Raw genomic sequence first — 57671 nt, forward strand, 5'->3', positions numbered from 1 at the left:
TCGTTGATCGCCGCCCTGCGCGGCCAACGGGACATTGCGGCAGGCAACGTCATCGGCAGCAACCTGTTCAACCTGCTCGGGTATTGGGGATAACCGCCCTCGCCGCCCCCACGCCACTGTCGGTCTCGCCGAACGCCCTGGATTTCGACCTGCCGGTGATGCTCGGCGTAGCGGTGCTGTGCCTGCCGGTGTTCTATTCCGGTTATCGCGTCACCCGCGCCGAAGGCCTGCTGTTCCTGGGCCTGTACCTGGCCTACGGGCTGCACGTGGTGTCGTTCACCACCGGCATGCCCCTGGCCGGTCAACTGGAACGGCTGATGCTGTTTTATGTGCTGCCGGCCTTGCTCGCGTTTTTGCTGTTCACCTCCCTGCGCGCCTGGCGCCGCCAACACCACAAGAGGGATTTGCCATGACTGACACTCCAAAGACCGGCCTGGACATGCGTCGCCAGGTCATGGGCGACGCATTCGTCGACCGCGCCCTGGGCAACGCCACCGAGTTCACCCAGCCATTGCAGGACTTCGTCAATGAACATGCCTGGGGCAGCGTCTGGAGCCGCGAAGGCCTGCCGCTCAAGACCCGCAGCCTGATCACCCTGGCCGCCCTCACCGCCCTCAAGTGCCCGCAGGAATTGAAAGGCCACGTACGTGGCGCGCTGAACAATGGCTGCACGGTGGAAGAGATTCGCGAGGCATTGCTGCATTGTGCGGTGTACGCGGGCGTGCCGGCGGCGATCGATGCGTTTCGGGCGGCGCAGGAAGTGATCGATAGCTATCAGACATCTGAGTGACCGTTAGATCGCTATCGCGAGCAAGCTCGCTCCCACAGGGGCTTGTGGGTGTATTCAAGTTTCCCGTACACCCGTGATCACCTGTGGGAGCGAGCTTGCTCGCGATTGGGCCTCAAAAACAGCGCAAGCCCAAGGCTAGATCCACCCACCCCACTGCAACACGAAAATCCCCACATTGGTGGTGATCGCCGCCATCAACGTGGTGATGACGATGATCGCCGCCGCCAGTTCATGGTTACCATCGGCCGCGCGGGCCATGACGTAACTGGCGGCGGCGGTGGGGCTGCCGAAGTACAGGAACAGGATCCCCAGCTCCGCCCCGCGAAAGCCCCAGCACCACGCACCGAGGGTGGTCAGCAGGGGCAGCCCGACCATCTTCACCAGGCTCGAACTCAGGGCCATCTTGCCGCTCTTGCGCAAGGCCGCCAGCGACAGCGTGCCGCCGATGCAGATCAACGCCAGGGGCAAGGTCATTTGCGACAGGTACTTGGCCGAGGTCTCGAACCAGTTCGGCAGGCCGATGTGCCAATAGGCGAACGGCGCGGCGACGATCACGCTGATGATCAGCGGGTTGCTGAACACGCTCTTGCAGATGCTCCACGGGTCCGACTTGATCACCGGGCTGTAGACCGCCAGCACGATGGTCGACAGGGTGTTGTAGAACAAGATCACCAGCGCCGCGAGAATCGCTCCCAGGGAAATCCCGTAGTCGCCATACATGCTTGCCGCCAGCGCCAGGCCGATGACCCCGTTGTTGCCGCGAAACGCGCCCTGGGTGTAGATGCCACGGTCCTGGCGCGGACACCGCCAGATCGCCCAGCCCCAGGCCATGGCGAAACTCACCAGGGTGGCGATGGAAAAGTAGATCAGCAGGTCAGGCTGCAACGCCGCGTGCAGGTCGGCATGGAGGATGCCAAGGAACAACAGCGCCGGCATGGTGACGTTGAACACCAGGGACGATGCGATGTGGATGAAGTTGTCGTTGATCCAGCCAATGCGCTTGAGCAACGTTCCCAGAAACAGCATGGCGAACACCGGCGCGGTGATGTTCAGGGTTTCGAGGAAAATTGCCAGCATGCCGGGGACCTTGAGAGGGATGTCGTTAGGTGGCTAATGATAAGCCACTCACGGCATTGGCGTCTGGTTGTGGGAGCGAGCCTGCTCGCGAGACGGTCATTCAACTGACATCGACGTTGAATGTGCCACCGTCTTCGCGAGCAGGCTCGCTCCCACATTTTGTACCTCACACTACAGGGGACTTTGCCTATCAAAGGCCCTGTGGTCACCCCAGGATCAGGTAATCGGCGCCGGGTTGAACAACGTGATGTCGTTGTACAGCTTGTGCCGCTCGGCCCAGGTCTGTTTCTTGCCGCTGGCCACGTCCAGGTAGTAGTGGAACAGCTCCCAACCCAACTCTTCGATGGTTGCGCGTCCGGTGGCAATCCGGCCGGCGTCGATGTCGATCAGGTCCGGCCAGCGTTGGGCCAGTTCGGTGCGCGTCGAAACCTTCACCACCGGCGCCATCGCCAAGCCATACGGCGTGCCGCGCCCGGTGGTGAAGACGTGCAGGTTCATCCCCGCCGCCAGTTGCAGCGTGCCACAGACGAAATCACTGGCCGGCGTGGCGCAGAAGATCAGACCCTTTTGCTTGAAGCGCTCGCCCGGGCCGAGCACGCCGTTGATCGCACTGCTGCCGGACTTGACGATCGAGCCCAGGGATTTTTCGACGATGTTCGACAGCCCGCCCTTCTTGTTGCCCGGCGTGGTGTTGGCGCTGCGATCGGCCTCGCCCTTGGCCAGGTAACGGTCGTACCAGTCCATCTCGCGCACCAGTTCCTGGGCGACTTCCTGGGTTTGTGCCCGGGAGGTCAGCAGGTAGATCGCATCGCGCACTTCGGTGACTTCGGAGAACATCACCGTCGCCCCGGCCCGCAACAGCAAGTCCGAGGCGTAGCCCAGCGCCGGGTTGGCGGTGATGCCGGAGAACGCATCGCTGCCACCGCATTGCATGCCCAGGATCAGTTCCGAAGCCGGAACCGTTTCGCGGCGGCGCAGGTCGAGTTTCTTCAGGCGGGTCTCGGCCAGCGCCATGATCTGTTCGATCATTTCGGTAAAGCCGTGGCTGGAATCCTGCAAGCGATACAACCATGGCTCGCTGAGGTCCACCGAACTGTCGCCTTCATGCATCACCTGCCCGGCCTGCAATTTCTCGCAGCCCAGGCTGATCACCAACGCTTCGCCGCCCAGGTTGGGGTTGCGCGCCAGGTTGCGCACGGTGCGAATCGGGATGTAGGCGTCGGTGGCAGTGATCGCCACACCGCAGCCGTAGCTGTGGGTCAGCGCCACCACGTCATCGACGTTCGGGTACTTGGGCAGCAGCTCGTCCTTGATGCGCTTGACCGCATGGTCCAGCACACCGGTCACGCACTGCACCGTGGTGGTGATGCCCAGGATGTTGCGCGTGCCGACGGTACCGTCGGCGTTGCGATAACCCTCGAAGGTATAGCCCTCCAGCGGCGCATCGGCCGCTGGTACGTCGGTGGAAAGCGGCAGGCTGTCCAGCGGCGGTGCGGTGGGCATGCGCAGTTGGTCTTCCTTGACCCAACTGCCACGGGGGATCAGTTGCAGCGCGTAGCCAATGACCTGGCCGTAGCGGATCACCTCGCCGCCCTCGGGAATGTCTTCCAAGGTGACTTTATGGCTCTGCGGTACGAAGTCGACGGTGACCAGGCCGTCCGGGAACTCGGTCCCGGCTGGTACGCCTTGGTCATTGACGACGATTACCACGTTGTCCCGCTCGTGCAGGCGGATGTAACGGGGCGAATCGGCATGTTCAATCAGTTGCATTGACGCCGCTCCTTCAAGATTTAGCTTCAGACAGGCTGGAGATGTCGGCATCCTTGGCCGTAGGTTCCTTGAGCACGACACGCTTGATCGGCCCGACGATGACCAGGTAGCTGAACACCGCCAACAGCGCGTTGCAACCGACGAACACCAGTGCCCACTTGAACGAACCGGTGGCGCTGATGATGTAGCCGATGACAATCGGCGTGGTGATCGATGCCAGGTTACCGAAGGTGTTGAACAGGCCACCGCTCAAACCGGCGATCTGTTTTGGCGAGGTGTCGGACACCACGGCCCAGCCCAATGCGCCCACGCCTTTACCGAAGAAGGCCAGGGCCATGAAGCCCACCACCATCCATTCGATGTCCACGTAGTTGCACGCCACGATGCTGCTGGACACCAACAGACCAGCGATGATCGGCGCTTTGCGAGCGAAGGTCAGCGAGTGGCCCTTGCGCAGCAGGTAGTCGGAAATCACTCCGCCCAGCACGCCACCGATGAAACCGCAGATCGCCGGCAAGGACGCAATGAAACCGGCCTTGAGGATGGTCATGCCGCGTTCCTGCACCAGGTACACCGGGAACCAGGTCAGGAAGAAATAGGTGATGCCGTTGATGCAGTACTGGCCCAGATACACGCCGAGCATCATGCGGTTGGTCAGCAGCTGGCGGATGTAATCCCACTTCGGACCGTCGGTTTTCTTGTCCTTGCCCTTGTCCTGGTCCATATCGACCATCGCGCCGTTGGCGGCGATGTGATTGAACTCGGCTTCGTTGATCATCGGGTGCTGGCGCGGGCTGTGGATCACTTTCAACCAGATCAGCGAGAACAGGATGCCGATCACGCCCATCACGATGAACACGTGCTGCCAGCCAAAGCGGTAGACGATCCAGCCCATCAGCGGCGCGAACAGCACCGTGGCGAAGTACTGCGCCGAGTTGAAGATCGCCGAGGCTGTGCCGCGTTCAGCGGTGGGAAACCAGGCGGCGACAATGCGTGCATTGCCCGGGAAGGACGGCGCCTCGGCCAGCCCCACCAGAAAGCGCAGCATGAACAGCGCAACCACGGCCGTGGACATGCCGAACTCACCGACATAGCCTTGCAGCACGGTGAACAGCGACCAGGTGAAAATGCTCAAGGCATAGATTTTTTTCGACCCGAAACGGTCGAGCAGCCAGCCGCCAGGAATCTGCCCGGCCACGTAGGCCCAGCCGAAAGCGGAGAAAATATAACCGAGGGTAACGGCATCGATGCCGAGGTCTTTTTGCAGGCTGGAGCCTGCGATAGCGATGGTGGCGCGGTCGGCATAGTTGATCGTCGTCACCAAAAACAGCATGAGCAGGATCAAATAGCGGACGCGGGTCGGCTTGGTCTCTTGCATGTCATCTACTTCCACTATTTATTTTTATACGGGAAATCAGGTTGTATGCGATCGGCGCCGGATGCCCGGCGCCGATCGGTATTGCGCTTACGATCCGATGTAGGAAGTCTTCACCACGGTGTAGAACTCTTGCGCGTAGCGACCTTGCTCACGCGAACCATAGGACGAACCTTTGCGGCCGCCGAACGGCACGTGGTAATCCACGCCGGCGGTTGGCAGGTTGACCATCACCATGCCCGCCTGGGAATGGCGCTTGAAGTGATTGGCGTACTTCAGCGAGGTGGTGGCGATACCGGCGGACAGACCGAACTCGGTGTCGTTGGCCATCGCCAGCGCGGCCTCATAGTCGGCCACGCGCACAACGTTGGCCACCGGGCCGAAGATCTCTTCGCGGCTGATACGCATCGAGGCTTCGCTGTCGGCGAACAAAGTCGGCGCCAGGAAGTAACCTTCGGTGTCGCACGTCACCAGGCCGCCACCGCTGACCAGCCGTGCACCTTCGCTCTGGCCGATGTCGATGTACTTCAAGTCCTGGCTGAGCTGGGCTTCGGAAACCACCGGGCCGATATCAGTGCCTGCCTTCAACGCATGACCGACCTTGATCGACTGCATGCGCTCGGCCATGGCCTCGACGAACTTGTCGTGGATGCCGGCAGTGACGATCAGGCGGCTCGAAGCCGTGCAACGCTGGCCGGTGGAGTAGAACGCGCTCTGTACCGCCAGTTCGACGGCCTGCTTGAGGTCGGCGTCGTCGAGGATGATCTGCGGGTTCTTGCCGCCCATTTCCAACTGCACCTTGGCCTGGCGCGACACGCAATTGACCGCGATCTGCCGCCCTACGCCCACCGAACCGGTAAAGCTGATGCCGTCGACTTTCGGGCTGTTGACCAGGACTTCGCCGACCACACGGCCGCTGCCCATCACCAGGTTGAACGCACCGGCCGGGAAACCGGCGCGGGAAATGATCTCGGCCAGGGCCCAGGCGCAGCCCGGTACCAGCTCGGCAGGCTTGATCACCACGCAGTTGCCGTAGGCCAGGGCCGGGGCGATTTTCCACGCGGGAATGGCGATCGGGAAGTTCCACGGGGTGATCAGGCCGACCACACCCAGGGCTTCGCGAGTGACTTCGACGTTGACGCCCGGGCGCACCGACGGCAGGTAATCGCCGGACAGGCGCAGGCATTCACCGGCGAAGAACTTGAAAATGTTACCGGCGCGGGTCACTTCGCCGATGGCTTCGGGCAGGGTCTTGCCCTCTTCCCGGGCCAGCAGTTGACCGAGCTCTTCACGGCGAGCGAGGATTTCGCTGCCGACTTTGTCCAGCGCATCATGACGGGCCTGGATGCCCGAGGTCGACCAGGCCGGGAACGCGGCGCGGGCGGCTTCGATGGCGGCATTGACTTGCGCTGCGTCAGCCTTGGCGTATTCACCGATGACATCGGACAAGTCAGACGGGTTGATGTTGGTGCAATAGTCAGCACCGGCCACCCACTGACCGTTGATGTAGTTATCGAAACGCTTTGAATCTGCCACGAATGCTCCTCCTTACATAAAGCCTTACGCAAAAAGCCGCTGATTGCTCAGCGGCCTTACCGGGTCTGTTACTGCTTGCCTTGCTTGTCGATCAGCGCGGCCAGGGCTTCGTATTCTTCTGGCAGCAGATCGGTCAGCGGGGTACGCACAGGACCGGCGTCATAGCCAACGATCTTGGCGCCCGCCTTGACGATGCTCACCGCGTAACCGGCCTTGCGGTTGCGGATGTCCAGGTACGGCAGGAAGAAGTCGTCGATGATCTTGCCAACGGTCTCGTGATCTTCACGGGCAATGGCGTGGTAGAAATCCATCGCGGTTTTCGGGATGAAGTTGAACACCGCCGAGGAGTAGACCGGCACGCCCAGGGCCTTGTAGGCCGCGGCGTAGACTTCAGCGGTCGGCAGGCCGCCCAGGTAGCTGAAACGATCGCCGAGGCGGCGACGGATCGACACCATCAGTTCGATGTCGCCCAGGCCATCCTTATAGCCGATCAGGTTCGGGCAGCGCTCGGCCAGCTGTTCCAGCAAAGTGGCGTTCAGGCGGCAAACGTTGCGGTTGTAGACCACGACGCCGATCTTCACCGATTTGCACACCGCTTCTACGTGGGCGGCAACGCCGTCCTGGCTGGCTTCGGTCAGGTAATGCGGCAGCAGCAACAGGCCCTTGGCGCCCAGTCGCTCGGCTTCTTGAGCGTATTCGATGGCCTGGCGAGTGGCACCGCCAACACCGGCAAGAATTGGCACGCTGGTGGCGCAGGTATCGACAGCGGTCTTGATGACTTGCGAATACTCGCTGGCGGCCAGGGAGAAAAATTCACCGGTGCCGCCAGCTGCGAACAAGGCAGAGGCGCCATACGGGGCCAGCCACTCGAGGCGCTTGATGTAGCTGTCGCGATTGAAATCGCCTTGAGCAGTGAAATCGGTGACCGGGAACGACAGCAGGCCAGACGAGAGGATGGACTTCAGTTCTTGTGGATTCATTATTCGAACACCCTGGGACGCAATTTATGTATGAGAGAGTTAAGCTTCGGCCAGAAGTTGTAGGTCATCGTACAACTTAAAATATGAACGTCAACTGTATTTCGTCTCTTGTTGGGTGCACGGCCTCGGGAATCGATCGCCAAGCTCTGTAGATCAGGGGTTTGGGCTTGATCGCAACACAGATAAAACCTGCTGGGCGGCATCCGCACCGCTCGTCGTCACTGTTAACTCTGTCAGTAGTCGTCATCGTGGCAAGGGGGCATAACCACGAATGGCCGTGCCATACCCGGTCGCAGTGCCTTTCTCAATCTTTCAGGTGAGACGCCCCATACGCGACGCTCAGGGCTGCCTCACAGGGAGTGACATCATGACGACGTATGCGAAGCCCACGCTTAAGGATTTCCCAGCCAATCCAGCCTCCGGGGAGGTCACCATCAGCTTGTCGAAGACAAAGACGTTGACCGTAAAGATTCCGAATGCAGATTTCGAACCCAACTCATCCGCGCAACTGACGCTGGGTATCGGCTCGAATCCCCCTACTCGGGTAGGCCCTTTCGCCCCCCTGACCGAGTTCGAGGAGGCCACGCCACGCAAGGATGTGACATTGACGGTCACCGGCGCCGACTTGAAAGCGTTCAGCGGTAAAGTGGTTGAGCTTCGTTACGAAGTCAGCTACGAGAGTCGGGACCCCGATAGATCCGAGCCACAAATGTTGCGGATCGTGGCGTAGGACTGGGCGCCCGCTGTCAGGCAGGCCCCGGATACCAAGCCAGGCACCTTTTATTGTGGCAAGGGGATTTAGCCCTGGGCTTGTGCCTCTTCATGGGCCTGGCGCAGCCTTTCACGGCTGTTGGTCAGGTGCAAACGCATGGCCGCACGGGCGGCGTCGGAGTCCTGGCGGGCGATCGCGTCGTAGATCTCCTCGTGCTCACGGCTCAGGCGATTCATGTAGCGCTGCTGGTCATCATGGGCCAGGCGCGCCGAGTTCACCCGGGTACGCGGAATGATGCTGGTACCCAGGTGGGTCATGATGTCGGTGAAGTAGCGGTTGCCGGTGGACAGGGCGATTTCCAGGTGGAAGGCGAAGTCCGAGGCCACCGCATCGCTGGCGTGGGCAGCGCTTTCGTTCAAGGCGTCGAGGGCGGCGCGCATGGCGCCCAGTTGCTCGTCGCTGCGGCGCTGCGCCGCCAGCCCGGCGGATTCCACTTCCAGGCTGATGCGCAATTCCAGGATCGCCAGCACGTCACGCAAGGTGACCACGGTGGCCGGGTCGATGCGAAAACCGCTCGGGCTCGGCGTGTCCAGCACGAAAGTGCCGATGCCATGGCGCGTTTCCACCTGGCCGGCCGCCTGCAAGCGGGAAATCGCCTCGCGCACCACGGTACGACTGACGCCATGGGCTTCCATGATCGCCGACTCGGTGGGCAATTTATCGCCACGCTTGAGCAGGCCGTCGCGAATCTGCTCGGTCAACACCGTCACCAGCTCCTGCGCCAGGCTGCGGCGCTTGCGGGGAAAGCGTGGTACTTCGATCGGGTTTTCCATGGGGCTGTGTCTCGGTAAACGGCTGAATGGCAACATCATAGCGCAACGTGGTTGTATGATCACTGTGGGTGCGGAAACCGAGCCAACTTCATCGCGAGCAGGCTCGCACATTGGATCGGCTGCGTACACGAGTACCCGACTCACCACAAACCCTTGTGGGAGCGAGCCTGCTCGCGATGGCGGTGGGTCAGCCACATCAATATCAATGACCTACCGCTATCGCGAGCAAGCTCGCTCCCACAGGTTTTGTGGTGGTCAGGCGGCTACTGTACGTTCCACCAGCTGGCCATTTTCGATACGCACATGTCGCGGATGGAAACGTTTCAAACTGCTCCGATGGCCGACGCTGACGATGCTCAGGCCCGGCAACTGATCGATCAGTGCCTGGTACAGCGTTGCTTCGTCTTCTTCATCCATCGCCGACGTGGCTTCGTCCATGTACAACCATTGCGGTGCATAAAGCAATGCGCGGGCAAAGGCCAGGCGTTGTTGCTCGCCGGGCGAGAGCATGCGCTGCCAATGGTTGCTTTCATCCAGCCGCGCAATCAGGTGCGGCAGGCGGCAGGTTTCCAGCACCTGGGCATAACGTTCGTTGGGATAGATATCGCCAGCCTGTGGATAACTCAATACCTCACGCAGGCTGCCAATCGGCAGATAAGGCTTCTGCGGCAGGAACAGATAACGCGCGGCGGGAAGCCGGATCGTCCCGTGCCCCGCCGGCCACAAATGCCCCATCGCCCGCAGCAGGGTCGATTTGCCACTGCCCGAACGGCCACTGAGCATCACCCGTTCGCCCGGTTCCACGGTCATGTCGGCGTTATCGAGCAGATGGCGACCGTCGGCCAGGTCCAGCCCCAAGTGATGCACCTTCAATTCATCGCCCTGGTTCTGCACGTCGATGGCCGGCACGCGGTCTTCATTGTCGCTCATGGCCTGGCGGAAACTCAGCAGACGGTCGCAGGTGGCGCGCCACGCGGCGAGGTCGGCATAAGCGCTGATGAACCAGCTGAAGTTCTCCTGCACGTTGCCGAACGCCGAGTTGATCTGCATGAGCTCGCCCAGTTGGATCTTGCCGGCGAAGTAGCGCGGCGCGGCGACGATGAACGGGAAGATGATCGCGATCTGGCCATAGCCGGAGGTGAAGAACGTCAGGCGCTTGGACACTCGCATGATGTCCCAGAAGTTATGCCAGACCAGGCCGAAACGCCCGCTCAGGCGACGGTTCTCGTTCGGTTCGCCGTTGTACAGCGCAATGCTCTCGGCGTTTTCACGCACCCGTACCATGGAGAAACGCAGGTCGGCTTCGAAGCGTTGCTGGTTGTTGTTCAGACCGATCAGGCGTCGGCCGATCAGGTGCGTCAGCCAACTGCCCACCGCCGCATACACCAGCGCGCACCAGAACATGTAGCCGGGGATGGTGTAGCCGAACACTTCGATGCTGCCCGACACGCCCCACAAAATAATCGAGAACGACACCAGGCTGACCACGGTGCGCAGCAATCCCAAGCCCAGGCTCAGGGTGTTGGTGGTGAAACTGTTGAGGTCTTCGGAAATCCGCTGGTCCGGGTTATCGGTATAACCACCCTGCTCCAGCCGGTAGTAATTCTTGTCGTTGAGCCAACGGGCAAAGTGTTGCTCGGTGAGCCAGGCCCGCCAGCGAATGGTGAGCATCTGCGTGAGGTACAAGCGGTAGACCGCGCCGAGGATCGCCACCGCCGCGATGCCGCAAAAATACAGGATCAACTGCCAGAACGCCGCGCTGTCCTTCTCTTGCAGGGCGTTGTAGAAATCCTTGTACCAACTGTTGATCCACACCGAGATCGCCACGCTGAACAGCGAGAGTGCGATGACGGCAATCAACAGCGTCCAGGCCTTGCCCTTCTCCTCACTGCGCCAGTACGGCGTGGTCATTTGCCAGACACGGCGGAAAAACTGTCCGCGCACCGTGTCATTGACCGCGGAATATTCAGCGTTCTGATTCATGGTTAAGGCTCTATAAAGAAAAGAACAGACTCGGGCCGATCATAGAGCAACGGCCCGATGTGTCGCGAGGGTGGACAACACCTGTTCAGCGCAGGTTCAGCGACGCACGGGACGCTTTTGCAATTTGCGCTGCAAAGTCCGCCGGTGCATGCCCAAGGCGCGGGCCGTGGCGGAGATATTGCCTTCGTGCTCGGTCAGCACCCGCTGGATGTGCTCCCATTGCAGGCGATCCACCGACATGGGGTTTTCCGGCACCAGGGTGTCGAGGTCAGCGTGCTCGGACAACAGCGCCGCCAGCACGTCATCGGCATCCGCCGGTTTGCACAGGTAATTGCAGGCTCCGCGCTTGATGGCCTCGACCGCGGTGGCGATGCTCGAATAGCCGGTGAGGATCACCACGCGCATCTCCGGGTCCAGCTCCAGCAACTTGGGCAGCAGCACCAGGCCCGAATCGCCGTCCATCTTCAGATCCAGGGCGGCGTAGTCCGGCAGGTCGGCCTGGGCGATGGTCAAGCCTTCTTCGGCGGAACCTGCGGTGCTCACGCGAAAGCCACGACGGGACATTGCCCGGGCCATCACGCGGGTGAACGTGGCGTCGTCATCCACCAGCAACAGGTGCGGCAGTTCTTCGCCGTCGACTTGGATCTCGTCACTCATGTTTCGTCTCCTCGGTCGGCATGGGGCAGGCGCAGCTCGGTGAGCGTGCCGCCTTCCTCATGGGGGTAGAGTTTCACCGAGCCGCCGGCGCGTGTCACGCTGGCTTTGCTCAAAAACAGGCCCAGGCCGAAACCTTTGCCCTTGGTGGTGTAAAACGGTTTGCCGATCTGCTCGGCAATCGCCAGCGGCACACCGGCGCCGTGGTCGCGAATGCTGATGGTCAGCTCATAGGCGTTCCAGTCCAGCGCCACTTCCAGCCCTTCGGGGCAGGCATCGGCGGCGTTGTTCAGCAGGTTCAGCAACGCCTGGGTCAAGTCCGGCGGCGGCGCCATGCGCGGCACCGGGCCTTGCCCCAGGCGCTGGAAGCGATAACTGGCTTCCGGACGCATCAGGTGCCAGCGGTTCAGGGCCTCGTCGAGCCAGTCGGTGACGTCCTGCATGTCGATGGCCAACCGGCGATTGGCCTCGGCGGCGCGCACCAGGTATTGCAGGGTTTCCTTGCACAGCTTGACCTGATCCTGCAACACGCTGAGGTCCTCTTGCAGTGCCGGGTCGTGGTGATCCTGGCGCATCTCCTTGAGCAGCACGCTCATGGTCGCCAGTGGCGTACCCAACTCGTGGGCAGCACCGGCGGCCTGGGTCGCCACGGCCAGCAATTGCTCGTCGCGCAGCCCCTCCTCACGGCGGATGGCCCGCAGTTCTTCCTGGCGGCGCAACTCCTCGGCCATGCGCGCGGCAAAAAACGTGATGACCGCCGCAGCCAGGGCGAAGCTCAGCCACATGCCGTAGATCTGCAGGTTTTCCCGGGCGATGGGGAAGGTTTCCAGCGGGTAGAACCGCGCCAGCAGCAAGGTGTACAGCGCCAGGGCAATGCCGGAAAGAATCAGCGAAAAACGCCACGGCAACGTCACGGCGGCGATGGTCAGCGGCACCAGGTAATAGGAGACGAAGGGGTTGGTGGAGCCGCCGGAGAAATACAGCAATGCGCTGTGGATAAACAGGTCGCAGGCCAGCTGTACCGCATATTCGAGCTCGGTCACCGGCCACGAGGTGCGCAGGCGAATCGCCGTCAGCGCGCACAGCACGCTGGAACAGGCCAAGGTGATCGCAAGTTGCAGCCAGGGCAGCGGCAGCAGATCGAACCAATAGGCGAGCCCCACCGAGCCGGCCTGGGCAGCCAGGACCAGGATGCGGATGAATGTCAGGCGCCAGAGGTTCTGGCGAGAGGCGGAAGTCAATTGCAAAGGGGCGAGCATGAGCTCTCCTGATGAGCGCTCCAGGCGAATCGCACGGAGTATAACCAAGGCGCGGGTTGCACAGGCAGATATGCGGCAAAGCGCCACAGCCTTGGAGGCTGCCTATCCCCTTGCTCCCGCTGGACGGCGCGTAGGAGCTGCCGAAGGCTGCGATCTTTTGATCTTTCGCTCACGACTCAAGTAGCCGGAACAAGATCGCAGCCTCGTTGCACTCGACAGCTCCTACGACGCAGTCCAGCGCAAGCAAGCTCCCTCGCCACAGAAAACCCATCTCCGGGCAATCTGTATAGAAGTTGTAACTGTGCGAACCCGCCCATAAAAGCTAGAGTCTTATCGTTCACGCAGGCCCGGACCTTATCCCTGCGCCTCATCCCAAGGAGCTTTCATGCACACGTTCAGTCGCCCCGCTGCCCTACTCGCCCTCAGCCTCGGCACCGTCGCCAGCCTGCCGGCCCTGGCCGCCGATGAGCTGCACTACAACCAGATCTCCCTGCGCGCCGAAGCCAGCCAGGAAGTCGCCCGCGACCTGATGATCGTCACCCTCTACACCGAGGAACAGAACACCGACCCGGCCAAACTCGCCGCAGCCGTCAGCACCACGCTGAACAAAGCCATCGGCCAGGCCAAAGAGGTCAAGGACATCAGCCTGCGCCAGGGCAGCCGCAACAGCTACCCGGTCTACGACAATAAAGGCGGGAAAATCACCGGCTGGCGCGAACGCGCCGAACTGCGCCTGGAAAGCGCCGACTTCGCCGCCCTGTCCAAACTCACCGGCGAACTGTTGGGTGACATGAAAATGGGCGGCATGGACTTCGCCATCGCCACTGCCACCCGCCAAAGCAGCGAAGACGCCCTGCTCAAGGACGCCGTCAACGCCTTCAAGGCCCGCGCCCAACTGGCCACCGACGCCCTGGGCGGCAAGGGTTACAAGATCGTCAACCTGAACTTCAACACCAACGGTTATCCACAACCCTACATGCGCGCACCGATGATGATGAAAGGCGCGTCCATGGATGCCGAGTCGGTGACGCCGGAAGTCGAAGCGGGCACCAGCAAGGTGACCATGACGGCGGATGGGGCGATTGAGGTGTTGATGCAGTAACCCGCCTGATCATTCCCACGCGAAGCGCGGGAATGATCAAACTGCCTGCTTCGTTTTTACTTCAGCAAAGGCATCGCCGCCTGCGCGAGTTTGGTGAGCAACTCAATATCACGCCCATCGCGTGCGCCATCCTCGTTTAAATCAGTTTTTATACCCACCTTGTCGTAGCGCCCGTCCTTCAAAGAGGAAGATACAAACGTATCGAGGTAACACTGCTCGTCCCGAAAAAATTTGAGCCGAACCTCAGGGCTTTCATCACGATCAAGATCTTTAAGTGATATGCGGATTTCGTTGGCGGCCATCATCGAACCTCATCCGTTAAGTCAGATTGGTACGGCATCGCTGCTTTGAATAAAGCACGTCCGTATCCAGCATCCTAACCACGCTTGCCAGACCGTCTACTGTCAGGGTTGACAGGTGGATGCCCATACAGACCGAACCTCTCAAACCTGCGAGGAGAAACCCGTGGCGAGGGGATTTAGCGAAACGTCGTGCCCCCGCTGGGCTGCACAGCAGATCCAAACCTGACTCTTTGCGCTGCTTATGGGGCTGCTGCGCGGCCCAACGGGAGCTTCTTCGCGTCCCAACGAAAGCCTCTTCAGAACGAACTCTAAAAATAATATTTGACAGTATAAAAAACAGCGCGCAAAACTTGTCCACGCTTTATGGAATGTGGACAGAAAGAGATTTTGCCTTAGTGAAAAGTCAAGATATTTTACTCATGTACAAAATGGCCAGCCTTCACGCGCAGGAAGAGTTGTCTCCGACAGGCAGCCAGACCGTGGCCTGGGGCGGCTTATCCCAGATTGACTTGCTCCCGGACGACTACAGTCCCGAACCAAAATTGATCACTTCCCCTGCGCCTGACAAATCCTGGGACAACTTGGAGGTCGCCATAAAACGCATCATCGACGCAGACTCGTTCCTGTGGGAGGGCTGGGACACTGACGATGATCCCCCCACAAAAAGACCGCAGCCAAGTGGGAGGACCGCTACACCCTCAGAGCCCTGGCGGAGTCATTGGGCTTGAGCAAAAGCGAGATATCGAACTCGATCACCCGGTGCCGAGAGGCTGGACTGATAACAAACGACTATGAAACCTCCCTGCCCAAAGTGAATCGCCTGGCGCTTTTAAAGATCACCGAGCACGCGCTGAAGTACTTTTTCCCCGTCAAGCCGGGTGCCCTGGCACGAGGGATTCCCACAGGCTTCGCATCACCGGTGCTATCCAAACACCTTAGAAGCGCCGGGGGAAATATCCACGTTTGGCCCGATCCACAAGGCACGGAGCGTGGCCAGACCATCGAACCCATTTACAAGACAGTCCCCGAGGCCGTGAAGAACGATCGAACCCTTTATCACTACTTAGCCTTGGTTGACTCGATACGGCTGGGCGGACCTCGCGAGACCAGCGTCGCCATTCAGCTTCTTAAAAAAGGCATGGGCCTTTGAGTGTTGCCGCCGATCACAATTACGAGATGTTGAATGCCGTCGCGCAGGGATTGGGCGACGAGCTTTTAAAGGAAGTCGCTTTCGTTGGCGGCTCTACCACCTGGCTTCTGTGCACTGACGACATTGTGCTGGATGATATCCGCAGCACTGACGACGTTGACCTGGTCATTGAGCTAGGTGGCATTGCTGACTGGCAAAGACTGACAGAACGCTTGGCCGACAAGGGCTTCAAGATTACCGCCGAGTACAGCGATGTAACGTGCCGGTTCAAGTTCAACGATGTGATTGTCGACGTGATGCCCTCCGTGAAGGAGGTACTCGGCTATGAAAACCGCTGGTTTGTGGATGGCCTGGCGAACGCAGACACCTTCACACTGCCCAGCGGGATTGTGATCAAAATTTTCAAACCCGCCTACTTCGTCGCGACAAAACTCGAAGCGTTCAAAGGCCGTGGTAACGGCGATGCCTACCATAAAGATGTCGAGGATATCGTTCTCGCTGTAGACGGCCGGGAGAGCTTGCGAGAGGAGGTTAGCCAGGCAGATCAGGCGTTGCGAACGTATATTGCGGCCGGCATCACCGGGCTGCTGGCACTCGATTCCCTGGACTATGTAATACAAAGCTTCCATTCCGTCAGTGCGAACCCGGGCCGAGACAAACTGATTTATCAGCGCCTGAAACAACTGGGCAACATCAAATGATTTACTCAGCCAGGTCTGTCAAAGGGCGGGCAAGCGATGAAAACCGAGACGGTGTAGGAGCAAGGTTCGACGGAGCACGAGGACTATTTGTCATCGTAGACGGCACCTCAAGACCAGGCAGTGGCCCGCTCGCACAGGCGCTGGTCGACCAAATACTCACACTATATTGCGAGAAAGTCGTGCTGGGCTGTTCGGATAATAGCCATGAAAAAGCGGCGGCGTTACTCAAGGAGGTATTGAATGATGCACACGACCGGCTCTTTTCGACAGCCTTCACAGGGTCGGCGAGCTACCTGGTCGGTGTAGCCGCTACTGGACTTCTCACAATCGCTTACGAGGGCGACTGTTGCGCTGGCGTGGCTTTTTCAAACAGCACGATCACCTGGCTCACAACACCTCACTGCCTTGCCAACTGGAAACGCGATCGTGACCACCGACAACTGGCAGCAGATCCAGGTCGGCATCGGATAAGCCGGTGTTTCAATGCACGGAATAAACCAGATCCCGAAATAGTCACAAAAACGATCATTAATGGTGAAAAACTGGTTTTTGCGACCGATGGCTTTTGGGCTGACTTAAATCATGTAACACAGGCCCAGTTGCTGGAAGTCGAGACGCTTGACCTTATCCTTGCCGATGATGACGTTTCCTGGATAGTCGTGCAGATCCCGGCCTAGCAGTCATCTCTTTAGGCTCGCTTCCACAATTGGATCAGGGTACGACCGGGAGAACCAGGCCGGCTGTCAGGCCGCCTCGCGAGCAAGCTTTGCTCCCACAGATCTGATGGGTGTAAGACCGGGAGAGCCAGGTCGGCTATCAGGCCGCCTCGCGAGCAAGCTTTGCTCCCACAGATCTGATGGGTGTACGACCGGGAGAGCCAGGTCGGCTGTCAGGCCGCCTCGCGAGCAAGCTTTGCTCCCACAGATCTGATGGGTGTACGACCGGGAGAACCAGGTCGGCTATCAGGCCGCCTCGCGAGCAAGCTTTGCTCCCACAGATCTGATGGGTGTACGACCGGGAGAGCCAGGTCGGCTATCAGGCCGCCTCGCGGTGGACGTTGATCTCGGGCGCCCCGTTAACCACGCTGGCCGAACGCAGGCATTGTGGAGTGGGCATCCCGGCATGGATGCCGGGATAGCCGCGCTGGGCCATGGATGGCCCTTCGCGGCGGGCCCACGGAGCAATGCCTTCGTTCGGGCACACCGAGCCTAGGCGAGGTGCCGAGTGGTGGGGCAAAAGCGCTTTGGTTACTTTCGCGCTTTTCGAAAGTGACCCGCCGTCAGGGCGGAACCCTAAGTGGCCGTTACCGCAGCAATGGATATGTACCCGGTCAACAAAAACCCTGGCCGGATGTAAGGCCGCCTCGCGAGCAAGCTTTGCTCCCACAGACCTGACAGATGTACGGCAGGGAGAGACAGGCCGACTATAAGGCCGCCTCGTCCAAAGAGGTATACCCAAACCCGACAGTCCTCCTCACTTTTCGATATTTCCAACACCCCCACCCACAACGCTACTCTCCTGAAAAACCGTCACCACCCCCAAGGGATTTCATGGACAGAACCACCTTCAAACCTCTGCTACTCACCCTCGCCCTGATCAGCAGCGCACCAATGGCTCAGGCCGCCACCACCCTGGTCTACTGCTCCGAAGCCAGCCCCGCCGGGTTCGACCCCAGCCAATACACCAGCGGCACCGACTTCGACGCCTCGGCCGAAACCGTCTTCAACCGCCTCACCCAATTCAAGCGCGGCGGCACCGAAGTCGAGCCGGGGCTGGCGACGAGCTGGGATGTGTCCACCGACGGCCTGGCCTACACCTTTCACCTGCGCGACGGCGTGAAATTCCACACCACCGACTATTTCACCCCCACCCGCGAGTTCAACGCCGACGACGTACTGTTCACCTTCCAACGCCTGCTCGACCCGCAACACCCGTTCCGCCAGGCCTACCCCACCGAGTCGCCCTACTTCACCGACATGGGCCTGAACACCACGATCAAAAACGTCGAGAAAGTCGACGAACACACCGTGCGCTTCAACCTGAACAACGTCGACGCGGCTTTCGTGCAGAACCTGGCGATGAGCTTTGCCTCCGTACAGTCCGCCGAATACGCGGCGCAGTTGCTCAAGGAAGGCAAGGCCGGCGACCTCAACCAGAAACCCGTCGGCACCGGGCCGTTCGTGTTCAAGCGCTACCAGAAGGACTCGCAGATCCGCTACGCCGCCAACACCGCGTACTGGAAACCCGAGGACGTGAAGCTCGATAACCTGATCTTCTCGATCACCCCGGACGCCGCCGTGCGCCTGCAAAAGCTCAAGCGTGGCGAATGCCAGGTCAGTGGCTACCCACGCCCGGCCGACATCGAGGTGATCGAGCAAGACCCCAACCTGCAAGTGCTCAAGCAGCCCGGTTTCAACCTGGGCTTCTTGGCCTACAACGTCACGCACCCGCCCTTGGATCAGCTCAAGGTCCGCCAGGCGCTGGACATGGCCATCGACAAGCCTGCGATCATCAAGGCCGTGTACCAGAGCGCCGGACAACTGGCACAGAACGCCTTGCCGCCGGCCCAGTGGTCGTTCGACCCGACCATCCAGGACGCGCCCCACGACGTGACCAAAGCCAAGGCGCTACTGAAGGAGGCCGGAGTTGCGCCCGGTACAACCATCAATTTATGGGCGATGACAGTGCAGCGCGCCTCCAACCCCAATGCGCGAATGTCTGCACAGATGATCCAGCAGGATTGGGCCAAGATCGGGATCAAGGCCAACATCGTCAGCTATGAATGGGGCGAGTACATCAAGCGTGCAAAAAATGGCGAACATGATGCAATGATTTACGGCTGGACCGGCGACAACGGCGACCCCGACAACTGGCTGGGTGTGCTGTACAGCTGCGCGGCGGTCAAGGGCAGCAACTACGCCAAGTGGTGCGACCCGGCGTATGACCGCTTGATTCAGCAGGCCAAAGTCTCGACAGACCGCCAGAAACGGATCGATTTGTACCAACAAGCGCAGAAAATCCTCAAGCAACAAGTGCCGATCACGCCGATCGCCAACTCCACGGTATTCCAGCCGATAAACAAGCAAGTGGTGGACTTCAAACTCAGCCCATTCGGCCTCACACCCTTCTACGGCGTGGGTTTGAAGAAGTAGCACCCGCCCATTTCCGGTGCATTGCGGTCGCGCAGCGCACCGGGAAAGGGCGCTATTTGCCCCGAAAAAACACGCGCAAACGATCAAATGCGCCAGAAGTTACACAGATGCGACATTAAGGTACGTTCGTGCCACTGTTTCGGACTTGTGACCGCTCTGGATCTTGCATTGGGTATGGGGCCTGCATAAGTATCCGCAGGACGACTCACGAGGTCGCCCTCAAATCCAAAAATGACAACAAATCATGAGGCCAACATGCTTAAACAAGCGGTCATTCCGTTTTTAGTCGGCGCAAGCTTATTAGCCAGCGCACCTTTCGCCCAAGCCGCGACTAACCTGGTGTTCTGCTCCGAAGGGAGCCCGGCCGGTTTTGACCCTGGTCAGTACACCACCGGAACCGACTTCGACGCCTCTGCAGAGACCATGTTCAACCGCCTGACCCAGTTCGAACGTGGCGGCACCGCCGTGATTCCTGGCCTGGCGACCAAGTGGGATATTTCCGAAGACGGCCTGACCTACACCTTCCATCTGCGTGAAGGCGTCAAGTTCCATACCACCCCGTACTTCAAGCCGACCCGCGAATTCAACGCCGACGACGTGCTGTTCACCTTCAACCGGATGATCAACAAGGACGACCCGTTCCGTAAGGCCTACCCGACCGAATTCCCGTACTTCACCGACATGGGGATGGACACCAACATCACCAAGATCGATAAAGTCGACGACCACACCGTCAAGTTCACCCTCAAGGACGTCGACGCCGCGTTCATCCAGAACATGGCCATGAGCTTCGCCTCGATCCAGTCCGCCGAATACGCCGCCCAGTTGCTCAAGGAAGGCAAGGCCCCCGACATCAACCAGAAGCCAGTCGGCACCGGCCCGTTCGTGTTCAAGAGCTACCAGAAAGACTCCAACATCCGCTACACCGGCAACAAGGACTACTGGAAGCCTGACGACGTGAAGATCGACAACCTGATCTTCGCCATCACCACCGACCCGTCGGTGCGCATGCAGAAACTCAAGAAAAACGAATGCCAGATCACCCTCTTCCCACGCCCGGCCGACCTCAAGGCCCTGAAGGAAGACAAAGCGCTGAAGATGCCTGACCAGGCGGGTTTCAACCTGGGCTACATCGCCTACAACGTGATGGACAAGATCAAGGGCAGCAACGAGCCTAACGTGCTGGCCAACCTGAAAGTCCGCCAGGCGCTGGACATGGCGGTCAACAAGCCGCAGATCATCGATTCGGTCTACCAGGGCGCCGGCCAGCTGGCCGTCAACGCCATGCCGCCGACCCAGTGGTCCTACGACACCACCATCAAGGACGCCAAGTACGATCCTGAGAAAGCCAAGGAGCTGCTCAAGGAAGCCGGCGTCAAGGAAGGCACCAACATCACCCTGTGGGCGATGCCGGTCCAGCGTCCGTACAACCCGAACGCCAAGCTGATGGCCGAGATGCTGCAGTCCGACTGGAAGAAGATCGGCCTGAACGTCAACATCGTCAGCTACGAATGGGGCGAGTACATCAAGCGTTCCAAAGGCGGCGAGAACCAGGCGATGATCATCGGCTGGAGCGGTGACAACGGTGACCCGGACAACTGGCTCAACGTGCTGTTCGGCTGCGACTCGCTGGCCGGCAACAACTTCTCCAAATGGTGCGACAAGAAGTTCGACGGCCTGGTCAAGGAAGCCAAGCGCACCACCGACCAGTCCAAGCGCACCGAACTGTACAAACAGGCACAACACGTCCTCAAGGATGCCGTGCCAATGACACCTATCGCTCACTCGACGGTGTATCAACCCATGCGCGCCAACGTGCAGGATTTCAAGATCAGCCCCTTTGGCTTGAACTCCTTCTACGGCGTCAGCGTCAGCAAATAAAGATAGGCAACGGCGGCGTGTTCAACGTCGCCGTTGCTGTATCTGCCGAGACCAAGACTCAGGAAATCGCCTACCTCCAAAAACACTGCGTACCACAGCAGTTGGTTTAGGACGTATCGCCTTTTCCCACAAGTCTTTCAGGCATTACGCATTTACCGCCTGGTCCACGACTCATACCGTCGGGCCTGGACGGCTTGCCAGCCCTGCGGCATCGCTACGCAATGGAATGAGCTCAGTGCTCCGGACCTGTCCACGGGAGGACACCGGTTCACTGTTAAAACACCCCGAACGAGAGAGGGAGCGTCATGCGCCATACCTTGGTTTTTTCCGCATTGCTGGGCACCGGCCTGTTGGCCGCGACGTCTGTGGCCGAGGCCGCCGCCGGCAGCCTGGTATTTTGTTCCGAAGGCAGCCCTGCCGGTTTCGACACCGCGCAATACACCACGGCCACCGACAACGATGCCGCCGAGCCGCTGTACAACCGCCTGGCCGAGTTTGAAAAAGGCGCGACCAATGTCGTCCCAGGCCTGGCGACCCGTTGGGACATTTCCGAAGACGGCCTGAAGTACACGTTTCACCTGCGCGAAGGCGTGAAGTTTCATACCACCGACTACTTCACACCGACCCGGGATTTCAACGCCGACGACGTGCTGTTCACCTTCAACCGCATGCTCGATCCGCAGCACCCGTTCCGCAAGGCCTACCCTACCGAGTTCCCGTACTTCAACGGCATGAGCCTGAACAAGAACATCGCCAAGGTGGAAGCGACCGGGCCGTTGACCGTGGTCATGACCCTCAACAGCGTGGACGCCGCGTTCATCCAGAACATCGCCATGAGTTTCGCCGCCATCCTGTCGGCCGAATACGCCGACCAGCTGCTCAAGAGCGGCAAGCCGAGCGACATCAACCAGAAGCCGATCGGCACCGGGCCGTTCGAGTTCAAGAGCTACCAGAAAGACTCCAACATCCGCTACGTCGCCAATAAGCAGTACTGGGCGCCGGAGCGGGTCAAGCTGGATAACCTGATTTTCTCCATCAACACCGATGCGTCGGTGCGGGTGCAGAAGCTCAAGGCCAACGAATGCCAGGTCACCCTGCATCCGCGTCCGGCGGACGTACCGGCCTTGAAGAACGACCCCAAGCTGCAGTTGATCGAGAAGCCCGGTTTCAATCTGGGCTACATCGCCTATAACACCCGCCACAAGCCATTCGACCAGGTCGAAGTGCGCCAGGCGCTGGACATGGCGGTGAACAAGCAAAGCATCCTCAATGCCGTGTACCAGGGCGCGGGACAACTGGCGGTCAACGCCATGCCGCCGACCCAGTGGTCCTATGACGACACGATCAAGGACACCGCCTACAACCCGGAAAAGGCCAAAGAGCTGCTCAAGGCCGCCGGGGTCAAGGAAGGCACCGAAATCACCCTCTGGGCCATGCCCGTACAGCGTCCGTACAACCCCAACGCCAAGCTGATGGCCGAGATGCTCCAGGCCGACTGGGCGAAGATCGGCCTGAAGGTGAAGATCGTCAGCTACGAATGGGGCGAGTACATCAAGCGCACCAAGAACGGCGAGCACGACATCAGCCTGATCGGCTGGACCGGCGACAACGGCGACCCGGACAACTGGCTGGGCACGCTGTACAGCTGCGACGCCATTGGCGGCAACAACTACTCCATGTGGTGTGACCAGGATTACGACAAGCTGATCAAGCAGGCCAAGGTCGTCACCGACCGCGACCAGCGCACCGTGCTCTACAAACAGGCCCAGCAGTTGCTCAAGCAGCAAGTGCCGATCACCCCTGTTGCCCACTCGACGGTCAACCAGCCGCTGAGTGCCAAAGTCGAAGGGTTCAAGGTCAGCCCCTTCGGTCGTAACGTGTTCTCGGGCGTCAGCCTGAACCCATAACCGTATAGCCACGCAGCGAGGGTTTCCTTTGGAAGCCCTCACGCAGACGTCTTGCCTGAATTCGCCGATCAGGTGCCATGCAAACGTTTGCGATCTGTAAATGAGTTGTAAAACCCGATAGCCGTATCACCAAAAAAGACCGGCATTAAAAAAGCAAAGGAGCGTTACCGATGAAACTGAGCAGCACCGCGATACTGGCCCTGGCCATCAGCAGCATCACCGCGACGGCGTATGCTGAATCTGTCAGTCAGGAATTCGTCCCTACCGCGCTGGCCGACAGCAGCGCCCAGAGCGAAGCAAAAGGTTTCATCGATGGGCAAAGCCTGGGGGGCACGACTCGTAACTGGTACGCCAACGAGTTGAAACGTCGTGATGACCGATTCAGCTACAAACCAAACAGTGTAAAAAATGACCCGTCCGTACCGGCTACTCCCATTGCTCGTCGCATCAACTGGGTTCAGGGCACTATCGTCAACTACACGTCCGGCTTTACCCAAGGCACCATCGGCGTCAGCACTGAAGTAGCCGCCTACAACGCTGTCGTTCTGGACCAGGATCGCAAGCACATCGCCGGTGGTTCCAACCGCACCCTGGCGGACAACAACGGTGATGCCGTGGACCAGTGGAGCAAGCTGGGCCTGGCCAACGTCAAGTTCCGTGCATCGAACACGACGCTGACCGCAGGTCGCCAGAACTTCAGTACGCCAATCGTTGATGTCATCGGTAACCGTGCACTGCCTTCTAGCTTTGAAGGTATCAGCCTGCACAGTGAAGAATTCAACAACCTGTCGTTCGACCTGGCCGGTTTCGATCGCGTTTCGCCACGGACCGAGCAGAGCCTGTCGAAATTCCGCAGTGAATATTCCGCTACCGGCGTGGAAACCGACAAGGTCTACACCGCCGGCCTGAACTACCAACCGTTCAAAAGCCTGAAAACCAGCCTGTATGGCGCCAAAGTCGAAGACTTCTGGAACCAATACTACTTCGGTGCTACCCACGAGCTCGGGGACAGTCAGGTGCTGAGCCTGACCACCGGCCTGAACTATTACAAAACCGTCGATGAAGGCAAAAAGCTGATGGGGAATATCGACAACGATACCTACTCCCTGTCCCTCGGCCTTGCTCACCAGGCTCACAGCCTGACCTTCTCCTACCAGGAAGTGAACGGCGACGAGTACTTCGACTACCTGCATGAAACCAACGGCATCTACCTGGCCAACTCCCTGCTGTCGGACTTCAACAGCCCGAACGAGAAATCCTTTCAGATTGCCTACGGCCTCAACATGGCCGAATACGGCGTGCCTGGCCTTAAGTTCAACATCTATCAAGCGCGCGGTTGGGGCATTGACGGTACTCACTACCGCGGTACGGCTTACACCGATCCAGGTGCCAAGCGTGGCGACTTGAGCCTGATGGACGGTGAAAGCCACTACGAATATGGCATCGGTGCCTCTTACGCAGTGCAAAGCGGCCCGCTAAAGGCCACCGCCATTCGTGCGACCTACACCACTCACCGCGCCAGCGAACACCAGGCGGATGGCAACATCAACGAGTTCCGCCTGGTCACCACCATCCCGTTCAACATTCTCTAAACTGCCACCGGGCGGTCGACTCACAAGGTCGCCCGCCCGGTCTTTTGCCATTGACCCGATTGCAGAGGATTGACGATGAACATGATTCCCCTACGCGCCGCCATCGCCGCCGCGTTGCTGAGTGTCGCCGTTGGCGCCACGGCCAAGCCCCTGGTGGTTTGCACGGAAGCCAGCCCGGAAGGCTTCGACATGGTCCAGTACACGACTGCAGTCACCGCCGACGCCGTGGCGGAAACCATTTTCAATCGCCTGGCCGATTTCAAGCCCGGCACCACCGAAGTGATTCCGGCCCTGGCCGAATCCTGGGACATCAGTGAGGATGGCCTGACGTACACCTTCCACCTGCGCAAGGGCGTCAAGTTCCACACCACCGAATACTTCAAGCCGACCCGCGACATGAACGCCGACGACGTGGTCTGGAGCTTCCAGCGCCAGCTGGACCCGAACCACCCGTGGCACAAGCTGTCGAGCGTGGGCTTCCCCTACTTTGAAAGCATGGGCTTCAAGGAACTGCTCAAAAGCGTCGAGAAAGTCGACGAGCACACGGTCAAGTTCAGCCTGACCCGCCGCGAAGCGCCGTTCCTGGCCGACATCGCCATGGCCTTCTCCTCGATCTACCCGGCCGAATACGCCGACCAATTGCTCAAGGCAGGCAAGGCCGGCGACCTCAACAGCAAACCGGTCGGCACCGGGCCGTTCGTCTTCCAGCGCTACAACAAGGACGCCCAGGTGCGCTTCAAGGCCAACCCGGACTACTTCCGTGGCAAGCCGCCAGCCGATGCGCTGGTATTGGCCATCGCCACCGACAACAACGTGCGCATGCAGAAGCTCAAGACCAATGAGTGCCAGATCGCGCTGTACCCCAAACCCGATGACATCCCCAGCATCAAGAAAGACCCGAACCTGAAGGTCGCCGAGCTGGACGCGATGACTGTCTCCTACACCGCCCTGAACACCAGCCACAAATACATGAGCGACGTGCGGGTGCGCAAAGCCATCGACCTGGCCTTCGACAAGGCAGCCTACGTCAACGCGCTGTTCGGCAAGGGCAACGCCACCGTGGCGGTCAACCCCTACCCACCGACACTGCTGGGCTTCAACCACGACCTGAAGAACCCGCCTCATGACTTGGACAAGGCCCGTCAGTTGCTCAAGGAAGCCGGCGTTCCGGAAGGCACCGTGTTCACCCTGTTCACCCGCAACGGCGGCGGCCCGACCAACCCCAACCCGATGCTCGGCGCGCAGATGATGCAGGCCGACCTGGCGAAGGTCGGGATCAAGGTCGACATCCGCGTGATGGAATGGGGCGAAATGCTCAAGCGCGCGAAAAACGGCGAGCACGACATGGTCTCCGCCGGATGGGCGGGCGACAACGGCGACCCGGACAACTTCCTGACGCCTATGCTCAGTTGCGAGGCGGCCAAGAACGGCGAAAACTACGCGCGCTGGTGCAACGAGAAATTCCAGGCGCTGATCGACCAGGCTCGCGCCACAGTGAACCCCGAGGAGCGCATCAAGCTCTATGAACAGGCCCAGGTGATTTTCAACCAGGACCAACCGTGGATCAGCATGGCCCACACCCGCATGTTTACTGCAATGCGCAATAACGTAGAGGGTTATGTGATTAGCCCGCTCACCACCAACAACTTCGCCACCACCCAGGTGAAGTAGATAAGAAAACGCCCGGCCGCTCTTGACCCAAGAGTGGCCGGGCACGCCTAACCGGCTGATGAGGTACACCTGAAGATGTTTAGTTTTATTGCCCGCCGACTGGGATTACTGATCCCCACGTTCTTCGGCATCACCTTGCTGACCTTCGCGTTGATTCGCATGATCCCCGGCGACCCCGTGGAAGTGATGATGGGCGAACGTCGGGTCGATCCCGAAATGCATGCACAGGCAATGGAACGCCTTGGCCTCAATAAACCGCTGTATGCCCAGTACCTGGACTACATCGGCAAACTGGCCCACGGCGATCTCGGCGAATCGCTGCGTACCCGTGAAAGCGTATGGACCGAGTTCAGCTCCCTGTTTCCCGCGACCCTGGAACTGTCCATGGCCGCCCTGTTGTTCGCCGGTATCCTGGGTCTTTTGGCCGGGGTGATCGCGGCACTCAAGCGAGGATCCCTGTTCGACCATGGGGTGATGGGCATCTCCCTGGCGGGGTATTCGATGCCGATCTTCTGGTGGGGCCTGATCCTGATCATGTTCTTCTCGGTGTCCCTGGGCTGGACGCCGGTATCGGGACGGATCGACCTGCTCTACGACATCGAGCCGAAAACCGGCTTCATGCTGATCGACACCCTGCTCGCCGATGAGCCGGGCGCATTCCTCGACGCCTTGCACCACCTGATCCTGCCGGCCATCGTGCTGGGCACCATTCCGCTGGCGGTGATCGCCCGCATGACCCGCTCCTCGATGCTCGAAGTGCTGCGCGAGGACTACATCCGCACCGCCAAGGCCAAGGGCCTTTCGCCGTCGCGCGTGGTGTTCGTGCATGGCTTGCGCAACGCACTGATCCCGGTGCTGACCGTGGTCGGCCTGCAGGTCGGCACGCTGCTGGCCGGTGCGGTCCTGACCGAAACGATCTTCTCCTGGCCGGGCATCGGCAAGTGGCTGATCGAAGCCATCGGCGCCCGGGACTATCCCGTGGTGCAGAACGGCATCCTGTTAATCGCCTGCCTGGTGATTCTGGTCAACTTCGTCGTGGACATCCTCTACGGCTTTGCCAACCCACGCATCCGTCACCAGCGCTGAGATCAAAACCATGAGTACTCCAACTACCGCGGTAGCAGTCGATCAAAGCCTGCTGTACCCGTCTCCGTACAAAGAATTCTGGCACGCGTTTTCCCGCAACAAGGGCGCCGTGGCCGGGCTGCTGTTCATGATCCTGGTGGTGTTCTGCGCGCTCTTCGCGCCGTGGGTCGCGCCCCACGACCCGAGCGAACAGTACCGCGACTTCCTGCTGACGCCGCCGGCCTGGCTCGAAGGCGGACAGATCCAGTTCCTGCTGGGCACCGACGAACTGGGCCGCGACCTGCTCTCGCGCCTGATCCAGGGTTCGCGCCTGTCGCTGCTGATCGGCTTGTCGTCGGTGGTGATGTCGCTGATCCCGGGCATCCTGCTGGGCCTGTTCGCCGGGTTCTTCCCGCGCATCCTCGGCCCGACCATCATGCGCCTGATGGACATCATGCTCGCCCTGCCCTCGCTGCTGCTGGCCGTGGCGATCGTTGCCATCCTCGGCCCTGGCCTGATCAACACCGTGATCGCCATCGCCATCGTCTCGTTGCCGTCCTACGTGCGCCTGACCCGCGCCGCCGTGATGGGCGAACTGAACCGCGACTACGTGACCGCCGCCCGCCTGGCCGGCGCCGGCCTGCCACGCCTGATGTTCATCACCGTGCTGCCCAACTGCATGGCGCCGCTGATCGTGCAGGCGACCTTGAGCTTTTCCTCGGCGATCCTCGACGCCGCCGCCCTGGGCTTCCTCGGCCTCGGCGTACAACCGCCAACGCCTGAGTGGGGCACCATGCTGGCCTCGGCCCGCGACTACATCGAACGCGCCTGGTGGGTCGTGAGCCTGCCTGGCTTGACCATTTTGCTCAGCGTGCTGGCAATCAACCTGATGGGCGACGGACTGCGCGATGCGCTGGACCCGAAACTCAAGAATGCCGCCTGAGGAGATTCCCATGTCACTGCTAGAAATCAAGAATCTCAATGTCCGCTTCGGCGACGCCACCGCCGTGCCGGTGGTCGACGGCCTGGACCTGAGCGTGGAAAAAGGCGAAGTCCTGGCCATCGTCGGCGAATCGGGCTCGGGTAAATCCGTGACCATGATGGCGCTGATGGGCCTGATCGAGCACCCTGGCATCGTCACCGCCGACGCGCTGAACTTCGACGGCAAGAACATGCTCAAGCTGAGCAACCGCCAGCGTCGGCAGATCGTCGGCAAAGACCTGGCGATGGTCTTCCAGGACCCGATGACCGCGCTCAACCCCAGCTACACCGTGGGCTTCCAGATCGAAGAAGTACTGCGCCTGCACCTGAAGATGTCCGGCAAGGCGGCCCGCAAGCGCGCCATCGAGCTGCTGGAAAAAGTCGAGATCCCGGGTGCCGCCAGCCGCATGGACGCCTACCCGCATCAACTCTCCGGCGGTATGAGCCAGCGCGTGGCAATCGCCATGGCCATTGCCGGCGAGCCGAAGCTGTTGATCGCCGACGAACCGACCACCGCCCTGGACGTGACCATCCAGGCACAGATCATGGACCTGCTGCTGGCCCTGCAAAAAGAGCAGGACATGGGCCTGGTACTGATCACCCACGACCTCGCCGTGGTCGCCGAGACCGCCCAGCGTGTGTGCGTGATGTACGCCGGCCAGGCCGTGGAAGTAGGCCAGGTGCCGCAGCTGTTCGACATCCCGGCCCACCCCTACAGCGAAGCGCTGCTGGCGGCGATTCCGGAACACAGCATGGGTGCCGAGCGCCTGGCGACCTTGCCCGGCATCGTGCCCGGTCGCTACGACCGCCCGCAGGGCTGCCTGCTGTCGCCGCGCTGCCCGTACGTGCAGGACAACTGCCGTCAGCAACGCCCCGCCCTCGATCCGAAATCCAACAGCCTCGCCCGCTGCTTCTACCCGCTTAACCAGGAGGTGGCATGATGGCCGTCGTACTTACCGCCCGTGACCTGACCCGTCATTACGAAGTGTCCCGTGGCATGTTCAAGGGCCATGCGACCGTGCGTGCCCTCAACGGTGTGTCGTTCGAGCTGGAGGCCGGCAAGACCCTGGCCGTGGTCGGCGAATCCGGTTGCGGCAAATCCACCCTCGCCCGGGCCCTGACGCTGATCGAAGAGCCGTCCTCCGGTTCCCTGAAGATCGCCGGCCAGGAAGTGACCGGCGCCAACAAGGCCGAACGCAAGCAACTGCGCAAAGACGTGCAGATGGTCTTCCAGAGCCCCTATGCATCCCTTAACCCGCGGCAGAAGATCGGCGATCAACTGGCCGAGCCACTGCTGATCAACACCAACCTGTCGGCCACCGAGCGCCGGGAAAAGGTCCAGGCGATGATGAAGCAGGTGGGCCTGCGCCCCGAGCATTACCAGCGCTACCCGCACATGTTCTCCGGCGGCCAGCGCCAGCGCATCGCCCTGGCCCGCGCCATGATGCTGCAACCCAAGGTGCTGGTGGCGGACGAACCGACCTCGGCGCTGGACGTGTCGATCCAGGCCCAGGTGCTGAACCTGTTCATGGACTTGCAGGAGGAATTCAACACCGCCTACGTGTTCATCTCCCACAACCTGGCGGTAGTCCAGCACGTGGCCGATGACGTGATGGTGATGTACCTCGGGCGCCCGGTGGAAATGGGCCCCAACGAAAACATCTACAGCCGCCCGCTGCACCCATACACCCAGGCGCTGCTGTCGGCCACCCCGACCATCCACCCGGACCCGAACAAGCCGAAGATCAAGATCGTCGGCGAACTGCCCAACCCGCTCAATCCGCCGTCCGGCTGCGCTTTCCACAAGCGTTGCCCGTACGCTACCGAGCGTTGCCAGACCGAGGAACCGGCGTTGCGGCCGCTCGATAATCGGCTGGTGGCGTGTCACTACGCCGAGCAGTTCCTCGACGGCGCGGCGTAAGGCTAAAAGGCAGAAAAAAACTTGTGGCGAGGGAGCTTGCTCCCGCTGGGCCGCGCAGCGGATCCTATTTTTTGGACCTGCTGCGCAGTCCAGCGGGAGCAAGCTCCCTCGCCACAGTTTTGCTGGGGGTCAGGACTACGTCTGGCTGTCGCCCTCGTCACCTTCATCGCCTTCGTCACCCTCGTCGGTGTCCGGGTGGTCGATGGTTGAATCGTCATCGTCCTGGTCGCCGGGTTCCTGCTGTTCGGTTGCCGCTAGCGTCATCTCCCCCTGCCCCACCTGGCCACCCCAGGCATGTTGCTCATGCTGGTCGCACTCGGCCCAGGCAAACGTCGAGCCCAGGGACAGCATCACCAGCACCTTCAGCAAAAACAGCATGCGTAGCACTTTGTTCATAGCCTATTCCTTCTCTTGCGGATGAAAGCTTGGGCCTGAAGACTTGGGAAATCCAATACTGAACAGACCGGTTCACCAGATATGATGCCCAAGCGGGGCCATAAATGCCTTGGCGCCACAGACGGGTTTCGAATAAGGCCTATCTCGAACGGTTATGACTGCGCTCTGTTGTGGGAGCGAGCCTGCTCGCGATGGCGGTGGGGCAGCTGCATGGACGCTGATTGAAACTCCGCTTTCGCGAGCAAGCTTTGCTCCCACACGTTAGGGCACATGCCTCCGGCTCCTTTTAACGGCAGGCACCGAACCTACAGACAAATACCCAGTGACATGAACCGCCAGTTCCGGGGCTACATCGCCTTGCACCTTTGCCTACAACTCAGCCAGAATCCGCCGGCTTGTGCGCCTTGGGGCGGGACTTTATGGTTATCTCGTCGCTGAAAATCAGCGGTCGGGTTTAGCGACCCGAACCATAGGCACATAAGCAACCATGCTTCATTGCGGGGTCTTACCGCATTTATGTTATGGCGGCTGTATGTAGGAGACCTTCGGGTCTACCGGGTGCCTATGTCCGGTTCGCTAACCTGCGTGCAGTCGCCACCCTTCTGTTTAGCGACAGATCTTGGCGGCTCCCATTCCCCCATAGGAGCGTCATCATGTTCAAAGCCACACCCAATCCACCGGAATCAGATCCCACCTCGTCCTACTCAAGTCTCGATCCTGAAAAATTCCACGAAGCCACTGAGCGGGCGCTCGATTATTATTTGAAGCCGGAACAGGCCAAAGCCAAGAAAGATCCATCAGCCGGCCAGCTCTTCACCGTCGTGGAGGGAGTCGATAGTGAAAGCCTGCTCGCCAACCTCAGCGAAAACCTCGCCTCGGCCAATGCCATGATCAGCGACCTGGCATTCGATCTGGAAGGCTCTCGTCGGCATGTCGCGATGGGTATCCAGCAAGTGATCGAGCTGAGCGAACTCTTGGCGAATCGGGCGCTGGATATCGCCGACCCACGCTAGCACCTCGCCCACCGCCATCGCGAGCAGGCTCGCTCCCACAAGGGATCTGTGCCGAGCACCCGTTTTCTGCCCACTGAAGATCCAGTGTTGGAGCGAGCCTGCTCGCGAAGAGGCCGGCACATCCAACATCCTGGCAAACTGGCCCACCGCTATCGCGAGCAAGCTCGCTCCCACAGGGGACCTGTGCCAAACACAGGTTTTCTGCCCGCTGAAGATCCAGTGTGGGAGCGAGCCTGCTCGCGAAGAGGCCGGCACATCCAACATTCTGGCAAGCCGACCCACCGCTATCGCGAGCAGGCTCGCTCCCACAAGGGATCTGTGCCGAGCACCCGTTTTCTGCCCGCTGAAGATCCAGTGTGGGAGCGAGCCTGCTCGCGAAGAGGCCGGCACATCCAACATTCTGGCAAGCTGACCCACCGCTATCGCGAGCAAGCTCGCTCCAACAAGGGATCTGTGCCGAGCACCCGTTTTCTGCCCGCTGAAGATCCAGTGTGGGAGCGAGCTTGCTCGCGATGGCGGCGGCACATTCAACATACAGGCAAGCCGACCCACCGCTATCGCGAGCAGGCTCGCTCCCACAGTGAGTTATTTATGCTCAGGATTTGGGCAGGTCACAAAAAACCCCGCGGCTTTCGCAGCGGGGTTTCGGGGGCAGCCCTTAGTGATGCTCGCGCGTCGCGCGGAATTTCACGTCCGGCCAGCGCTCTTCCATCAACGCCAGGTTGACCCGGGTCGGGGCCAGGTAGGTCAGGTGACCGCCGCCGTCCAGCGCGAGGTTTTCCACGGCTTTGTTGGAAAACTCTTCGAGCTTCTTCTTATCGCTGCACTCAATCCAGCGGGCGGAATAAACGGTGATCGGCTCGTAGGAGCACTCGACCTTGTATTCCTCTTTCAAGCGGCTGGCGACCACATCGAACTGCAGCACACCGACGGCGCCAAGAATGATGTCGTTGCTGCGCTCGGGGAAGAACACCTGGGTGGCGCCCTCTTCGGCCAGTTGCTGCAAGCCTTGGCGCAGTTGCTTGGACTTGAGCGGGTCTTTCAGGCGCACGCGGCGGAACAGTTCCGGGGCGAAGTGCGGGATGCCGGTGAAGCCCAGGGTTTCGCCTTCGGTGAAGGTGTCGCCGATCTGGATGGTGCCGTGGTTGTGCAGGCCGATGATGTCGCCGGCGAAGGCCTCTTCCAGTTGCTCGCGTTCCGAGGAGAAGAAGGTCAGGGCGTCGCCGATGCGCACGTCCTTGCCGGTGCGCACGTGGCGCATCTTCATGCCTTTTTCGTATTTGCCGGAGCAGATGCGCATGAAGGCGATGCGGTCGCGGTGCTTGGGGTCCATGTTCGCCTGGATCTTGAACACGAAGCCTGCGAACTTCTCTTCCACCGGTTCCACGGTGCGCTCGTTGGCAACGCGAGCCAGCGGGCGCGGGGCCCAATCGACCACGGCGTCGAGCACATGGTCCACGCCAAAGTTGCCCAGGGCGGTACCGAAGAACACCGGGGTCAGTTGGCCGTCGAGGAATTCCTGTTGGTTGAACTCATGGCAGGCGCCTTGCACCAGTTCCAGTTGCTCAATGAAGCGATCGTACTCGTCGCCCAGGTGTGCGCGGGCTTCGTCGGAGTCGAGCTTCTCGATGATCTTGACTTCGGTGCGCTCATGCCCGTGACCGGCGGTGTAGACGATGATGTAGTCGTCGGCCAGGTGGTACACGCCCTTGAAGTCGCGGTAGCAGCCGATCGGCCAGGTGATCGGCGCCGCCTTGATCTTCAGGACTGCTTCGATCTCGTCGAGCAGTTCGATCGGGTCGCGGATGTCGCGGTCGAGTTTGTTGATGAAGCTGACGATCGGCGTGTCCCGCAGACGGCAGACGTCCATCAGCGCGATGGTCCGTGGCTCGACGCCTTTACCGCCGTCGAGGACCATCAAGGCCGAGTCCACCGCGGTCAGGGTGCGGTAGGTGTCTTCGGAGAAGTCTTCGTGGCCCGGGGTGTCGAGCAGGTTGATCATGTGATCGCGATACGGGAACTGCATGACCGACGTGGTAATGGAGATACCCCGTTGCTTTTCCATTTCCATCCAGTCGGAGGTGGCATGGCGGTCGGATTTGCGAGATTTCACCGTGCCGGCGACCGCAATCGCCTTGCCCATCAGCAAGAGCTTCTCGGTGATGGTGGTCTTACCGGCATCGGGGTGGGAAATAATGGCAAACGTGCGTCTGCTGTTGACTTCATTGACAATTTTACGATCGGACATTGCTTAAAATCTCGATTGTGTACGCAGATAAGTACACAGCTAAAAAGTACCTTTGGCCGATTGCAAAGGCCAACAGAGATAACCGCGCATTGTAACAGGCGGAAGATATATCCGCATGAAAGGCCTTTTCTTACTTGAAGTCCGCGTTCAGGTCGCGAAGGCCCTCCAGCTTCACGGGGGCGCGACCGGGAAGCCGGGCAACCAACTCCAGCGTTCCGCCCATGGCTTCAACGTAGTCGCGTAGCGTAGAGAGCAGCATGTCGGTACGTTTCTCTACCTTGGAGACGTTGCCTTGCTTCATATGGAGAAGGCCGGCCATGGTCTCCTGCGTGAGATTCAGCTCCTTGCGCAACTGCTGCAAGGTCATCTGTTCTGCAATGAGCTGCGCGCCGCGCTGCTCGACCTTTTTTCGACGCGCAGCAGGGAGCGCCTTCATAACCTGATCGAGTGTCTTAGCCATTGTCCTTTCCTTTCTTCGGTAAGCTCAGGTGCCGGTCAAAACGGACGTCCGCACGCTTGATCAACGCCTTATAGAATTTCCTTTCGCTCCCGCCCGACTTGTCACCGCCAACCAGCAAAATAGCCTTCCTTTCAGGATCGAACGCGAAGGCCACGCGCCAGACCCCATCATCAGCCTTGAAGCGCAGCTCTTTCATGTTGGCGTGCTTCGAGTCGTTGAGGGTGCCCACCTGAGGACGCCCCAACTCCGGACCAAAGCGCTCCAGCAGCCTGAGCTGTGCCAGCAACTCATCCTGAACCGCTTCGGCCATGGCCTCGAATTCCTGCTCAAACTCATTACAAAATTCGACAAACCAATTCACGATGAAAAATACCCTTAAGTGAATATTCCGTCAAACACATATTCTCGCTCCCTGCCTGCGGATCGACTCTAGAGTTTTTAAAAGAGGCACTGGGCCGGCACGGGCCTTCAGCCCGGCAGGAACCAAACCGTTAAGCGCATCCAGGGCAGCCGGATATTCTCCGGCATGGGAACCTTTTGCCCCGAGGAGACGTCCACCTCCCTGCAATGGCTTTTCGTCAGGGCCTGAAAAATCAGCAAGTTAGCCTGACGAGGCTGCGCTCATGGCTCGCATGAAATGCCGTTTACCGGCATCGAAAGAGCTGCTTCTCGCGAATGTTTTCCCGGCAACCCGTGATGGTTTGCCGCCCGGGAAAGCGTGCGCCGACTGAAAGACAAAGGAGTCCGCCTGTGGCTATCCGCTATGGCAAAGGGCTTATCGGAGGTGCGATCGTCGTCGCTCTCCTGGCCCTGTTGGTCCACTGGATCGGCATCGATACGATCCAACGCTACCAAGACGATCTGCTGTTTTACCTGCAAGCGCACCTGGTGCTTGTCCTGGCCTCCATGCTGGCGGCCCTGCTCGTGGGCATTCCCGCCGGCATCGCCTTAAGCCGCCCTGGCATGGTCGGGCGCGCCGAACGCTTCATGCAAGTGTTCAACATCGGCAACACCGTGCCGCCCCTGGCCGTGCTGGCCATTGCCCTGGGCATCCTGGGCATCGGCAGCGGTCCTGCCATCTTCGCCCTGTTCCTGGCCTCGCTGTTGCCCATCGTGCGCAACACTTATGAAGGCCTGAAAAACGTCCAGGGTTCGCTCAAGGAAGCCGCCGTCTGCATCGGCATGACCCCGCGCCAAGTGCTGTGGAAAGTCGAGTTGCCCAACGCCGTGCCGATCATCGTCGGCGGCGTGCGCGTGGCCTTGGCGATCAACGTCGGTACCGCCCCGCTGGCATTCCTGATTGGCGCCAACAGCCTCGGCAGCCTGATCTTCCCCGGCATTGCCTTGAACAACCAACCGCAGCTGTTGCTCGGCGCGGCCTGCACCGCCCTGCTGGCGCTGCTGCTCGACGGCCTGGTGACACTGGCCAGCCGCCTCTGGCTGGAACGCGGTCTGCAACCGTCATAAGCCGGTTGGATAAAGGAAATCGTTTATGAAGAAGTTGAGCTTGATACTGGGCTGCGTCCTGCTGTTCGCAGGATTCGCCCAAGCCGCTGAAAAACCGCTGATCCGCCTTGGCGCCCGGGTGTTCACCGAACAAACGCTGCTGGCGGAAATCACCGCGCAATACCTGCGCAGCAAGGGCTACGACGCGCAGATCACCGGCGGCCTGGGCAGCAACCTGGCCCGCAGCGCCCATGAAACCGGGCAACTGGACATGCTCTGGGAGTACACCGGCGTGTCATTGGTGGCCTACAACCACGTCACGGAAAAACTCGACAGCGCCCAGTCCTACGCCCGGGTGAAAGAACTCGACGCGAAAAAAGGCCTAGTCTGGCTGGCCCCGTCGAAATTCAGCAACACCTACGCCCTGGCGCTGCCGGAAAAAATCGCCCGCCAATACCCGCAGATCAACAACATCAGCCAGTTGAACACGGTGCTGCAGGCCGAAGCCGATGACAATCATCTGGTGGCCCTGGACACCGAGTTCGCCAACCGCTCCGACGGCCTGGCGGGCATGGTCGAGCAGTACGGCATGAACCTGACCCGCAAGAACATCCGCCAGATGGATGCCGGCCTGGTCTACACCGCCCTGCGCAACGGCCAGGTGTTCGCCGGGCTGGTGTACACCACCGACGGCCGGTTGAACGCGTTCAAGTTGAAGTTGCTGGAAGACGACAAGCATTACTTCCCCGACTACACCGCCGCACCGGTGGTACGCCAGGCCTTCCTCGATGCGCACCCGCAACTGGCCGAGCAACTCAAGCCCCTGGCCGCGCTGTTCGACGATGAAACCATGCGCCAGCTCAACGCCCGCGTGGACGTCAACCACGAAAGCCCTTCCACCGTTGCCGCCGATTTCCTGCGCCAGCATTCCCTGCTCTCAACCCAATGACCTGGAGGAAAAGCCATGGACTTTCTTGACGCCTTTTCCCATCTGGACTGGCCGCTGGTACTGCACCTGACCTGGCAGCACATTACCCTGGTGGGCATCGCCGTGACCCTGGCAATTGTGGTCGGTGTGCCGCTGGGTATCTTCATGACCCGCTTCCCGACGCTCGCCGGCCCATTGCAGGCCAGCGCCACGGTGCTGCTGACGATTCCGTCGATTGCGCTGTTCGGCCTGTTGCTACCGTTCTATTCCAAGTTCGGCCAGGGCCTGGGGCCAATGCCGGCGATCACCGCCGTATTCCTGTACTCCCTGCTGCCAATCATGCGCAACACCTACCTGGCCCTGACCGGCGTGGAACCGGGTATCCGTGAGGCCGCCCGTGGCATCGGCATGACCTTCGGCCAGCGCCTGCGCATGGTCGAACTGCCCATCGCCGTGCCGGTGATCCTGGCCGGCGTGCGCACTGCCGTGGTCATGAACATCGGCGTCATGACCATCGCCGCCACCATCGGTGCCGGTGGCCTGGGCGTGCTCATCCTCGCTTCCATCAGCCGCAGCGACATGTCGATGCTGATCGTCGGCGCCGTGTTGGTCAGTCTCCTGGCCATCTTCGCCGACCTGCTTCTGCAATGGCTGCAACGCTCGCTGACTCCTAAAGGACTTCTCAAATGATCGAACTTCAAAACCTCAGCAAAACCTTCAAGAGCAACGGCAAGGATGTGAAGGCCGTGGACTCGGTGAACCTGACCGTCAATGAAGGCGAGATCTGCGTGTTCCTCGGCCCGTCGGGTTGCGGCAAGAGCACCACGCTGAAGATGATCAACCGCCTGATCCCGCCCACGTCGGGCAAGGTGCTGATCAACGGCGAAGACACCACCGGCCTCGACGAGGTGACCCTGCGCCGCAACATCGGCTATGTGATCCAGCAGATCGGCCTGTTCCCGAACATGACCATCGAGGAAAACATCACCGTGGTCCCGCGCCTGCTCGGCTGGGACCCGCAGAAATGCCACGACCGCGCCCGCGAGTTGATGAGCATGATCAAGCTCGAACCCAAGCAATACCTGCACCGCTACCCCCGGGAACTGTCGGGCGGCCAGCAGCAGCGGATCGGTGTGATCCGCGCCTTGGCGGCCGATGCGCCGCTGTTGCTGATGGACGAACCTTTCGGCGCGGTGGACCCGATCAACCGCGAGATGATCCAGAACGAGTTTTTCGAGATGCAACGGGCGCTGAACAAAACCGTGATCATGGTCAGCCACGACATCGACGAGGCCATCAAGCTGGGCGACAAGATTGCGATCTTCCGGGCCGGCAAGCTGGTCCAGTGCGATCACCCGGACACATTGCTGGCGCACCCGGCCGATGAGTTCGTCAGCAACTTCGTCGGCCAGGACAGCACGCTCAAGCGCCTGTTGCTGGTCAAGGCCGAAGACGCGGCGGACAACGCTCCGTCGGTCAGCCCGGAAACGTCGGTGAATGAGGCTCTGGAGCTGATGGACGAACATGACCGTCGCTACGTGGTGGTCACCTGTGCCGAGAACAAGGCCCTGGGGTATGTCCGCCGTCGCGACCTGTACCGCCAGGCTGGCACCTGCGGCCAATACCTGCGCGAATTCAACGCCACCGCCGCCTACGACGAACACCTGCGGATCCTGTTGTCGCGCATGTACGAGTTCAACCGCTCCTGGCTGCCGGTGATGGACGCCGAGCGGGTGTTCCTGGGGGAAGTGACCCAGGAATCGATTGCCGAGTACCTGAGTTCTGGCAAGTCCCGTGGCGGCAAGACCAGCATCGTTTCGCCGGCCGAGGCGGCTTCGGCCTGAGGCATGACACCTTTGTGGCGAGGGAGCTTGCTCCCGCTTGAGTGCGCAGCGCTCATCGCTTTTGCTTGGGGCCGCTACGCGACCCAGCGGGAGCAAGCTCCCTCGCCACAAGAGCCAAGCCACATCAAGCAGGTCGTTTGACCGATCCAAGGGAACATCAATCTGTCACGCAGGTCGGTTACATCATGAGCTGTCGCGGGCCGCACGACGGATGTGTGCAAAAACGCGACATTTTTAGTTGATCTCAGGCCCCTCACGCCCTAAAGTTCGCGCCGAACGTCCATGCTGGAAACGATCCATCCGGCTCAAGTACTGACGACGAGACAGCAAGGCCAAGGGCATTACGCATCCCATGGCCTTTTTGCTTTCGGCGACATGCCTTGGGAAGTAGGCGAACCAAAGTGGGGATACGGAGGACGTTCACGAGGGCTGCTTGCCCTCACACCCATTGATCCTGATGTTTGCCAGTAGGAGTCCCAAGTATGTCGATCCAGGTCGAAGATTATTTCGCGCGCGAAACCTTCCAGAAAATGAAAGCGTTCGCCGACAAGCAGGAAACCCCGTTCGTGGTGATCGACACCGCGATGATCTCCAAGGCCTATGACGACCTGCGCGCCGGTTTCGACTTCGCCAAGGTCTACTACGCCGTCAAGGCCAACCCGGCGGTGGAAATCATCGACCTGCTCAAGGATAAGGGCTCGAACTTCGACATCGCCTCGATCTATGAGCTGGACAAGGTCATGAGCCGTGGCGTCGGCCCGGACCAGATCAGCTACGGCAACACCATCAAGAAATCCCGCGACATTCGCTACTTCTACGAGAAGGGCGTGCGCCTGTATGCCACCGACTCAGAAGCTGACCTGCGCAACATCGCCAAGGCCGCGCCGGGCTCGAAAGTCTATGTGCGTATTCTCACCGAAGGCTCGACCACCGCTGACTGGCCGTTGTCGCGCAAGTTCGGCTGCCAGACCGACATGGCCATGGACCTGCTGATCCTCGCTCGTGACCTGGGCCTGGTGCCGTACGGCATTTCGTTCCACGTTGGCTCGCAACAGCGCGACATCAGTGTCTGGGATGCCGCCATCGCCAAGGTCAAGGTGATCTTCGAGCGCTTGAAAGAAGAAGACGGCATCGTCCTGAAGCTGATTAACATGGGTGGCGGCTTCCCGGCCAACTACATCACCCGTACCAACAGCCTGGAAACCTATGCCGAGGAAATCATCCGCTTCCTCAAGGAAGACTTCGGCGACGACCTGCCGGAAATCATCCTGGAGCCGGGCCGTTCGTTGATTGCCAACGCCGGCATCCTGGTCAGCGAAGTGGTGCTGGTGGCGCGTAAATCGCGTACCGCCGTCGAGCGTTGGGTGTACACGGATGTGGGCAAGTTCTCCGGCCTGATCGAAACCATGGACGAAGCCATCAAGTTCCCGATCTGGACCGAGAAGAAAGGCGAGATGGAAGAAGTGGTCATCGCCGGCCCGACCTGCGACAGCGCCGACATCATGTACGAAAACTACAAGTACGGTTTGCCGCTGAACCTGGCTATCGGTGATCGCCTGTACTGGCTGTCGACCGGTGCCTACACCACCAGCTACAGCGCGGTGGAATTCAATGGCTTCCCGCCGCTGAAGTCGTTCTACGTGTAATTCGCTGATTGTTGGCCCCAAAAGCCCGTGACTGTGTCACGGGCTTTTTTGTGGGAGCAAGGCTTGCCCGCGACGGAAGCGATGCGGTTTTTCAGAAATCGAGGCGCCTGTTTCGCGAGCAAGCTTTGCTCCCACAGTCCAGCGGGGCGACGCGACGTTTCGATAAATCCCCCTCGCCACACGTAGGGGCTCGACACATCGCCCACATAAAAGCCCCGTTCATCCCCACAAAGCATGGCTTTTTGTGTGTATTTATGAATGATTCTCGATAACTCACGGCATAATGCGCACCATGATGAACAGTAATAGATGAACAAGGCGGGCGACGTGTTAAAGAAAACCCTGTTCCAGTTGCACTGGTTTTTCGGCATCAGTGCCGGGCTGGTCCTGGCGTTGATGGGCATTACCGGGGCCGTGGTGTCGTTCCAGGATGAAATCCTGCGGGCCTTGAATCCGCAAGTACTGACGGTCGAGCCGCAACCGGCCGGCGTCCTGCCGCCCGCCGAACTGGTGGAACAGATCGAGGCCGCTTCCGGCAAGACCGTCGCCATGCTCTGGGTCGAGACCGACAGCGGCAACGCCGCGCGGGTGATCTTCGCCGCGCCGCCTGGGGAAAAACGCGGCGCCATGCGCTATTTCAACCCCTACAACGCGCAGTTCATGGGTGATGTGACGGGCCAGGACTTCTTCGGCCTGATACTCAGGCTGCACCGCGTCCTGACCCTGGATGATGTCGGTCGGCAAATCACTGGTGCCTGCACGCTGATCCTGGTGTTTTTCTGCCTGTCCGGGCTGTACCTGCGCTGGCCGCGCCAATGGAACAGCTGGCGCGCCTGGCTGACCCTCGATTGGGGGAAAAAAGGTCGGAGCTTCAATTGGGACCTGCACTCGGTGGCGGGCACCTGGTGCCTGGCGTTCTATCTGCTGGCGGCCCTGACCGGGCTGACCTGGTCCTATGAGTGGTACAACAACGGCGTGACCCGCCTGCTCTCCGATTCACCGAAAGAGGAACGGGTGCGCAATCGTGGTCCGGCACCGAGCGGCCCACTCCCCGCGGCCGATTACCGGGCCATGTGGAGCAGCATCTACAGCGCCGCCGGCCCGGGGCTGTCGGCCTATAACGTGCGCATGCCGCCCGTGGCCGGCCAACCGGCGACCGTGTTCTACCTGCTGAAAAATTCGCCGCACGACCGGGCGCTGAACGAGCTCACCCTTGACCCGGCCACTGGCGTCATCAGCCGGCACAGCCGCTACAGCGACAAGAGCGTCAAGGCGCAGTTGCTGACCAGTGTCTATGCCCTGCATGTCGGCAGTTACTTCGGCCTGGTCGGACGGATCCTGGTGACCGTTGCCGGGCTGACCATGCCGCTGTTCTTCATCACCGGCTGGTTGCTGTACCTGGACCGCCGCCGCAAGAAGCGCCACGTCAAAAACGCCCGTCAGGCCCTCATCGCCAACCCGGGCAATGCGCCGGCCTGGCTGATCGGCTTCGCCAGCCAAAGCGGTTTCGCCGAGCGACTGGCCTGGCAGACCGCCGGCCAACTCCAGGCCGCCGGCTTGCCGGTGAAGGTCCAGCCACTGGCCGGAGTACGTGAGCAGGACCTGAACAACGCCACCCATGCGCTGTTTGTCGTCAGCACCTTTGGCGACGGCGAAGGGCCGGACAGCGCCCGCGGCTTTGAACGCAAAGTGCTGGGCCAGGCCTTGAGCCTGGAGCGCCTGCAGTATTCGGTGCTGGGCCTGGGCGACCGGCAATATGAACACTTCTGCGGCTTCGCCCGGCGCCTGCACGCCTGGCTGGCGGAACACGGCGGCAAGACGCTGTTCGCGCCGGTGGAAGTGGACAGCGGCGACCCTTACGCCCTGCGCCACTGGCAACAACAATTGGCGGAGCTGACCGGCCAAGCCCCGTTGGACACTTGGCAGGCCCCCAGCTTCGAAAACTGGATCCTCAGCCAGCGCACCCTGCTCAACCCCGACAGCAGCGGCTGCGGGGTGTACCTGCTGGGTCTCAGCGCCCCCGGCCCGAGCAGTTGGCTGGCCGGTGACCTGGTGGAAATCCTGCCGCGCAATGACCTGTTGGCCATCGAGCATTTCCTCGACGGGCTCGGCCTCTCCGGCCACGCGCGCGTGCAAGTCGATGGCCTGTCCCAGAGCCTCGACCAGGCCCTGGCGACCCGCCAACTCCCGGAAATCCGCGCCCATCTGGTCGGCCTGCATGCCCAGGCCCTGGTGGATGCCCTGGCACCGCTGGCGATACGCGAGTACTCCATCGCCTCGATCCCGGCGGACGGTGTGCTGGAGCTGATCGTGCGCCAGCAATGCCATGCCGACGGCAGCCTGGGCGTCGGTTCCGGCTGGCTCACCGAACACGCACCGCTGGGCAGCGCCATCAGCCTGCGGCTACGCCGCAACAGCAGCTTCCATCTGCCGGCCCAGGGTGTGCCGATGATCCTGTTGGGCAACGGCACCGGCCTGGCCGGCCTGCGCAGCCTGCTCAAGGCCCGCGGGGCCCAAGGCATGCAACGCAACTGGCTACTGTTTGGCGAGCGCAACCGCGAACACGATTTCCACTGCCGCGATGAGCTGCAGGAGTGGGTGACCTCCGGTGATCTGGAACGCCTGGACCTGGCCTTCTCCCGAGATCAGCAACAGAAAATCTATGTCCAGGATCGCCTGCTGGAATCGGCGCCACTGCTCAAGCAATGGCTGGCCGACGGCGCGGCGATCTATGTCTGCGGCAGCTTGCAGGGCATGGCGTCAGGGGTGGATCACGTGCTCAACATGGTGCTGGGGCGCGAGGAAGTGGAGCGGCTGATCGAGCAGGGGCGGTATCGGCGGGATGTCTACTGACAGACACCCATCTTAAGTACCCCTTGTGGGAGCAAAGCTTGCTCGCGATAGCGGACTTTCAGTCAGCCATTTATTGACAGATATACCGTCATCGCGAGCAAGCTTTGCTCCCACCGAGGCTCCTGGCGCGACTGACAGTCAAACCGGCTGCAACTTCTTCTCGAACACCGCCACACCTTCCAAATCCCGCAGCACCACGCTCATCTCCCCGCTCGGCCCGTCGATGTTCACCTCGCCAAAGAACTGATACCCGGCAAACGGCGAGGTGTTCTGGGCCGGAGGCGCTTTCTGGAACACCACTTCCGGGCCGAAGGTCTTGTCCAGGGGATTGGGCCCGAAGCTACCGGCATTCAATGGCCCGGCGACAAACTCCCAGAATGGTTCGAAATCCTGGAACGCGGCCTGTTCGGGATGGTAGTGATGGGCGGCGCAATAGTGGACATCGGCGGTGAGCCAGACGTAGTTGCGTACCTGATGCTTGCGCAGGTAGCCGAGCAGTTCGGCGATCTCCACCTCACGCCCCTGGGCCGCGCCCGGGTCACCGTTGGCGACCGCTTCCCAGCGCGGCACGCCGGGGCTGACCTCACCGTCCGGCACGCCCAGGCCGATGGGCATGTCGGCAGCGATGACTTTCCATTGGGCCCGGGACTGCTTCAATTCGCGCTTGAGCCAATTCAACTGCTCACGCCCCAGGAACGGTTTGGCGGCGCCGAGGTTGGCGTCGTTGGCTTCGCGGTAGCTGCGCATGTCGAGCACGAACACATCCAGCAGCGGCCCGTAACCGAGCTTGCGGTAGATCCGCCCACCGCCGTCGGCCTTCTGCAAGCGCATTGGCGCGTATTCCAACCAGGCCTGGCGCGCCCGGCCAACGAGGCTGTGGATATCCTTGCTCTGGTAGCGCTCGTCAAGTTGTTTGCCCGGCGACCAGTTGTTGACCACCTCGTGATCGTCCCATTGCCAGATCTGTGGCACTTCGGCATTGAAGCGGCGTACGTTTTCGTCCATCAGGTTGTAGCGATAGTTGCCGCGATACTCATCCAGGGTTTCGGCGACCTTGCTCTTGGCGTCGGTGGTGAGGTTGCGCCAGATGCGCCCGCCCTCGACGGTAATTTGCGCCGGCACCGGGCCGTCGGCGTAGATGGTGTCGCCACTGTGGATAAAAAAATCCGGCAGGCGCAGGCGCATGGCTTCGTAGATGCGCATGCCGCCGATGTCCGGGTTGATGCCGAAGCCCTGGCCGACGGTGTCGCCGCTCCAGACAAAACGGATGTTGCGCTTGAACTGCGGCACGCTGCGCAGGTGGCCCAACCAGGGTTCGCTGGCGACACCGCTCTGGGCGTCTTCGAAATGCACCCGGTAGAAAATCGCCTGGTCGCGGGGCAGCCCGGTGAGTTCGACCCGGGCGGTGAAATCACTGCGGGCGTCGGCCATGGGCGAAACGAAACGACGCGGATTGCTGAACTTGCTGCGGGTGTCCCATTCCACCACCATCCGCGCCGGACGGTCGCTGCGGCTCCAGATCATCGCCCGGTCGCCCTGCAAGTCGCCAGACTGCACACCGTCGGTGAGCACCGGACGATCCTTGACCGAAGCCATCACCGCCGGCGCCAGCCCCGGCAACAACAACCCCGCGCCCACGGCTTGCATCACACGGCGGCGGCCCAGGTCAAATTCGCTCATGGTGTTCTCCCTTGAAATGGGAAAACTTAAGCATGGCTCTGTGAAGTGGGTGTGACAAAAATTTTATGGCCACCCCAAAACCACTGTGGGAGCGAGCTTGCTCGCGATGGCAGAGTGTCAGGCAACCTATTGGTCGACTGATACACCGCTATCGCGAGCAAGCTCGCTCCCACAGGGAAGAACAGGGCTGGTCAGGCCTTCGCCGGCTCCAACGCCATCTCCACCACCTCAGGCCGCTTGAGCAGCGCATACGCCACCCCCGTCAGCAGGCTCCCCGCCACGATCGCCAGCAGGTACAACAGCGCATGGTTGATGGCGTTGGGGATCAGCATCACGAACAGCCCACCGTGGGGCGCCATGAGCTTGCAGCCGAAGTACATCGACAGCGCACCGGTCAGCGCGCCGCCGGCGATGCTGGCCGGGATCACCCGCAGCGGGTCCTTGGCCGCGAACGGAATCGCGCCCTCGGAAATGAAGCACAGCCCCAGCACCAGCGCGGCTTTACCGGCCTCGCGCTCGGTCTGGGCGAACTTGCGCCGGGCGATGAAGGTGGCGATGCCCAGGCCAATCGGCGGCACCATGCCAGCGGCCATGGTCGCGGCCATCGGTGCATAACTCTGGGAAGCCAGCAGTCCCACCGAAAACGCGTAGGCGGCCTTGTTGATCGGCCCTCCGAGGTCGACGCACATCATCGCCCCCAGCAGCACGCCCAGCAGGATCGCATTGGTGGTGCCCATGCTGTCGAGGAAATGGGTCAGGCCTTCAAGCATGCCCGCCACTGGTTTGCCGACGATGTAGATCATCACCAGGCCGGTGATCAGGCTCGCCAGCAGCGGGATGATCAGGATCGGCTTGAGCGCTTCCAGGCTCTGGGGCAGGCGCGCGTAGCGGTTGATCGCCTTGGCCACGTAACCGGCCAGGAAACCGGCGATGATCCCGCCAATGAAACCGGCACCCAGGGTGCTCGCCAGCAGCCCGCCAATCATTCCCGGCGCCAGGCCCGGACGGTCGGCAATGGAGTAGGCGATGTAGCCGGCCAGCAGCGGCACCATCAATTTGAACGCGGTGTCGCCGCCGATCTGCATCAGCGCGGCTGCCAGCGTGCCGGGTTCCTTGAAGGCGGTGATGCCGAACACGAACGACAAGGCGATCAACAGACCACCGGCTACCACCATCGGCAACATGAACGACACGCCCGTCAGCAGGTGCTTGTAGACGCCGCTCTTCTCCGACTTGGCCGGGGCGCTGGCACCGCTCGACGCGCTTTCTTGACGGCCTTCGACCAACGCCTTGTTCAGCGTCGCTTCGGCCTGCTTCAAGGCGATGCCCGTGCTGCAGCGGTAGATTTTCTTGCCGGCAAAACGCTCGGTGGCGACTTCGATGTCGGTCGCCAGCAGCACCACGTCCGCCTCGGCGATGGCCTCGGCGCTCAACGGATTGCGCGCACCGACAGAACCCTGGGTTTCCACTTGCAGGTCGTAGCCCAGCTTCTTCGCTGCCTGCTGCAATGCCTCGGCGGCCATGAACGTATGGGCAACGCCTGTCGGGCAGGCGGTGATGGCGACCAGCCGCGGCGCACGCTCGGTCGACACCACCGGCGTCTCCACCACCACATCCGAGGCGAGAAAAACCTCGGCCTCTTCGGCGCCGCGGCGCAGCACCGAATCGACGTCTTGCAGGGCCTGGGCCGGGGTGCTGCGGAACAGGCGCTTGCCGACGAACCGCGCCATGTCCACCGGGCCGCTGGCGACCAGCAAGACCCACTCGGCGGCCTCGAGGGTCGCGGCCGACAACTGGCGTTCCGGATGAGCCGCGTCGTGGACTTCAACACTGGTGCTCCAACCCTGGCGCTGTGCCGCGGCGTCCAGCAGGCGGGCGCACAACACACTGGTGACCATGCCGTTGGGGCAGGCCGTCACAATGGCTAGTTTCATTCTTGCGAACCCTCTTATTGTTCTGTCAGGGGGCGCACGCGCACGCCCTGTTCAAGCGACGCCAGCAACGCGGTGTCGTGGATGCCAAAACCGATCTGCGTGACCGCCATGGCGGCGATAGCCGTGGCGGTGCGCAGCGTCTGCTCCGGGGTGTCGGCGCGAAGCAGGCCGTGCAGCATGCCCGCCAGCAGCGAATCCCCGGCACCCACGGTGCTGGCGACGCTGACCTTAGGCGGCGAAGCATGCAGCGCCGCACCGACACTGAACCAGTTCACGCCATCGGCGCCGTGGGAAATCACCACATGCTCGATGCCCTGGGCATGCAGGCGCTGCGCGGCTTGCGCCTGGGCCAATTCGCTCACCACCTCGCAACCCAGCGCATCGGCCAGTTCCTCGGTGTTTGGCTTGATCAGCCACGGCCCCGCCGCCAGGGCGACACGCAAGGCTTCGCCACTGGTATCGAGGGCCACGTTCAGGCCGAGTGTTTTCAAGCGCGTGATCAAAGCCTGCAACCACTGAGGGCTGACGCCCCGGGGCAAGCTGCCCGCCACCACAACCACGTCGTGGCCAGGGGCGATTTGCTCAAGGCGCGCCAGCAAGGCGTGCTGTGCGGCGTCATCAACCACCGGGCCCGGGCCATTGAGGTCAGTGATGCGTCCGTCCTGCTCAGCCAGTTTGATGTTGCTACGCGTTTCGCCGGGCACACGGATAAAAGCATCGACAAAACCACGCTGGGCAAACAGCGTCTCGAACACCTGGGCATTGTCTTCGCCCAGAAAACCACTGACCGTCAGCGTATGGCCAAGATCGGCCAGCACCTGGGCCACGTTCACGCCCTTGCCGGCGGCGTGGGCGTGCATGGCGTCGCTGCGGTTGACCTGGCCCGGCTCCAGGCGCGCCAACTCTACCGTGAGGTCGAGCGCCGGGTTGAGGGTCAGGGTAAGAATCTTCGCCATTACAGCGCCTCCACTAATGCGCGCACGTCATCGGCGCTGCCCACGGCCAAGGCCTCTTGGGCCAGGGTTTGTACTTGCGCCAGGCTCAATTCGCGCACGCGCGCCTTGACCTCGGCAATGCTGCGGGCCGAGACACTCAGCTCGTCCACGCCCAGGCCCACCAGCACCGGCACCGCCAGTGGGTCGGCCGCCAGTTCGCCACACACACCGACCCATTTGCCATGGGCATGGGCGGCGCGCACGGTGATGTCGATCAGTTGCAGCACGGCCGGGTGCAAGCCATCGGCCTGGGCCGAGAGCGTCGGATGACCGCGGTCGATCGCCAGGGTGTATTGCGTCAGGTCGTTGGTGCCGACGCTGAAGAAATCGACTTCCTTGGCGAGCACCGGTGCCAGCAACGCGGCGGACGGTACTTCGATCATGATCCCCAGTTGCAGGTCCGCCACGGGGATTTCCTGGCGCAGGCGCTCGGTCATGTCCCGGGCCTGGCGCCATTCATCGACGCTGCCCACCATCGGGAACATGATCCGCAGCGGACGGCTGTCCGCCGAGCGCAACAGGGCACGCAATTGCGCTTCCATGACCTGCGGACGTTGCAAGGTCAGGCGAATGCCACGCACGCCGAGGAACGGGTTTTCTTCTTTCGCGATCGGCCAGTACGGCAGCGGCTTGTCGCCGCCGACATCGAGGGTGCGCACCACCAGCGGTCGACCGGCCAGGCCATCGAGGACCTTGCGGTATTCGGCTTCCTGGGTCGCTTCGTCCGGTGCCTGGGTGTGGGCCATGAAAATCAGCTCGGTGCGCAACAGGCCAATGCCTTCGGCACCCTGCTCCACCGCGCTGGCGACACCGGCGCTTTCGCCAATGTTGGCAAACACTTCCACGGCATGACCATCACGGGTCACCGCCGGCTCGTGGCGCTGCTGGGCGGCGATCTTGAGGCGCTGCTCGCGGGTGTCGCGTTCTTCCTTGGCGCGCTGCAAAGTGGCCGCGTCGGGGTCCACGTGCAAGCGACCGCGTTGACCATCCAGTAGCAACGATGTGCCCGGCGCCAGGAGCAACACCGCCGCACCGGCGCCCACCAGCGCTGGAATGCCCAGGGCACGGGCGACGATGGCGCTGTGGGCGGTGGCACCGCCACGGGCGGTGAGAATCCCGGCCACGCGCGCGGGGTCCAGGCGGGCCACGTCGGACGGGCCGACTTCGTCCATCACCAGGATGTAGGGTTGATCGGGTTCATTCGGGGTTTCGACACCGCACAGTTGCGCCAACACCCGACGGCCGACGTCTCGCAGATCGGCGGCACGTTCGGCCAGCAAAGCATCCTGCAAGGCTTCCTGTTCTTTCGCGGCGGCTTCAACCACCCCCATCCACGCCGCTTGCGCACTCTCGCCCAGCTTCAAGCGGGTGTCGACTTCGTCGGTCAGTTCCGGGTCGTCGAGCATTTCCTGGTGGGTGATGAAGATCTCGCGGATGGCCTTGGCCTTGGCGCGGTCGATCAGGCCTTGGATATCGCGGCGTACCTGGTTCAAGGCGTTTTGCAGGCGCTCGCGCTCGATGGCCGCCGATTCGCCGCGCAACGGATACTCGATGGCCTGCAATACCTGGATGTGGGCCGGGCCGATGGCAATGCCCGGCGCGGCGGCGACGGCCTGGATCAGGCTGCCCGATTCGGGGGCTAACATGACGGTCGCGACTTCGGCCATCACGGTTTCCCGCGGCGCACTCGGCGGCGGCAGCGGCTCGACCTCTTCGCCGAGGCCTTCTTCGATGGCGGCAAGCAGCGCCGGCAACGCATCGGCGGCAATGCTCGGTTCGGCGATGAATTCCAGCACCTGACCGCGACGGGCGCCCAGGCTCAACAGCTTGCTCAGGCTCTTGGCCGACACGGCGCTGTCCTGGCCGTCGACGATGCGCACGCGGATCTCACCCTCGAAACTCTTCGCCAACTGAGCGAGGATCTTCGCCGGCCGTGCATGCAGACCATGGGCGTTGGCCAAGCCAATGCGCGCGCTGGGCCAATCGGCGGGCAATTCGCCGCCGAGCACTTCCAGCACCTTGCGGCTGCTGGTGGCGCGACCCAGTTCGTGGCCGCGACCTTCGATCAGCAAGGCGCAGAGCCTTTCCAGCAGGGCCTGGTGGGCCTCGCCGAGGCTGGCGAGGCAGAACAGACCGCTCAACGGTTGACCCAGGTAGCGGATCGGTTTGTCCGGCGTGACGAACGCCAGGCCCGGACGCTTGACGGTCTGTTCGCTGTGCAGCCACCACAAGCCGTCACCCAGGGGCAGCGCATCGACTTGCTGCAACACCCCGGCAAAGCCATTGCTCACGCAATCGGCCTGGCGCAACAAGCGGGCGCCGCGCCATACCAGCTCTTCAAAATCGTCAGCCGACACACCGAGGCCGATCATCTGGGCATCCAGGGCCAGTTCCTGCGGTGCGCCCTGCAGCAGCTTCAACAAGGCTTCGGCGGAACCGGCACGGCGCAGGGCCTGGCCCAGGTCTGTCTCGCCAAGGGCGCGGGTCAGCAGTTGCAGCAGGCGCAGGTGTTCGTCGGACTTGGCCGCGATACCAATGGCCAGGTAGACGATCTGACCATCGCCCCAGTCCACGCCCTCGGGAAATTGCAGCAGGCGCACGCCGGTCGAATGAACCAGGTCGCGGGTCTGCGGGGTGCCGTGGGGATGGCAATACCTTGGCCAAGAAAAGTCGAGCCCTGGGCTTCGCGAGCCTGCAAGCCGGCGAGGTAACCCTCGGCCACCAAGCCATCGGCCACCAGTTTGTCGGCGAGCAGTTGCAGTGCAGCGTCTTTATCCACAGCCGTCTGAGCCATGGATATCTGCTCTAGAGTGAGCTCGAGCATGCTTTCTCCTTTTTGGCGTCCGGTTGGCGCCAGGTATTGTTTTGAATGAATCAGCTTAGCGTTGCAGGATGATTTTTGGCGTGATCACGGCAGAAGGGCCAAAAATCCTGCTAGCCTTGAAAATACGCTTGCTGAAACGTTTAATCTAGAAAGATTGGCACGTTACTCGATAATCTCTCATCCTTGAAGTGCAACTTGTCGTAAGCGCTTGGACGGTGACCGTCGGCTTGAATCGGGTAGGATGGCCCTTATCGTCGGGGCTAACTCGAAAAAACAAGGAAAACCGGGTTGAAACTCAGTGATATTGCCCAGCTGGCCGGTGTGTCCGTGACCACCGCCAGTTATGTCATCAACGGCAAAGCCGAACAGCAACGCATCAGCAGCGCCACCGTCGAACGGGTGCGCGCGGTGGTCCAGGAACACGGCTTCACGCCCAATCCCCAGGCCGCCGGGCTGCGCAGCCGCCACACCCGTACGCTGGGTTTTATCCTGCCCGACCTGGAAAACCCCAGTTACGCCCGCATCGCCAAGTTGCTGGAGCAAGGGGCACGGGCGCGGGGCTACCAGTTGCTGATCGCCAGCTCCGACGATGGGCCCGACAGTGAGCGGCAACTGTTGCAGTTGTTCCGCGCCCGCCGCTGCGACGCACTGATCGTCGCCAGTTGCCTGCCGGCCGGTGACGACAGCTACCTGCAGTTGCAGGCCAAGGGCATTCCGATCATCGCCATCGACCGGGTGATGGACCCTGCGCAGTTCTGCTCGGTGATCAGCGACGACCGCCAGGCCAGCCTGCAACTGACGCGCAGCCTGCTGCAGACCCAGCCTCGGCAAATCGCGCTGATCAGCGCTCGCCCCGAGCTGAGCATCAGCCAGGAACGGACCGCCGGTTTTCGCGAAGCCTTGGCCGGGTTCGAGGGCCAGGTGCTGATCGAGCATGGCGAGTCGTTCAGCCGTGAATGCGGCCGCCAGTTGATGGATGAAATGCTCGCGCGCCTGGGGCATCTGCCCGATGCGCTGATCACCACGTCCTACGTGCTGCTGCAAGGGGTGTTCGACGCCCTGCACGATTTCCCGCTCAAATCACGGCCGTTGCGCCTGGGCACGTTTGGTGACACGCAGTTGCTGGATTTCTTGCCGCTACCGGTCAATGCCATGTCCCAGCAGCACCAACTGATCGCCGAAAAAGCCCTGGAACTGGCCCTGGCGGCCATCGAAAACGATGACTACCAACCAGGCGTGCAGGCCATCGCGCGGACGTTCAAGCAGCGTATTCACCAGAGCTGAAGCTTCTTCAGGATTGATGCATGGAGTTGATCGACACCCACACCCACCTGGATTTTCCAGACTTCGACGCGGACCGCCCGGCATTGTTGGCCGAAAGCCGCGCCTTGGGCGTGCGGCAAATGGTGGTATTGGGCGTGTACCGGGACAACTGGCAGCGGGTCTGGGACCTGGTGCAAAGCGACCCGGACCTGCATGCCGCGTTGGGCTTGCACCCGGTGTACCTCGATGAACATCGACCCGACGATGTGGCGCACCTGCGCGACTGGTTAAGCCGTCTGGCCGGGCACCGGCAATTGTGCGCCGTGGGGGAAATCGGCCTGGATTACTACATCCAGACCCTGGACCGTGACCGCCAGCAAGCGCTGTTCGAAGCGCAGTTGAAATTGGCCGTGGAGTTCGAACTGCCGGCGCTGATCCACGTGCGCCGCAGCCACGCCGCCGTGATCGCCACCCTCAAGCGCATAAGCCCCACCCGGGCGGGGATTATCCATGCTTTCGCCGGTAGCCTTGAAGAAGCCCGCGAATACATCAAGCTTGGCTTCAAGCTCGGCCTGGGCGGTGCCGCGACCTGGCCCCAGGCCCTGCGCATGCAACGGGTGCTGGCAAAACTGCCGCTGGAGGCGGTGGTGCTGGAAACCGACTCACCCGACATGGCCCCGGCGATGTTTCCCGGCCAACGCAACAGCCCGGCGCATTTGCCGGACATCTGCGCGGCACTGGCTCAAATCATCGGTATCAGCCCGGAACGATTGGCCGAGGCCAGTACGAACAACGCCCGAGCATTGTTCAACTGGTGATCCCTGTGGGAGCGAGCTTGCTCGCGATAGCGTTCCATCCGTCGACAAATAGGTTGCCTGACACTCCGCTATCGCGAGCAAGCTCGCTCCCACACCAGACCTGCGGTGAATCAGCGGCAATTACACCCGAAATGCATTGATCAGCTGCTTGAGTTGCACCACCTGGGCGGACAATTCGCGGCTGGCGCCTTCGGTCTGGTGGGCACCTTCGGCGGTGCGTTCGCCGGCGCGGTTGATCTCGACGATGTTCTGGTCGATGTCATGGGCCACCGCCGTCTGCTGCTCTACAGCGGCGGCGATCTGTTGGTTCTGGTCGACGATCATGCCGACGGCGCCGAGGATATTCTCCAGGGCCTGCTGGACCTTTTCCGATTGGCTGACCGTGCCGCTGGCCATCTCATGGCTAGTACCCATCGCCTTGACCGCCGCGCCGACACCACCGTGCAGACGGGCGATCATCGCTTCGATTTCTTCGGTCGATTGCTGGGTTCGCTTGGCCAGGGTCCGGACCTCATCGGCGACCACCGCAAAGCCGCGCCCCTGTTCACCGGCCCGGGCCGCTTCGATGGCGGCATTGAGGGCCAGCAGGTTGGTCTGCTCGGCGATGCTCTTGATCACATCCAGCACGCGACTGATGGCCTGGCTGTCGGTCGCCAGTTGATTGATCACCTGCACCGACTGATCGATCTCACTGGCCAAGCGGGCGATGCTGCCCTGCTGGGATTCCACCAGAACGCGCCCGCTGAGGGTCTCGTCGTTCACGCTGTGGGCACTGCTCACCGCAGCAGCGGCACTGCGGGCCACTTCCTGGGCCGTGGCCGACATCTGGTTCATCGCCGTGGCCACCTGTTCGATCTGGCTGCGTTGGCCGGCGACGGCCTGGTTGCTCTGGGCCGATACCGTTTCCACCTGCCCGGCCTGGCGTTCGACTTGCGTAACGGTGCGGCCGACCTGTTCGATCAGGTCATGGATCTTCGCCACCGTACCGTTGAACACTTCACCCAATTCGCCCAGCTCATCCTTGCTGCGGGCGACAAAATTGACCGTCATGTCCCCCGCCGCCACCTTGTCCATCATCTGGCCCAGGTGCTGGAGCGTGGTACGTGTCGAGGCGTAGAAACCGGCGTACAGGTAAAAAATCAACAGGAACACCAGCACCAGCGCCACGGCTTGCAGCACCATGTGGCTGCGGTTCTGCTCCAGACGCTGCTGCAACTGCACACCCAGGAAGCCCTGGGTCCCTTCGTTGAGCCGATAGGTCTGCTCCATCAGGCCACTGACTTGCTCATAAAATGCCGGCCATGGCGCATCGAGCGTGTCGGCCATCACCACCTGCTCTTCAATCAGTTCACTGGCCTTCTTGAGGGTGCCCTTGCTGCCATTGGCCTGATCGGCAAGGGCCTGCCCGGCGGCCTTGCTGGAACCCAAGGCATCCTGCAGTTTCACGTCATATTCACCCTGGAGCTTTTCGATCTGCACCAGCAACTCGTCAAAGCGGGTGCTCGACGCCGAATTGAGAAACCCCAGCCCCAACGAGGATGCGCCCAGCGCCCGGCCTTCGCCGAGGATCTGGGTGACCTTGGGGGTCGTGCCGACAATCAACTCGCTGAGCTGACGGATATCACCCTGGTTGTCGCGGCTCAGCCCCGCCTGGCTGGCGATGATCTGGCTGAACATCTGGGCGCTGTTGAGCAACTTGCCGATCAGCGCACTTTTGCTCTGCAGGGAGCTTTCCGCCTGCTGGGTCTTGAAAGCACCGATCATCTCGTCGCGCTTGGCCTCGAAGGCACTGACCTGCTCAGCCTCGATGGCCACGGGGGTCATGCCTTGCAGCCGCGCGAGGACCTGTTGTTCCAGGCTGCCGATCTTCGCTTCCACATCACCGGCCTTGCCGGATTGGCCCAGGCTGGCGTTGATCTGCACCAGGTTATTGAGGGTTTCCAGGTCTCGGCGCAGGACCAGGCTGCTGCCCAGCAGGTCGAGACTTTGCAGCTCCACTTGCGTGCCCTGGAATTCCCGATAGGAATCGCGCACCAGAAAGAAGTTGGTCACCAGCATGGGCAGCAGGAACAGCACGCTGATCAGGCTGAACTTCATGCCGAAGCTCAGGCGGTTCATCAACGCGACGGCGGGCCAGAGCAAACTCTTCACAAGGAAGTCTCCCGGTAGTGTTCTTATTGTTATGAGTTCGCGCACGGAGACAGCAGAAAGCCACTATTCGGGCGCTGCCTCTGTATAGCCTAAATCGTCGGGGAGATTTGTAACTTAAGGTTAACGAGAAGGACTGACACGGTTCAGCTATGCAAGGGATTTATCTGTGTAGCAAGCCTGTTGGAACAAGGCTTTGTGGGAGCAAGGCTTGCCCGCGATGCAGGCGCCTCGGTTTACGAGAGACCGCATCGCTTGTATCGCGGGCAAGCCTTGCTCCCACAGAATCCCCTCACCACAAGGAATGCGGTTGCCGCTCTTAGGCCAACACCGTCCACAATGCAAACCCGGCATACCAGAGCACCGCCGCACGCAGCAGCAATTCCCAGAGACGGTCCAGGCTGTTGATGCCGTCCGGCCCGGCGACAGGCCGGGGGATCTCGCCCGCCACCAGGCCGACCTTGTCGATAAGGTCGGCGGCACTGATGTTCCAGTTCAACAGCTCATGCAGCATGACCCGGCTGACCGCGACAAAATTGCCCACCAGGGCGAAGCTCGCCGCCAGCAACCGCACCGGCACCCAATCGAAGGCATGGCGCATTTGCGCGGCCCGCTCGGCCACGCCGGGGTTCTGGCTGTGCTCGGCAGCCAACGCGAGCAGTCGATAACTCAGGGCTGCGACCGGACCCAACACGAAATACCAGAAAATCACCGCGAAAAAGCTCTGGTAGGCCTGCCATAGCAAATGCCTCTGGACCCGCTCCAGCAACTGCTCACCGTCATTGGCTTCAATGTCCAGGTCGCGCTTGGCCACATGGGCCGCCGCTTGCAGGTCTTCCCGACGCCACGCGTCGCGAAATGGCCCCAAGTCCGCCAGCAGATCACCGCGCCCCAGGCTGTAAATGACCACCAGCAAATGCACCGGCAATGCCAGCAGACCATAGGCCACTGGCTCCAACACCCACAGCAGCAACGCCAGCAGGGCCACCGGCAACAGGACCATCACCGTCAGCACCAGCCAGGGTCGGTTGACCCAACGTGGGCTCGCCTCGAGCTTGTTCAGTTCGTGCAGCCAACCGCCGTCGCGCTGGACCCGCTGGCGCAAGGCCGAGAACTTCTCGATCCAGACGGCCAGCAGCAACACCAGAAAACTCATTGTCCTTCCCCTTCTGTCAGGGCCGCGCGATAGCGCACCCAGTCAAATGCCGGCCCCGGATCGGTCTTGCGCCCCGGCGCGATATCGCTGTGCCCGCAGATACGCTGCACAGTGATCGCCCTGAACGCCGCTTGCAACTGCCGGGTCAGGTCCACCAATGCGACATACTGCGCGTCAGTGAACGGCAGATCATCCGTACCCTCCAGCTCGATGCCCAGGGAAAAATCGTTACAGGTCTCGCGCCCCTCGAAGCACGAGATGCCCGCATGCCACGCACGATCCAGACAAGAGACAAACTGGGTCACGGCGCCGTCACGCTCGATCAGAAAGTGCGCAGAGACCCGCAGGTCGGCAATACCGACAAAGTAGGGATGTTCCGTGACATCCAGACGATTCTGGAAGAATTCCTGCACCTTGCCGGTGGCGAATTGTGCCGGGGGAAGGCTGATGTTGTGGATCACCAGCAGGGAGATTTCGCCTTCGGGGCGCGCATTGAAGTTGGGCGATGGGCAATGACGCACCCCCTCGCACCAACCGCTCGCGGAGTCCAACTGCATACAGGTTCCTTCGATGACGACGGTGAATGCCGCCAGTATGCCGTGATCGGACCGGGCTGCGCGATCACTTGCCGCGATTGAGTTGGCGCAGGTTGCCCAGTACCGACTCCAGCGCCCGGTCGAACAACAGGGTGTCGTCCAACAACCGTGCCGCGCCCCGGCGAAACTCCAGGGCCAGGCTGGTGCGGCTGTGCTCCAGCACCTTGAGGCCGGTGCGATTGACGAAGACGTATTTGCCGGTGGCCTCGATGATCGCCGCCAGCTTGCAACGCAGGGTGTTGTCATCGTCCTCCTGGAACTCGACCCAGCTTCCCAGGCGCAACTGGTCGACCTGCATCAAGCCGACATCATCCGCCGGCAAATGCACCGCCACGTTCTCCCCCGCCGTTTTTTGCGCAGGGCGCAGGACGATTCTTTCCAGCACCTCGACCATGGCCGGCGAATCGAACGACTGGGCCTGTTCCGTTGCCTGGCCCGTGCGTTCCAGCGCCTGCACATGCAGGGCTTCCAGCTCACTGAAAAACTCGCTGGTGGCGAACGGGTCGAACGCCGAACGGCTCAGGCCTTCACGCAGGGACTTGAGCAGCTCCGGCACCATCGCCAGCAAACGCAGGCCGGCGTCGGGTTCTTCGTGAGGCTGGACGCTCCAGATCAATTGCTCCAGGGTCAGGACGTCGGCCTGCCACTCGGCGGAGTACTTGCCGTGCTTGAAACAGGTCAGCAACAACACCTGGCTCCAGGCGTGTTGCACGAACTCCACCACCGCTTGCGGCAAGACCTTGCCCAGCATCACCTGGTTCAGCGCCCCTTCGACGCGCTGGCGCGCCAGTTCGGCCTTGGCCCGGCCCTCTTCGGCGTCGCGGATACGCTGTTCAAGCAACTCGCTGCGGCGTCGCTCGTCACTGGTGAAAGCCAGGAAATCGGCCAGCAGTTCGGAGAAGATGGCCGGGTCATCGACGAAATCATTCAATAAGCGTTGCACCACCTGCTCGATGCGCAGGTACAGGCTGTCGCGCTGATGATCGTCGCAATCGCCCCAGCCCATGGCCGCGGCCGCGATTTCGTTAA

General features: G+C 61.3%; 44 protein-coding genes and 4 pseudogenes (2 of these 48 cut by a window edge). 25 read left to right on the top strand and 23 right to left on the bottom strand.

All coding sequences use genetic code 11. The annotated features are described in order from the left end of the window. Positions 1-413: pseudogene (locus KI237_RS25370) on the top strand (calcium/sodium antiporter); it begins 647 nt to the left of the window's first position. After that, positions 410-790, top strand: a complete 381-nt coding sequence (locus tag KI237_RS25375; protein ID WP_212797542.1) for a carboxymuconolactone decarboxylase family protein — start codon at positions 410-412, stop codon at positions 788-790. The pseudogene KI237_RS25370 and the gene KI237_RS25375 overlap by 4 nt, the downstream one beginning before the upstream one ends. A 135-nt stretch (positions 791-925) precedes the next feature. Here KI237_RS25375 and KI237_RS25380 read toward each other — a convergent pair whose 3' ends face one another. From KI237_RS25380 to kdgD, 5 genes are all read right to left on the bottom strand, one after another. Then, positions 926-1867 carry an AEC family transporter gene (locus KI237_RS25380; protein ID WP_212797543.1) on the bottom strand — a complete coding sequence of 314 codons (942 nt, stop codon included), beginning with the start codon at positions 1865-1867 and terminating at the stop codon, positions 926-928. Between the two features lie 216 nt (positions 1868-2083). Then, complete coding sequence (gene garD, locus KI237_RS25385) at positions 2084-3637, bottom strand: galactarate dehydratase (protein WP_212797544.1); 1554 nt, start codon at positions 3635-3637, stop codon at positions 2084-2086. Between the two features lie 13 nt (positions 3638-3650). Continuing rightward, entirely contained in the window at positions 3651-5015 is a 1365-nt protein-coding gene (locus KI237_RS25390; protein WP_212797545.1) for an MFS transporter, read from the bottom strand. 87 nt (positions 5016-5102) lie between these two features. Next, positions 5103-6548: an aldehyde dehydrogenase family protein gene (locus tag KI237_RS25395; RefSeq protein ID WP_212797546.1), complete on the bottom strand. Its 1446-nt coding sequence runs from the start codon at positions 6546-6548 to the stop codon at positions 5103-5105. Between the two features lie 68 nt (positions 6549-6616). Continuing rightward, positions 6617-7528 (bottom strand): 5-dehydro-4-deoxyglucarate dehydratase, encoded by a 912-nt coding sequence (gene kdgD, locus KI237_RS25400; RefSeq protein WP_212797547.1) that lies wholly within the window; start codon positions 7526-7528, stop codon positions 6617-6619. Positions 7529-7895: 367 nt separating this feature from the next. On the opposite strand from kdgD, the gene KI237_RS25405 reads away from it, so the two are divergent. After that, the gene (locus tag KI237_RS25405; protein ID WP_212797548.1) at positions 7896-8258 is read left to right on the top strand and encodes a hypothetical protein; all 363 of its coding nucleotides are present in this window, start codon (positions 7896-7898) and stop codon (positions 8256-8258) included. Between the two features lie 68 nt (positions 8259-8326). Here the strand turns inward: KI237_RS25405 and KI237_RS25410 are convergent, their stop codons facing one another. From KI237_RS25410 to KI237_RS25425, 4 genes are all read right to left on the bottom strand, one after another. Then, entirely contained in the window at positions 8327-9073 is a 747-nt protein-coding gene (locus tag KI237_RS25410; protein ID WP_212797549.1) for a FadR/GntR family transcriptional regulator, read from the bottom strand. 255 nt (positions 9074-9328) lie between these two features. Then, a complete protein-coding gene (locus tag KI237_RS25415; RefSeq protein ID WP_212797550.1) occupies positions 9329-11056 on the bottom strand; it encodes an ABC transporter ATP-binding protein/permease in 1728 nt (575 codons plus the stop codon). A gap of 96 nt (positions 11057-11152) precedes the next feature. Then, complete coding sequence (locus tag KI237_RS25420) at positions 11153-11713, bottom strand: response regulator transcription factor (protein ID WP_003177957.1); 561 nt, start codon at positions 11711-11713, stop codon at positions 11153-11155. Then, positions 11710-12969 (bottom strand): ATP-binding protein, encoded by a 1260-nt coding sequence (locus KI237_RS25425; protein ID WP_212797551.1) that lies wholly within the window; start codon positions 12967-12969, stop codon positions 11710-11712. The genes KI237_RS25420 and KI237_RS25425 overlap by 4 nt, the downstream gene beginning before the upstream one ends. 385 nt (positions 12970-13354) lie before the next feature. Between KI237_RS25425 and KI237_RS25430 the strand changes: the two genes are divergently transcribed. After that, positions 13355-14071, top strand: a complete 717-nt coding sequence (locus tag KI237_RS25430) for an SIMPL domain-containing protein (protein ID WP_212797552.1) — start codon at positions 13355-13357, stop codon at positions 14069-14071. Between the two features lie 56 nt (positions 14072-14127). On the opposite strand, the gene KI237_RS25435 is transcribed toward KI237_RS25430, so the two are convergent. Continuing rightward, positions 14128-14376: a hypothetical protein gene (locus KI237_RS25435; RefSeq protein WP_212797553.1), complete on the bottom strand. Its 249-nt coding sequence runs from the start codon at positions 14374-14376 to the stop codon at positions 14128-14130. Between the two features lie 365 nt (positions 14377-14741). On the opposite strand from KI237_RS25435, the pseudogene KI237_RS31140 reads away from it, so the two are divergent. From KI237_RS31140 to KI237_RS25495, 12 genes and pseudogenes are all read left to right on the top strand, one after another. Beyond that, a pseudogene (locus KI237_RS31140) lies at positions 14742-15523 on the top strand (MarR family transcriptional regulator). Beyond that, positions 15520-16224, top strand: coding sequence for a hypothetical protein (locus KI237_RS25445; protein ID WP_212797554.1), 705 nt, complete (start codon positions 15520-15522; stop codon positions 16222-16224). The pseudogene KI237_RS31140 and the gene KI237_RS25445 overlap by 4 nt, the downstream one beginning before the upstream one ends. Beyond that, positions 16221-16901: a PP2C family protein-serine/threonine phosphatase gene (locus KI237_RS25450; protein WP_212797555.1), complete on the top strand. Its 681-nt coding sequence runs from the start codon at positions 16221-16223 to the stop codon at positions 16899-16901. Before KI237_RS25445 ends, KI237_RS25450 begins: the two co-directional genes overlap by 4 nt. 873 nt (positions 16902-17774) lie before the next feature. Further along, positions 17775-19376: an ABC transporter substrate-binding protein gene (locus KI237_RS25455; RefSeq protein WP_212797556.1), complete on the top strand. Its 1602-nt coding sequence runs from the start codon at positions 17775-17777 to the stop codon at positions 19374-19376. Positions 19377-19631: 255 nt separating this feature from the next. Next, entirely contained in the window at positions 19632-21257 is a 1626-nt protein-coding gene (locus tag KI237_RS25460) for an ABC transporter substrate-binding protein (RefSeq protein WP_212797557.1), read from the top strand. 305 nt (positions 21258-21562) lie between these two features. Then, on the top strand, positions 21563-23164 hold the full coding sequence (locus tag KI237_RS25465) for an ABC transporter substrate-binding protein (protein WP_212797558.1): 1602 nt from the start codon (positions 21563-21565) through the stop codon (positions 23162-23164). 170 nt (positions 23165-23334) lie between these two features. Continuing rightward, positions 23335-24756 (top strand): OprD family porin, encoded by a 1422-nt coding sequence (locus KI237_RS25470; RefSeq protein WP_212797559.1) that lies wholly within the window; start codon positions 23335-23337, stop codon positions 24754-24756. Between the two features lie 75 nt (positions 24757-24831). After that, the gene (locus KI237_RS25475) at positions 24832-26427 is read left to right on the top strand and encodes an ABC transporter substrate-binding protein (RefSeq protein ID WP_212797560.1); all 1596 of its coding nucleotides are present in this window, start codon (positions 24832-24834) and stop codon (positions 26425-26427) included. A 75-nt stretch (positions 26428-26502) separates the two neighbouring features. Continuing rightward, entirely contained in the window at positions 26503-27513 is a 1011-nt protein-coding gene (locus KI237_RS25480) for an ABC transporter permease subunit (protein WP_030139822.1), read from the top strand. Positions 27514-27523: 10 nt separating this feature from the next. Then, positions 27524-28435: an ABC transporter permease subunit gene (locus KI237_RS25485; protein WP_060739191.1), complete on the top strand. Its 912-nt coding sequence runs from the start codon at positions 27524-27526 to the stop codon at positions 28433-28435. Positions 28436-28445: 10 nt separating this feature from the next. Then, positions 28446-29414 carry an ABC transporter ATP-binding protein gene (locus KI237_RS25490; protein WP_014336599.1) on the top strand — a complete coding sequence of 323 codons (969 nt, stop codon included), beginning with the start codon at positions 28446-28448 and terminating at the stop codon, positions 29412-29414. Continuing rightward, complete coding sequence (locus KI237_RS25495; RefSeq protein WP_212800695.1) at positions 29414-30394, top strand: peptide ABC transporter ATP-binding protein; 981 nt, start codon at positions 29414-29416, stop codon at positions 30392-30394. Before KI237_RS25490 ends, KI237_RS25495 begins: the two co-directional genes overlap by 1 nt. Positions 30395-30529: 135 nt before the next feature. Here the strand turns inward: KI237_RS25495 and KI237_RS25500 are convergent, their stop codons facing one another. Beyond that, positions 30530-30790, bottom strand: a complete 261-nt coding sequence (locus tag KI237_RS25500; RefSeq protein WP_212797561.1) for a hypothetical protein — start codon at positions 30788-30790, stop codon at positions 30530-30532. Positions 30791-31443: 653 nt separating this feature from the next. Here KI237_RS25500 and KI237_RS25505 point away from each other — a divergent pair. Then, positions 31444-31803, top strand: coding sequence for a DUF6124 family protein (locus KI237_RS25505; RefSeq protein WP_212797562.1), 360 nt, complete (start codon positions 31444-31446; stop codon positions 31801-31803). A 658-nt stretch (positions 31804-32461) separates the two neighbouring features. Here the strand turns inward: KI237_RS25505 and KI237_RS25510 are convergent. The 3 genes from KI237_RS25510 to KI237_RS25520 all read right to left on the bottom strand — a co-directional run bounded on the left by KI237_RS25510 (position 32462) and on the right by KI237_RS25520 (position 34872). Beyond that, positions 32462-34051: a peptide chain release factor 3 gene (locus KI237_RS25510; protein WP_212797563.1), complete on the bottom strand. Its 1590-nt coding sequence runs from the start codon at positions 34049-34051 to the stop codon at positions 32462-32464. A 130-nt stretch (positions 34052-34181) separates the two neighbouring features. Next, positions 34182-34511 (bottom strand): helix-turn-helix domain-containing protein, encoded by a 330-nt coding sequence (locus tag KI237_RS25515; RefSeq protein WP_212797564.1) that lies wholly within the window; start codon positions 34509-34511, stop codon positions 34182-34184. Continuing rightward, a complete protein-coding gene (locus tag KI237_RS25520) occupies positions 34504-34872 on the bottom strand; it encodes a type II toxin-antitoxin system RelE/ParE family toxin (protein WP_212797565.1) in 369 nt (122 codons plus the stop codon). Before KI237_RS25520 ends, KI237_RS25515 begins: the two co-directional genes overlap by 8 nt. 389 nt (positions 34873-35261) lie before the next feature. Here KI237_RS25520 and KI237_RS25525 point away from each other — a divergent pair, with 389 nt between their 5' ends. The 6 genes from KI237_RS25525 to KI237_RS25550 all read left to right on the top strand — a co-directional run bounded on the left by KI237_RS25525 (position 35262) and on the right by KI237_RS25550 (position 43228). Beyond that, complete coding sequence (locus tag KI237_RS25525) at positions 35262-35978, top strand: ABC transporter permease (RefSeq protein ID WP_212797566.1); 717 nt, start codon at positions 35262-35264, stop codon at positions 35976-35978. A 25-nt stretch (positions 35979-36003) separates the two neighbouring features. Next, entirely contained in the window at positions 36004-36906 is a 903-nt protein-coding gene (locus KI237_RS25530; RefSeq protein WP_212797567.1) for a glycine betaine ABC transporter substrate-binding protein, read from the top strand. Positions 36907-36921: 15 nt separating this feature from the next. Next, positions 36922-37575, top strand: coding sequence for an ABC transporter permease (locus tag KI237_RS25535; RefSeq protein WP_024616353.1), 654 nt, complete (start codon positions 36922-36924; stop codon positions 37573-37575). Continuing rightward, positions 37572-38729 (top strand): osmoprotectant ABC transporter ATP-binding protein OsmV, encoded by a 1158-nt coding sequence (locus KI237_RS25540; RefSeq protein WP_212797568.1) that lies wholly within the window; start codon positions 37572-37574, stop codon positions 38727-38729. The genes KI237_RS25535 and KI237_RS25540 overlap by 4 nt, the downstream gene beginning before the upstream one ends. A 482-nt stretch (positions 38730-39211) precedes the next feature. After that, positions 39212-40375 (top strand): type III PLP-dependent enzyme, encoded by a 1164-nt coding sequence (locus tag KI237_RS25545; protein ID WP_025211808.1) that lies wholly within the window; start codon positions 39212-39214, stop codon positions 40373-40375. Between the two features lie 327 nt (positions 40376-40702). Beyond that, positions 40703-43228: a PepSY domain-containing protein gene (locus KI237_RS25550; RefSeq protein WP_212797569.1), complete on the top strand. Its 2526-nt coding sequence runs from the start codon at positions 40703-40705 to the stop codon at positions 43226-43228. A gap of 138 nt (positions 43229-43366) precedes the next feature. Here the strand turns inward: KI237_RS25550 and KI237_RS25555 are convergent, their stop codons facing one another. The 4 genes and pseudogenes from KI237_RS25555 to ptsP form a co-directional block, all read right to left on the bottom strand. Then, a complete protein-coding gene (locus KI237_RS25555) occupies positions 43367-44908 on the bottom strand; it encodes an alkaline phosphatase D family protein (RefSeq protein WP_212797570.1) in 1542 nt (513 codons plus the stop codon). Between the two features lie 191 nt (positions 44909-45099). Next, positions 45100-46842 (bottom strand): PTS fructose-like transporter subunit IIB, encoded by a 1743-nt coding sequence (locus tag KI237_RS25560; protein WP_212797571.1) that lies wholly within the window; start codon positions 46840-46842, stop codon positions 45100-45102. 14 nt (positions 46843-46856) lie between these two features. Continuing rightward, positions 46857-47798 (bottom strand): 1-phosphofructokinase, encoded by a 942-nt coding sequence (gene pfkB, locus KI237_RS25565; protein WP_212797572.1) that lies wholly within the window; start codon positions 47796-47798, stop codon positions 46857-46859. Next, a pseudogene (ptsP, locus tag KI237_RS25570) lies at positions 47798-50661 on the bottom strand (phosphoenolpyruvate--protein phosphotransferase). The gene pfkB and the pseudogene ptsP overlap by 1 nt, the downstream one beginning before the upstream one ends. A 288-nt stretch (positions 50662-50949) precedes the next feature. On the opposite strand from ptsP, the gene cra reads away from it, so the two are divergent. Both cra and KI237_RS25580 read left to right on the top strand, forming a co-directional pair. Further along, positions 50950-51945 carry a catabolite repressor/activator gene (gene cra, locus KI237_RS25575; RefSeq protein WP_212797573.1) on the top strand — a complete coding sequence of 332 codons (996 nt, stop codon included), beginning with the start codon at positions 50950-50952 and terminating at the stop codon, positions 51943-51945. 20 nt (positions 51946-51965) lie between these two features. After that, complete coding sequence (locus KI237_RS25580) at positions 51966-52742, top strand: TatD family hydrolase (RefSeq protein ID WP_212797574.1); 777 nt, start codon at positions 51966-51968, stop codon at positions 52740-52742. A 120-nt stretch (positions 52743-52862) separates the two neighbouring features. On the opposite strand, the gene KI237_RS31145 is transcribed toward KI237_RS25580, so the two are convergent. The 5 genes and pseudogenes from KI237_RS31145 to KI237_RS25600 all read right to left on the bottom strand — a co-directional run. Beyond that, positions 52863-53792, bottom strand: a complete 930-nt coding sequence (locus tag KI237_RS31145; RefSeq protein ID WP_502937140.1) for a methyl-accepting chemotaxis protein — start codon at positions 53790-53792, stop codon at positions 52863-52865. Beyond that, positions 53769-54860, bottom strand: a pseudogene (locus KI237_RS31150) (methyl-accepting chemotaxis protein); the annotation flags it as partial. The gene KI237_RS31145 and the pseudogene KI237_RS31150, both read right to left, overlap by 24 nt. Before the next feature lie 349 nt (positions 54861-55209). Continuing rightward, complete coding sequence (gene ampE, locus KI237_RS25590) at positions 55210-56046, bottom strand: regulatory signaling modulator protein AmpE (protein ID WP_212797576.1); 837 nt, start codon at positions 56044-56046, stop codon at positions 55210-55212. After that, positions 56043-56603: a 1,6-anhydro-N-acetylmuramyl-L-alanine amidase AmpD gene (gene ampD, locus KI237_RS25595; protein WP_212797577.1), complete on the bottom strand. Its 561-nt coding sequence runs from the start codon at positions 56601-56603 to the stop codon at positions 56043-56045. The genes ampE and ampD overlap by 4 nt, the downstream gene beginning before the upstream one ends. A gap of 64 nt (positions 56604-56667) precedes the next feature. Beyond that, positions 56668-57671: the 3' end of a DUF1631 domain-containing protein gene (locus tag KI237_RS25600; protein ID WP_212797578.1), read on the bottom strand. 1210 nt of this gene lie beyond the right edge of the window; only the last 1004 of its 2214 coding nucleotides appear in the window; the start codon falls outside the window, past its right edge — the gene reads right to left on this strand; its stop codon occupies positions 56668-56670.

The sequence above is a fragment of the Pseudomonas sp. St316 genome, assembly GCF_018325905.1.
Taxonomy (GTDB): Bacteria; Pseudomonadota; Gammaproteobacteria; order Pseudomonadales; family Pseudomonadaceae; genus Aquipseudomonas.

Bases quoted from the DNA above. Each gene is read 5' to 3' on its own strand.
- KI237_RS25555 (WP_212797570.1), bottom strand. From the start codon at position 44,908: ATGAGCGAATTTGACCTGGGCCGCCGCCGTGTGATGCAAGCCGTGGGC.
- KI237_RS25405 (WP_212797548.1), top strand. From the start codon at position 7,896: ATGACGACGTATGCGAAGCCCACGCTTAAGGATTTCCCAGCCAATCCA.
- KI237_RS25435 (WP_212797553.1), bottom strand. From the start codon at position 14,376: ATGATGGCCGCCAACGAAATCCGCATATCACTTAAAGATCTTGATCGT.
- KI237_RS25535 (WP_024616353.1), top strand. From the start codon at position 36,922: ATGGACTTTCTTGACGCCTTTTCCCATCTGGACTGGCCGCTGGTACTG.
- KI237_RS25455 (WP_212797556.1), top strand. From the start codon at position 17,775: ATGGACAGAACCACCTTCAAACCTCTGCTACTCACCCTCGCCCTGATC.
- KI237_RS31145 (WP_502937140.1), bottom strand. From the start codon at position 53,792: ATGACGGTCAATTTTGTCGCCCGCAGCAAGGATGAGCTGGGCGAATTG.
- KI237_RS25415 (WP_212797550.1), bottom strand. From the start codon at position 11,056: ATGAATCAGAACGCTGAATATTCCGCGGTCAATGACACGGTGCGCGGA.
- KI237_RS25460 (WP_212797557.1), top strand. From the start codon at position 19,632: ATGCTTAAACAAGCGGTCATTCCGTTTTTAGTCGGCGCAAGCTTATTA.
- KI237_RS25490 (WP_014336599.1), top strand. From the start codon at position 28,446: ATGTCACTGCTAGAAATCAAGAATCTCAATGTCCGCTTCGGCGACGCC.
- KI237_RS25450 (WP_212797555.1), top strand. From the start codon at position 16,221: ATGATTTACTCAGCCAGGTCTGTCAAAGGGCGGGCAAGCGATGAAAAC.
- KI237_RS25540 (WP_212797568.1), top strand. From the start codon at position 37,572: ATGATCGAACTTCAAAACCTCAGCAAAACCTTCAAGAGCAACGGCAAG.
- KI237_RS25390 (WP_212797545.1), bottom strand. From the start codon at position 5,015: ATGCAAGAGACCAAGCCGACCCGCGTCCGCTATTTGATCCTGCTCATG.
- KI237_RS25505 (WP_212797562.1), top strand. From the start codon at position 31,444: ATGTTCAAAGCCACACCCAATCCACCGGAATCAGATCCCACCTCGTCC.
- KI237_RS25480 (WP_030139822.1), top strand. From the start codon at position 26,503: ATGTTTAGTTTTATTGCCCGCCGACTGGGATTACTGATCCCCACGTTC.
- KI237_RS25425 (WP_212797551.1), bottom strand. From the start codon at position 12,969: ATGCTCGCCCCTTTGCAATTGACTTCCGCCTCTCGCCAGAACCTCTGG.
- ampD (WP_212797577.1), bottom strand. From the start codon at position 56,603: ATGCAGTTGGACTCCGCGAGCGGTTGGTGCGAGGGGGTGCGTCATTGC.
- ampE (WP_212797576.1), bottom strand. From the start codon at position 56,046: ATGAGTTTTCTGGTGTTGCTGCTGGCCGTCTGGATCGAGAAGTTCTCG.
- KI237_RS25420 (WP_003177957.1), bottom strand. From the start codon at position 11,713: ATGAGTGACGAGATCCAAGTCGACGGCGAAGAACTGCCGCACCTGTTG.
- garD (WP_212797544.1), bottom strand. From the start codon at position 3,637: ATGCAACTGATTGAACATGCCGATTCGCCCCGTTACATCCGCCTGCAC.
- KI237_RS25510 (WP_212797563.1), bottom strand. From the start codon at position 34,051: ATGTCCGATCGTAAAATTGTCAATGAAGTCAACAGCAGACGCACGTTT.
- KI237_RS25500 (WP_212797561.1), bottom strand. From the start codon at position 30,790: ATGAACAAAGTGCTACGCATGCTGTTTTTGCTGAAGGTGCTGGTGATG.
- KI237_RS25475 (WP_212797560.1), top strand. From the start codon at position 24,832: ATGAACATGATTCCCCTACGCGCCGCCATCGCCGCCGCGTTGCTGAGT.
- KI237_RS25530 (WP_212797567.1), top strand. From the start codon at position 36,004: ATGAAGAAGTTGAGCTTGATACTGGGCTGCGTCCTGCTGTTCGCAGGA.
- KI237_RS25470 (WP_212797559.1), top strand. From the start codon at position 23,335: ATGAAACTGAGCAGCACCGCGATACTGGCCCTGGCCATCAGCAGCATC.
- KI237_RS25430 (WP_212797552.1), top strand. From the start codon at position 13,355: ATGCACACGTTCAGTCGCCCCGCTGCCCTACTCGCCCTCAGCCTCGGC.
- KI237_RS25495 (WP_212800695.1), top strand. From the start codon at position 29,414: ATGGCCGTCGTACTTACCGCCCGTGACCTGACCCGTCATTACGAAGTG.
- pfkB (WP_212797572.1), bottom strand. From the start codon at position 47,798: ATGGCGAAGATTCTTACCCTGACCCTCAACCCGGCGCTCGACCTCACG.
- KI237_RS25375 (WP_212797542.1), top strand. From the start codon at position 410: ATGACTGACACTCCAAAGACCGGCCTGGACATGCGTCGCCAGGTCATG.
- KI237_RS25545 (WP_025211808.1), top strand. From the start codon at position 39,212: ATGTCGATCCAGGTCGAAGATTATTTCGCGCGCGAAACCTTCCAGAAA.
- kdgD (WP_212797547.1), bottom strand. From the start codon at position 7,528: ATGAATCCACAAGAACTGAAGTCCATCCTCTCGTCTGGCCTGCTGTCG.
- KI237_RS25410 (WP_212797549.1), bottom strand. From the start codon at position 9,073: ATGGAAAACCCGATCGAAGTACCACGCTTTCCCCGCAAGCGCCGCAGC.
- KI237_RS25580 (WP_212797574.1), top strand. From the start codon at position 51,966: ATGGAGTTGATCGACACCCACACCCACCTGGATTTTCCAGACTTCGAC.
- KI237_RS25465 (WP_212797558.1), top strand. From the start codon at position 21,563: ATGCGCCATACCTTGGTTTTTTCCGCATTGCTGGGCACCGGCCTGTTG.
- KI237_RS25515 (WP_212797564.1), bottom strand. From the start codon at position 34,511: ATGGCTAAGACACTCGATCAGGTTATGAAGGCGCTCCCTGCTGCGCGT.
- KI237_RS25485 (WP_060739191.1), top strand. From the start codon at position 27,524: ATGAGTACTCCAACTACCGCGGTAGCAGTCGATCAAAGCCTGCTGTAC.
- KI237_RS25380 (WP_212797543.1), bottom strand. From the start codon at position 1,867: ATGCTGGCAATTTTCCTCGAAACCCTGAACATCACCGCGCCGGTGTTC.
- KI237_RS25560 (WP_212797571.1), bottom strand. From the start codon at position 46,842: ATGAAACTAGCCATTGTGACGGCCTGCCCCAACGGCATGGTCACCAGT.